The sequence below is a fragment of the Streptomyces diversicolor genome, from assembly GCF_057537855.1.
The window spans coordinates 1-57,671 of the sequence record NZ_BAAJXA010000055.1; the positions used below are offsets into that span (position 1 = coordinate 1).

Annotated in this window: 46 protein-coding genes and 1 pseudogene (1 of these 47 running past the window's edge); 27 read left to right on the forward strand and 20 right to left on the reverse strand. The window is 70.5% G+C overall.

Annotation, left to right across the window (positions count from 1 at the left end; translation table 11 throughout):
* Positions 1–313: pseudogene (locus AC27LF_RS40055) on the reverse strand (hypothetical protein); the annotation flags it as partial.
* A 186-nt stretch (positions 314–499) separates the two neighbouring features.
* On the opposite strand from AC27LF_RS40055, the gene AC27LF_RS40060 reads away from it, so the two are divergent.
* From AC27LF_RS40060 to AC27LF_RS40100, 9 genes are all read left to right on the forward strand, one after another.
* Positions 500–919 carry a zinc-binding metallopeptidase family protein gene (locus tag AC27LF_RS40060; RefSeq protein WP_479661303.1) on the forward strand — a complete coding sequence of 140 codons (420 nt, stop codon included), beginning with the start codon at positions 500–502 and terminating at the stop codon, positions 917–919.
* Positions 920–1,037: 118 nt separating this feature from the next.
* Positions 1,038–1,820: a helix-turn-helix domain-containing protein gene (locus AC27LF_RS40065; protein WP_479661304.1), complete on the forward strand. Its 783-nt coding sequence runs from the start codon at positions 1,038–1,040 to the stop codon at positions 1,818–1,820.
* A 16-nt stretch (positions 1,821–1,836) separates the two neighbouring features.
* On the forward strand, positions 1,837–3,018 hold the full coding sequence (locus AC27LF_RS40070; protein WP_479661305.1) for a M20 family metallopeptidase: 1,182 nt from the start codon (positions 1,837–1,839) through the stop codon (positions 3,016–3,018).
* Positions 3,019–3,155: 137 nt separating this feature from the next.
* Entirely contained in the window at positions 3,156–3,326 is a 171-nt protein-coding gene (locus AC27LF_RS40075; protein ID WP_479661306.1) for a hypothetical protein, read from the forward strand.
* 98 nt (positions 3,327–3,424) lie between these two features.
* Positions 3,425–4,996, forward strand: a complete 1,572-nt coding sequence (locus AC27LF_RS40080; protein ID WP_479661307.1) for an asparagine synthase-related protein — start codon at positions 3,425–3,427, stop codon at positions 4,994–4,996.
* A gap of 169 nt (positions 4,997–5,165) precedes the next feature.
* Positions 5,166–5,462 carry a PqqD family protein gene (locus AC27LF_RS40085; protein WP_479661308.1) on the forward strand — a complete coding sequence of 99 codons (297 nt, stop codon included), beginning with the start codon at positions 5,166–5,168 and terminating at the stop codon, positions 5,460–5,462.
* The gene (locus AC27LF_RS40090; RefSeq protein WP_479661309.1) at positions 5,456–5,875 is read left to right on the forward strand and encodes a lasso peptide biosynthesis B2 protein; all 420 of its coding nucleotides are present in this window, start codon (positions 5,456–5,458) and stop codon (positions 5,873–5,875) included. The genes AC27LF_RS40085 and AC27LF_RS40090 overlap by 7 nt, the downstream gene beginning before the upstream one ends.
* Positions 5,876–6,052: 177 nt before the next feature.
* Positions 6,053–7,954, forward strand: coding sequence for an ATP-binding cassette domain-containing protein (locus AC27LF_RS40095; RefSeq protein ID WP_479661310.1), 1,902 nt, complete (start codon positions 6,053–6,055; stop codon positions 7,952–7,954).
* 276 nt (positions 7,955–8,230) lie between these two features.
* Positions 8,231–8,674, forward strand: a complete 444-nt coding sequence (locus AC27LF_RS40100) for a M20/M25/M40 family metallo-hydrolase (protein WP_479661346.1) — start codon at positions 8,231–8,233, stop codon at positions 8,672–8,674.
* A gap of 171 nt (positions 8,675–8,845) precedes the next feature.
* Here AC27LF_RS40100 and AC27LF_RS40105 read toward each other — a convergent pair whose 3' ends face one another.
* The gene (locus AC27LF_RS40105) at positions 8,846–9,061 is read right to left on the reverse strand and encodes a type II toxin-antitoxin system HicB family antitoxin (protein WP_307620863.1); all 216 of its coding nucleotides are present in this window, start codon (positions 9,059–9,061) and stop codon (positions 8,846–8,848) included.
* Positions 9,062–9,652: 591 nt separating this feature from the next.
* On the opposite strand from AC27LF_RS40105, the gene AC27LF_RS40110 reads away from it, so the two are divergent.
* The gene (locus AC27LF_RS40110; RefSeq protein ID WP_479661311.1) at positions 9,653–10,246 is read left to right on the forward strand and encodes a DUF5819 family protein; all 594 of its coding nucleotides are present in this window, start codon (positions 9,653–9,655) and stop codon (positions 10,244–10,246) included.
* A complete protein-coding gene (locus tag AC27LF_RS40115) occupies positions 10,243–11,436 on the forward strand; it encodes an HTTM domain-containing protein (RefSeq protein ID WP_479661312.1) in 1,194 nt (397 codons plus the stop codon). The genes AC27LF_RS40110 and AC27LF_RS40115 overlap by 4 nt, the downstream gene beginning before the upstream one ends.
* Before the next feature lie 91 nt (positions 11,437–11,527).
* Here AC27LF_RS40115 and AC27LF_RS40120 read toward each other — a convergent pair whose 3' ends face one another.
* A complete protein-coding gene (locus AC27LF_RS40120; protein WP_479661313.1) occupies positions 11,528–12,304 on the reverse strand; it encodes a polysaccharide deacetylase family protein in 777 nt (258 codons plus the stop codon).
* Positions 12,305–12,387: 83 nt separating this feature from the next.
* Between AC27LF_RS40120 and AC27LF_RS40125 the strand changes: the two genes are divergently transcribed.
* On the forward strand, positions 12,388–12,519 hold the full coding sequence (locus tag AC27LF_RS40125) for a hypothetical protein (protein WP_479661314.1): 132 nt from the start codon (positions 12,388–12,390) through the stop codon (positions 12,517–12,519).
* Positions 12,520–12,599: 80 nt separating this feature from the next.
* Here AC27LF_RS40125 and AC27LF_RS40130 read toward each other — a convergent pair whose 3' ends face one another.
* Complete coding sequence (locus AC27LF_RS40130) at positions 12,600–13,439, reverse strand: SDR family oxidoreductase (protein WP_479661315.1); 840 nt, start codon at positions 13,437–13,439, stop codon at positions 12,600–12,602.
* Positions 13,440–13,511: 72 nt separating this feature from the next.
* On the opposite strand from AC27LF_RS40130, the gene AC27LF_RS40135 reads away from it, so the two are divergent.
* A complete protein-coding gene (locus tag AC27LF_RS40135) occupies positions 13,512–14,453 on the forward strand; it encodes an AraC family transcriptional regulator (RefSeq protein WP_479661316.1) in 942 nt (313 codons plus the stop codon).
* A 162-nt stretch (positions 14,454–14,615) separates the two neighbouring features.
* Here AC27LF_RS40135 and AC27LF_RS40140 read toward each other — a convergent pair whose 3' ends face one another.
* From AC27LF_RS40140 to AC27LF_RS40160, 5 genes are all read right to left on the reverse strand, one after another.
* Positions 14,616–15,035, reverse strand: coding sequence for a DUF7919 family protein (locus AC27LF_RS40140; protein ID WP_479661317.1), 420 nt, complete (start codon positions 15,033–15,035; stop codon positions 14,616–14,618).
* Positions 15,036–15,365: 330 nt separating this feature from the next.
* The gene (locus tag AC27LF_RS40145) at positions 15,366–15,755 is read right to left on the reverse strand and encodes a protein kinase family protein (protein ID WP_479661318.1); all 390 of its coding nucleotides are present in this window, start codon (positions 15,753–15,755) and stop codon (positions 15,366–15,368) included.
* 22 nt (positions 15,756–15,777) lie between these two features.
* Positions 15,778–20,925 (reverse strand): DUF6531 domain-containing protein, encoded by a 5,148-nt coding sequence (locus AC27LF_RS40150; RefSeq protein ID WP_479661319.1) that lies wholly within the window; start codon positions 20,923–20,925, stop codon positions 15,778–15,780.
* A 404-nt stretch (positions 20,926–21,329) separates the two neighbouring features.
* Entirely contained in the window at positions 21,330–22,388 is a 1,059-nt protein-coding gene (locus AC27LF_RS40155; RefSeq protein ID WP_479661320.1) for a hypothetical protein, read from the reverse strand.
* Between the two features lie 62 nt (positions 22,389–22,450).
* Positions 22,451–23,638 carry a PP2C family protein-serine/threonine phosphatase gene (locus tag AC27LF_RS40160; RefSeq protein ID WP_479661347.1) on the reverse strand — a complete coding sequence of 396 codons (1,188 nt, stop codon included), beginning with the start codon at positions 23,636–23,638 and terminating at the stop codon, positions 22,451–22,453.
* Positions 23,639–23,806: 168 nt separating this feature from the next.
* Here AC27LF_RS40160 and AC27LF_RS40165 point away from each other — a divergent pair, with 168 nt between their 5' ends.
* The 3 genes from AC27LF_RS40165 to AC27LF_RS40175 all read left to right on the forward strand — a co-directional run bounded on the left by AC27LF_RS40165 (position 23,807) and on the right by AC27LF_RS40175 (position 27,856).
* Complete coding sequence (locus tag AC27LF_RS40165; RefSeq protein WP_479661321.1) at positions 23,807–24,247, forward strand: hypothetical protein; 441 nt, start codon at positions 23,807–23,809, stop codon at positions 24,245–24,247.
* 534 nt (positions 24,248–24,781) lie between these two features.
* Positions 24,782–25,792, forward strand: coding sequence for a hypothetical protein (locus AC27LF_RS40170; protein WP_479661322.1), 1,011 nt, complete (start codon positions 24,782–24,784; stop codon positions 25,790–25,792).
* Positions 25,793–25,912: 120 nt separating this feature from the next.
* A complete protein-coding gene (locus AC27LF_RS40175; RefSeq protein ID WP_479661323.1) occupies positions 25,913–27,856 on the forward strand; it encodes an FUSC family protein in 1,944 nt (647 codons plus the stop codon).
* Positions 27,857–28,369: 513 nt separating this feature from the next.
* Here the strand turns inward: AC27LF_RS40175 and AC27LF_RS40180 are convergent.
* On the reverse strand, positions 28,370–30,436 hold the full coding sequence (locus AC27LF_RS40180) for a PhoX family protein (RefSeq protein ID WP_479661324.1): 2,067 nt from the start codon (positions 30,434–30,436) through the stop codon (positions 28,370–28,372).
* Between the two features lie 641 nt (positions 30,437–31,077).
* Between AC27LF_RS40180 and AC27LF_RS40185 the strand changes: the two genes are divergently transcribed.
* Both AC27LF_RS40185 and metG read left to right on the forward strand, forming a co-directional pair.
* The gene (locus tag AC27LF_RS40185) at positions 31,078–32,250 is read left to right on the forward strand and encodes a VWA domain-containing protein (protein ID WP_479661325.1); all 1,173 of its coding nucleotides are present in this window, start codon (positions 31,078–31,080) and stop codon (positions 32,248–32,250) included.
* A gap of 165 nt (positions 32,251–32,415) precedes the next feature.
* Positions 32,416–34,131: a methionine--tRNA ligase gene (gene metG, locus AC27LF_RS40190; RefSeq protein ID WP_479661326.1), complete on the forward strand. Its 1,716-nt coding sequence runs from the start codon at positions 32,416–32,418 to the stop codon at positions 34,129–34,131.
* Between the two features lie 144 nt (positions 34,132–34,275).
* Here metG and aspS read toward each other — a convergent pair whose 3' ends face one another.
* Entirely contained in the window at positions 34,276–36,039 is a 1,764-nt protein-coding gene (gene aspS, locus AC27LF_RS40195) for an aspartate--tRNA ligase (RefSeq protein WP_479661327.1), read from the reverse strand.
* A 205-nt stretch (positions 36,040–36,244) separates the two neighbouring features.
* Here aspS and AC27LF_RS40200 point away from each other — a divergent pair, with 205 nt between their 5' ends.
* Entirely contained in the window at positions 36,245–38,380 is a 2,136-nt protein-coding gene (locus AC27LF_RS40200; protein WP_479661328.1) for an ATP-binding SpoIIE family protein phosphatase, read from the forward strand.
* Between the two features lie 141 nt (positions 38,381–38,521).
* On the opposite strand, the gene AC27LF_RS40205 is transcribed toward AC27LF_RS40200, so the two are convergent.
* Complete coding sequence (locus AC27LF_RS40205) at positions 38,522–39,499, reverse strand: pirin family protein (RefSeq protein ID WP_479661329.1); 978 nt, start codon at positions 39,497–39,499, stop codon at positions 38,522–38,524.
* A gap of 121 nt (positions 39,500–39,620) precedes the next feature.
* Entirely contained in the window at positions 39,621–40,088 is a 468-nt protein-coding gene (locus tag AC27LF_RS40210; RefSeq protein WP_404025204.1) for an SseB family protein, read from the reverse strand.
* A 521-nt stretch (positions 40,089–40,609) separates the two neighbouring features.
* On the opposite strand from AC27LF_RS40210, the gene AC27LF_RS40215 reads away from it, so the two are divergent.
* The 4 genes from AC27LF_RS40215 (at position 40,610) to AC27LF_RS40230 (ending at position 44,756) form a co-directional block, all read left to right on the forward strand.
* The gene (locus AC27LF_RS40215; protein WP_479661330.1) at positions 40,610–42,436 is read left to right on the forward strand and encodes an acyl-CoA dehydrogenase; all 1,827 of its coding nucleotides are present in this window, start codon (positions 40,610–40,612) and stop codon (positions 42,434–42,436) included.
* A 121-nt stretch (positions 42,437–42,557) separates the two neighbouring features.
* Positions 42,558–43,856 (forward strand): M18 family aminopeptidase, encoded by a 1,299-nt coding sequence (locus AC27LF_RS40220; RefSeq protein WP_479661331.1) that lies wholly within the window; start codon positions 42,558–42,560, stop codon positions 43,854–43,856.
* A 113-nt stretch (positions 43,857–43,969) separates the two neighbouring features.
* Entirely contained in the window at positions 43,970–44,227 is a 258-nt protein-coding gene (locus AC27LF_RS40225) for a DUF6458 family protein (protein WP_388721051.1), read from the forward strand.
* 34 nt (positions 44,228–44,261) lie between these two features.
* Positions 44,262–44,756, forward strand: coding sequence for an LURP-one-related/scramblase family protein (locus AC27LF_RS40230; protein WP_479661332.1), 495 nt, complete (start codon positions 44,262–44,264; stop codon positions 44,754–44,756).
* A gap of 139 nt (positions 44,757–44,895) precedes the next feature.
* Here AC27LF_RS40230 and AC27LF_RS40235 read toward each other — a convergent pair whose 3' ends face one another.
* On the reverse strand, positions 44,896–45,693 hold the full coding sequence (locus AC27LF_RS40235; RefSeq protein ID WP_479661333.1) for a carbon-nitrogen family hydrolase: 798 nt from the start codon (positions 45,691–45,693) through the stop codon (positions 44,896–44,898).
* A gap of 217 nt (positions 45,694–45,910) precedes the next feature.
* Here AC27LF_RS40235 and AC27LF_RS40240 point away from each other — a divergent pair, with 217 nt between their 5' ends.
* Both AC27LF_RS40240 and AC27LF_RS40245 read left to right on the forward strand, forming a co-directional pair.
* Positions 45,911–46,735, forward strand: a complete 825-nt coding sequence (locus AC27LF_RS40240) for a maleylpyruvate isomerase family mycothiol-dependent enzyme (protein ID WP_479661334.1) — start codon at positions 45,911–45,913, stop codon at positions 46,733–46,735.
* Between the two features lie 101 nt (positions 46,736–46,836).
* Positions 46,837–47,631 carry an SAM-dependent methyltransferase gene (locus tag AC27LF_RS40245; RefSeq protein WP_479661335.1) on the forward strand — a complete coding sequence of 265 codons (795 nt, stop codon included), beginning with the start codon at positions 46,837–46,839 and terminating at the stop codon, positions 47,629–47,631.
* Between the two features lie 363 nt (positions 47,632–47,994).
* Here the strand turns inward: AC27LF_RS40245 and AC27LF_RS40250 are convergent, their stop codons facing one another.
* Together AC27LF_RS40250 and AC27LF_RS40255 are read right to left on the reverse strand one after the other, a co-directional pair.
* Complete coding sequence (locus tag AC27LF_RS40250; RefSeq protein ID WP_479661336.1) at positions 47,995–49,290, reverse strand: MFS transporter; 1,296 nt, start codon at positions 49,288–49,290, stop codon at positions 47,995–47,997.
* Positions 49,287–49,958 (reverse strand): GntR family transcriptional regulator, encoded by a 672-nt coding sequence (locus AC27LF_RS40255; RefSeq protein ID WP_479661337.1) that lies wholly within the window; start codon positions 49,956–49,958, stop codon positions 49,287–49,289. The genes AC27LF_RS40250 and AC27LF_RS40255 overlap by 4 nt, the downstream gene beginning before the upstream one ends.
* A gap of 263 nt (positions 49,959–50,221) precedes the next feature.
* Between AC27LF_RS40255 and AC27LF_RS40260 the strand changes: the two genes are divergently transcribed.
* On the forward strand, positions 50,222–51,097 hold the full coding sequence (locus tag AC27LF_RS40260) for a D-alanyl-D-alanine carboxypeptidase family protein (RefSeq protein ID WP_479661338.1): 876 nt from the start codon (positions 50,222–50,224) through the stop codon (positions 51,095–51,097).
* A gap of 84 nt (positions 51,098–51,181) precedes the next feature.
* Here the strand turns inward: AC27LF_RS40260 and AC27LF_RS40265 are convergent, their stop codons facing one another.
* The 3 genes from AC27LF_RS40265 to pdhA are packed head-to-tail and all read right to left on the reverse strand — an operon-like array spanning position 51,182 to position 54,811.
* On the reverse strand, positions 51,182–52,576 hold the full coding sequence (locus AC27LF_RS40265) for a dihydrolipoamide acetyltransferase family protein (RefSeq protein WP_479661339.1): 1,395 nt from the start codon (positions 52,574–52,576) through the stop codon (positions 51,182–51,184).
* A 10-nt stretch (positions 52,577–52,586) separates the two neighbouring features.
* A complete protein-coding gene (locus AC27LF_RS40270; RefSeq protein WP_479661340.1) occupies positions 52,587–53,582 on the reverse strand; it encodes an alpha-ketoacid dehydrogenase subunit beta in 996 nt (331 codons plus the stop codon).
* A gap of 2 nt (positions 53,583–53,584) precedes the next feature.
* Positions 53,585–54,811 (reverse strand): pyruvate dehydrogenase (acetyl-transferring) E1 component subunit alpha, encoded by a 1,227-nt coding sequence (pdhA, locus tag AC27LF_RS40275; RefSeq protein ID WP_479661341.1) that lies wholly within the window; start codon positions 54,809–54,811, stop codon positions 53,585–53,587.
* A gap of 646 nt (positions 54,812–55,457) precedes the next feature.
* Between pdhA and AC27LF_RS40280 the strand changes: the two genes are divergently transcribed.
* Positions 55,458–56,474 carry a phosphotransferase gene (locus AC27LF_RS40280; RefSeq protein ID WP_479661342.1) on the forward strand — a complete coding sequence of 339 codons (1,017 nt, stop codon included), beginning with the start codon at positions 55,458–55,460 and terminating at the stop codon, positions 56,472–56,474.
* Between the two features lie 212 nt (positions 56,475–56,686).
* Here AC27LF_RS40280 and AC27LF_RS40285 read toward each other — a convergent pair whose 3' ends face one another.
* Positions 56,687–57,671, reverse strand: the 3' portion of a protein-coding gene (locus tag AC27LF_RS40285) for a protein kinase domain-containing protein (RefSeq protein ID WP_479661343.1). The gene runs 593 nt beyond the window's last position; only the last 985 of its 1,578 coding nucleotides appear in the window; its start codon lies beyond the right edge, outside the window — the gene reads right to left on this strand; its stop codon occupies positions 56,687–56,689.

Here is a 57,671-nt window from a genome sequence, read left to right on the forward strand (position 1 = left end):
TACTCTTCTTCTGGCCCGCGCTGATGGAGACGGCGCTGGCCCAGTGGTTGGTTCCCCCGCGCGAGTAACCAAGCTGGGCGGAGATGGTAGATCCGCCTGTCTTGTCGTACGCGGTGCTGACGACGCCGTTCGAAGCCTGGTGGACGACCAGGACGCCGTTGGACAGAGTGGTGCACCGTTCGATGGGCTCGCCGATGGAGGTGTAGCCGGAGCTGTCGCAGTGCGTGGCGGCCGAGGCGACCGGCGCGCTGAACATGACAGATCCTGCTGCGATGGCGAGGGCGATGAGAGTGGCGTTGGCTCTGCGGCGCATGGGATCTCCTTAGGTCATGGGCATGCCAGCCTCTCGGATGTGGAGAGGCTGCGCCTAGATGGAACAGGTCGTGAGCATCTGATCACAAACCGTTCACACAATGGAGATCATCTTTAGCCAATCTGTGACCACCGTTTGAGGTTCCTGTGAGTCCTGCGGACCCAGTCCGAGGAGGTACGGGAGCGGATGCTGGCCGCGATCCGGCGCATCGCGCACGGGGAGTGCGTGGCCGCGGGCTGCCCGCGGGAGCCCGAGGTGACGCTGGGGGACAGCTTCCCGGTCACCGTGAACGACGCGGAGACCGACCGCAAGGTGGCCGCGGTGCACGGGGAGATGTTCGGCGCGGAGCGGGTGTTCGACCCGGGCCCGGCGATGGGCAGCGAGGACTTCGGCCGGCTGGCGCTCGGCTCGATCCCCTACGCGTACTGGTTCGTGACGACCACCCCCGCCGAGGTCTGGGACCAGGCACCCGGCACGGACTTCACGGAGAAGTTCCAGTCAGTCCCCAGCAACCACAGCCCCCACTTCACCCCGGACCTCTCCACGATCGCCCCCGGCACACAAACCCTGGTCGCGGGGGCCCTGGCCTTCCTGTCGCCGCCCTGAGGCGGCGCCAGACCGTCGACGGCCGCCATTCCGGCAGCCGCAGCCTGACGCCCCGACGCTGAACGGCCGCTGCGCGGGGAAGACTGCGCGTACACGCCGGCGAATGGGGGAGGGGGCGGTGTCCGTGGCCGCGGCCAACGGTGTGGATTCGGCACTCAAGCGGGCCAGGGTGGCGCGGAACATGACGCTGGAGGAGGCAGCCGACGCCCTGAACGCGATCACCGGAGGCGCGTCGGACGCGAGTCTGATGAGCGCGTGGGAGTCCGGTCGGCGGCGGACCGGCAAGCGGAACCGGGCCGGGCTGTGCCAGCTGTACCGTGAGCGCCCGGAGGTGCTGTTCGCCCATCAGGACGGCGCGGAGGCCACCAGCGTGCTGGAGTCCTCCGGCACCGCGGTGGTGGTCAAGGTGCTCACCCGCTGGACCGACCTGATCGAGGCGATGGTGGACGTCGCCGCCGGGGCGCGCGAGCACCTGGTCGTCACCGGCTCCCGGTCGCGGGAGAAGGCGTACCTGGCGGCGATCGAGACCGCCGTGGCCCAGCATCCGGACCTGGTCCACTACCGGGTGCTGTACGGGCCGCCGCGGCACCGCGTGCTGGCCGACCACCTGCTGCGGCTGCTGGAGCTGCGCGATCCGTCCGCCCGTCGTAACGGCGTCAAGACACTGCACATCGGGATGGTGGAGCCCACCGAGGCGCTGGAACGCTTCTTCGTCGCCTCCGAGACCGCCGCGGTGGTGCCGCTTCCCTCGTTCCATGGTGCCGAGGGGTTCGACTGTGGCGTGTTACTCAGCCGGGAGGCGGCCGTCGGACTGGTGCAGCATGGGCGGGAGGCGTGCGCGTCCTCGCGGCCGGTGGAGACGATCGAGGCCGTCCGCGCGCTGCCGGTACGGCGCAACTGATGTGGTGGGGAGAAGCGTGAGCGAGAACCTTCAACAGGTTCGGATGGCGTCCGTGATCGAGCTCGCCCAGGAACTGATCCGGCGGCCGAGCCGAGCCGGGATCGACGGTTACGGACCGGTCCTCGGGGTGCTGGAGGACTGGCTCACCGACCGTTCCGTGCCGCACCGCCGTCTGCATGACGACGCAGGTGAGCTGGTGGGGCTGCTCGTGGAGATCACCGGAGGTCGGCCAGGGCAGTGGTGGACGCTGGATGCCTGCGTGGACACCGCCCCGTACGGCGACGAGACCGCCTGGTCCTTCCCGCCGGACTCCGGCGACATCGTGGACGGATGGCTGCGCGGCCGTGGCTCGTCCGACTCCAAGCTCGCCGCCGCGATGTTCTGCCACATCGCCGCCGACCTGCTGCCCCGCGCCGCTGACCTGCATGGCGGACTCGCCGTGCTCCTGGACGTCGATGAGCACACCGGCGGTTTCGGCGGCGCTCGCGCCTACCTCGCCGACCCGGCCGCGGCTCGCCCGGCCGGGGTGATGATCGGCTACCCCGGGCTGGCCGAGGTCGTGGTCGGCGGCCGGGGCCTGTGGCGGGCCGCCATCGCTGTGCACGCCCCCTCCGGGCACTCCGGGTCCAGCAAGACCGTGGTCGGCGCCATCTCCCGCGCCGCCCACCTCGTACGCCTGCTGGACGCCGCCGACCTGCCCGGCGTCGACGGAGCCTCGGCCTTTCCGCTGCCGCCGAAACTGTCGGTCACGTCCTTCCACAGCGGCCAGGGCTTCTCCGTCACCCCGGACCGGTGCGACCTCAACGTCGACATCCGTACCACCCCGACGTTCGACGCCCACGACGCCGAGACGCTCGTCCGCAAGGCCGTCGCCGAACTCGACGCGGCACTGCCCGCCCCGACGCCCACCGAGATCACCCCCGTCGCCACGTGGCCACCCTTCCGCGTGGCTGAGGACGAGCAGCCGGCCGCCGCTCTGCTGAACGCTGCCGCCGAGGCGGGGCTGACGGTGCGGGCGAAGACTGCGGGGCCGTCGAACATCGGCAACCTGCTCGCCGGCGAGGGCATCCGGGCCACGGCCGGATTCGGGGTGCCGTACGAGGGGCTGCACGGCATCGACGAGCGCGCGAACCTCGCCGAACTGCCCACGGTGTACACCGTCTACCAGCGAGCCGTGCTCGACCTCCTTGGGGGCTGACGTCCCAGACACGTCCCAGTCTTCTCCCAGATCCGCTCCCAGCAAGTCCCCAACTCCATCTCTGGGAACAGATCTTCGGTCGCGGTGACATAGAGGCAGCACCACCTCACATCCACCGATGACAAGGGAGGCCGGTCATGGCCGAGCAGACCATCGTCACCATCCAGCCCGCCGTCGAGGACAAGCCCGCCGCGGCGCCGAACACGGGCGGCTTCGCGCCGCAGATCAGCACCCACCCGGTGGCGACCCTCACCCTGGGCCGCCAGACGTTCAACGACTCGGACAAGTCGAACTACTTCGAGGGCTGACACAGCCCGCAGGACCTGAACCGAGCGCCCCGGGCCGGCCCGTACGACGGCCGGCCCCGGGGCGCGTCACAGGGCTGATCGAAAGGGGAGGCGGACGGATGGAACGGGAGTGGATGACCGGCGGCAGTACCGCCGTGGACGGATTGGCGATCGACGGGCTCGGCGACGTCCGCCGGGCTCCGGGCACGCGGGTACAGGCGGTCGCCGAGGGGCCGGTTACCCTCGCGGTCGTGGGCGACTGCCCGGCGAGCGAGCAGGAGCGGCACGCCGCGCTCGCGGCCGTACGGGTGGGCCGGTGGGGCTGCCTGACCCGGTGGCCTGGCTCGTACTGGGTGGTCGCGAGTGATGGGCGGCAGCGGTTCGTGTGCGGCGACCTGGCCGGTGTCCGGGCCGTGTACTACACGCTGCGCGGCGACGAAGAGGCGGCGTGGGCGACCGAGGCTCGTCTCTTGGGGCACCCGCTGGTGCCGGATGTGCCCTGGCTGATGGCACGCCTGACGGTGGGTGAGCATCACTGGCCGCACCGCAGCCCGTACGAGGGGATTCGGCTGGTGCCCGGCGGGTTCGGGCTGCTGCTCGCGCCGGGAGCGCCGCCGCAGCTCATCGACATCTCCGGCGTCGAGCCGGTAGACGAGCTTGGCGAGGGTGCCGACCGGTTCGGGCAGGTGCTCACTGAGGCTGTCCAGCACCGGGTCCGTGCTGCCGGCGGGGTGGTGGGGGCGGACCTGTCCGGCGGGCTGGACTCCTCGGCGGCCGTCGTCCTGGCCGGCGACGCCGGAGACGTGCACGCGGTGACGTACACGGACGGGTACACCAGCGGGGAGGACATGGCGTTCGCTTCCCGCGTTGCCGAGTACACCGGGATCGCGCACACGGTCGACCTTGGTGCCGACGAGCAGTTGCCGTTCTCCTTCCCAGCCGGGCAGCCGACGGGGGTGGAGCCGGTGCTGGAGGCAGCGATGTTCGCCATGGACGCCTCGTATCTGCACCCGGTGCGCGGGCTGCCGCTGCATCTGACCGGGCATGGCGGGGACATCGTGCTGGATGCCTCCAGCTCCTGCTGGGTGCGGCTTCTCCAGGACGGCCGACGCCGTGAGGCCCATCGCCAGGTCGTGGCGTTCGCCCGGCTGCGCAACACCGCACCCGGCCCGTACTGGAAGGCCCTCAAACAGGCCGCCGATCTGGGCCGGAGCGGTTCCCTGGAACGCGCGGCGGAGGCCCTGGAGCGCGGGCCGATCACGCCGGAGGCCGCTGTGGCCGGCTGGTCGTGGTGCCGCCTGGGGGCCGGTGCGTCCTGGCTCACCGGCTACGGCCGCCACCAGGTCGCAGCCCTGCTGCGGCAGGCCGCCCTCGACCAGCAGACCGAGCTGGCGGACGAGTTCGACCAGTGGGCCGCCCTGCGGTCGGTCGGCGCCTCAGCCCGCGGCTGGGCGCCGTACGGTCACGCCCTCGGCGTCCGGCCGGTGCATCCGTACCTGGACAATCAGGTCGTCCGCGCCGCGTTCGCCGTCCCGGCCCTCGCCCGGCGCGGGCTGGTGGCCTACAAACCGCTGCTGCGGGCTGCGCTGCCACAGCTTCCGGAGTGGCTGACCTCCCGCCGCTCGAAGGGTCGTTCACCGCCCAGCGCATCGCCGGACTGGCCCGGCACCGGGATCGGCTCGACGAGTTGATCGCTTCCAGTCCGCTCGCGGTCGGCGGGCTGGTCGACCCAGCGGCCGTCCGAGCCTCGCTGGCTCAGGCGGCCCGAGGGCAGAGCGCCACGGTGATCGCCGACCTCCACCAGCTGATCGTGACGTGCTGGTGGCTAAGTGGCCAGACGACCGGGAGGGAGGTGGCGGCGTGCTGATCCCCGCCCGCCACGTTCACCACAACACGGGGCCGGACGGCACGGCGGTGATCGATGTGAAGCGGGAGACGTGGCTGATGCTCGATCAGGACGCCTCCCGGATCTGGCACGCGATCACCGTCCGCGGTGGCACCGCCGGGCTTGCCGACGAGATCGCCGTCCCCACCGGCCAGGACCCACAGCAGGTCAGCGGCCAGATTGCCGCGTTCGTCGACGGGTTGGTGGCTGCCGGCGTGCTCGTCGATACCGATCGGCCCCGGCGAGCACCGCGAAGGTGGTGGCGATGGTGACGGTCATGGTCCCCGCCGCCCGGCCCACCGTTCCACGGCGTGCCCGGTTGGTGGCCGCCGTCGCGCTGACGCTCTCCCTGGCGGTGAGTCCGTTGCCGCTGCGCTGGAAGCTCGCCGCCGTGCGGCTGCTGCGCGGCCTGCCGTACGCGCGTCTGGCGCGCCTCGAAGCCCTCCACACCGCGGTGCAGGCGGTGATCCCGGCGTGGTGGCCGGGCCGGATCGCGTGCATGGAGATCAGTCTCGCCACCGTCATCGCGAGCGCTCTCACCGGCCGCCAGGCCCGCTGGGTACACGGCGCCCGCTTCAGGCCCCACGCTGCGCACGCGTGGGCAGAGGTCCCCGAGGGCGCGGTCGGCCGGGACGTCGGAGACGCCGTCGACCGGCCCTGGGCGCCGGTCCTTGCCACGCCGTAGAGAGGCCCTGGGCTGCCGTGGTCCGGGGCTGGCCCAAGCCTCCCCACCCCGGACCACGACTTTCACTCGATCGGATGAAAACCGCATGGGGTGGCTGACGGCAACGGCCGGTCGACCAGCAGCGACGCGGGTCTGCCAGAACAATCCCGTTGCCCTGCCCGCTCGTTCAGCTCCCTGATGGGCCTCGTGAGTTCTTCCGGATCCTCCCCACCCGTCGCCTCCGCAGGCCGGCCGCCGGTCATGCGCCTGGCCTCCGACCGGCACTTCGAGGCAAGCGTCAACCTGCCGACCGCCGCGATAGCGCGCCGGATGCCCCACACCCTCGCCGAGGCGGCCCGGCTCGGCTGGCGCACCGACCGCCGTGCCGTCCTGTCCCTGCTGATCTGTCAGATCGGCGCCGCCGTGCTCACCGCGACGGCGCTCGCGGCCACCACCCGCGTGCTGGCCGCCGTCTTCACCGGACCCGACATCGCCACCGGGCTGCGGGACAACCTGACCGCTGTGGTGGTCCTCGCCCTCGCTGCTTCCGGCCGCTACCTGCTGGACGCCGCGGCCCGCGCGTCCGCCGCCCGGCTCGCGCCGAAGGCTGTGCGCGAAGCGGACCTTGAGGTCATCACCGCGGCGACCTCCGCCGAGCTCGTCGCGTACGAGGAGCCGGACTTCGAGGATGCCCACGCCGCCGCCTCCGACGGGGCGGAGAAGACCGGTGACCTCATCCTCGACGCCCAGCTCCTCACGTCCGCGGCGGCGCAGATGGCCGCCGCGGCGACGGTCGTCACCCTTCTGCACCCGGTGATGCTGCCCTTGCTCCTCGCCTCCGTCATCCCGTGTGCCTGGGGCGCTGTGCGTGGTGCGCGGATCGAGCACGCCGCCCACCACCGCAACATCGCCGACTCCCGGCTGCGGAACGTCTTCCGCTCGTACACCACGGAGCGAACCACTGCTGATGAGGTCCGGGCGGGCACCATGGCCGGCTTCCTGATCCGCCAGTACCGCATCGTCTCCGGCCGCCTGGAGGCCGAACAGCTCCGGGCGACGCGGCAGGCCCTGGTGGTGCAGGGAATCGGTGACGCACTCACCGCAGTTGGCACCGCCGCGACCTGGGGCGTGCTCGTTCTCCTGGTGGCGAGTGGCCGAATGGAGCTCGCCGCGGCGGGGACCGCCGCCCTGGCCGTACGGACGTCCGGCGCCGCGCTGGCCACCACGGTCCGGGCGGGGGCCCGGCTGTTCCGTACCTCGCTGTCCCTGGACGACTGGGCCCGGTTCCTCGCCGTGGCCAAGCCGTGGACAACCCGCCGTGGCTCGGCCCCGGTCGCCAAGGACGGGCCGCAGATGATCACCGTCACGAACGTCTCCTTCACCTACCCCGGCGCCGACACCCCCGCGCTCGACGGCATCAACCTGGACCTGAAGCGCGGCGAGGTCATCGCCCTGGTTGGCGAGAACGGCGCCGGCAAGAGCACCCTCGCTCGCATCCTGACCGGCCTCTTCCTGCCCACCAGCGGTTCGGTGCGGTGGGACGGGCTGGACCTGGCGGACGCCGACCCGGCCGGGGTGCTCGCCAAGGTGGCACTCGTGCCGCAGGACTACACCCGCTGGCCACTCGCGGCTCGCGAGAACATCACCCTCGGCCAGCCCCGCCCGGAAGGCGACACCGCCGTGCACGCCGCGGCTGAGGCGGCCGGCGCCGACAGTGTCGTCGCCGCCCTGCCCCACGGGCTGGACACCTCGCTGGCCCGCTCCTGGTGGGGAGGACACGACCTGTCCGGCGGGCAGTGGCAGCGCGTCGCCGTCGCTCGCGCCTTCCATCGCGACGCCCCCGTCCTCGTGATGGACGAGCCGACCGCCGCCCTGGATGCCCGCGCCGAGCACCGGATTTACACTCGGCTCAAGGCCCTCGCCGACGGCCGGGCCGCGGTCTTCATCACCCACCGTCTGGCCAACACCCGCCTCGCTGACCGCATCATCGTCCTCGATCAGGGGCGGATCGCGGAGACAGGTACGTACGACGAGCTCACCAGCCAGGGGGCGGCCTCGATCTTCTTCGAGATGCTCAAGCTCCAGGAAGATCGGACATAGCCCGAGTCAGATCCAACCCTTCACTCGGCTCCAGATGAACACCTGGTGACCCGACAACAGGCCTCCCGACAACTGACTTGCCTAGTGAACGGTCCAGCGGTCTCCGGTCTGAAGCCGGGGCTCGGTGACAGGCCGTACGCGGGTATACCCCCTGACGCTCTGGGGCGCGGACATCCGTCCAGGTGCGTCTGGATCACCCAGTCCCGGCCGATCACCTCGTAGTCCGGAGGACTTCTACCGGGACCTGCACAGTCATCCGGAGCTGTCGCCGTACTGCTGCGGGCCGACATGGACGCGCTGCCCGTCCAGGAGGAGACCGGACTGCCGCACGCGTCGCAGACGGACGGCGTCATGCACGCCTGCGGTCACGACCTGCACGTCACCTGGCCGGCCGGGGCCGCCGCCGTGCTGGCCGCGGGCCGCAAGGTGGCCGCCGTGCACGGGGAGATGTTCGGCCCTGAGCGGGTGTTCGACCCGGGCCCGGCGATGGGCAGCGAGGACTTCGGCCGACTGGCGCTCGGCTCGATCCCGTACGCGTACTGGTTCGTGACGACCACCCCCGCCGAGGTCTGGGACCAGGCACCCGGCACGGACTTCGCGGAGAAGTTCCAGTCCGTCCCCAGCAACCACAGCCCCCGCTTCACCCCGGACCTCTCCACGATCACCCCCGGCACCCAAACCCTGGTCGCGGCGGCCCTGGCCTTCCTGTCGCCGCCCTGAGGCTCCCCCGATCGGCTCCGGCTGCCCTCGGTACCGCCGTCGGAGCCTCGTGCACAGTGCTACTTCAGGTGCTCTTCGAGGTCGTCGACGGTCCAGTCGGCTTGGCGAAGGATGGAGCGGAGGGTGCCGGGCGCGAGGCTGCGGTGGAGAGGCCCATGGGAACGGCGGGGCTCATGCGACGCGCCGCACTTCGACAGGGGCGGTGATCACGTCGGTGACCTCGGGCGCGGGAGCGTCCTCGAAGTAAAGCTCCAGCGCCTCGCGCAGATTCTCCAGGGATTCCTCAATGGTCTCGCCCTGGGAAGTGACCTCGACCTGGAGGCAGCGGGCCACGTACCACTCACCTTCGTGAGTGATCGCGGCGGTCAGGTGCAGTGCGTCAGCCATGCCGCCAGTCTGGCACGTACCGCCCTCCCCGGACAGCGGCCTTCCCTACCGTCACCCTTACCGGTACGTGCGTTGACCTGCCGGAAGCCGCCCGCCAGGGCTGGGCCCCGCCTCCGCGTCGTGGGTCCTCGCGCTGATCGCTTCGCTCTGCACGACCACTGCCACCGACCCGTCGTTCGCGCCGGCCGAGCAACTGCCGACCCTCAAGTTGATCCTTCACCGGTTCCTGCGCACCCACAGCGCTCAGTGACCCCGACGGGCACCGTAGGCCGCGGCCGGGCCGTCCCCGGTCGACACTCCGGCCGACCCGAGGGACGATGAAGACACGGGGCGCTTCCAGCCTTCTGTTCGCCGCCGGGATGACGCGGCGGGCGGAGTTCCAGGTGACGCGCCCCCGCCCGCGTCCAGGGCAACGCGCCATGCGGCGCGCAAGGCAACGTCCCCGGGGGCAACGTGGGGTGAGGCATGCGGCCCAGAAGTGACAGGCGCGCGCCGACCGGAGAAGCTACGGGAAGCGTGCGCCACCGCACCGAATCGTCCTCGGACCCTGTCCACAGGGCGAGCCGTAAGCACGGTCTCTCCCCTGTGTCGGTGACCATCATCGCGCTCGCGGTGGTGGGGGTCGTGGTCGCGGCCACCGCGCACTTCGCGCTGCTCTTCCTCTACAACGCCCCCTCGAACTCCTTCTCCCAGCGGCACGCCGCGGACATCGACACGTACGTCTCCCCCGAACTCGTACAGGAATGGAAGCTGTTCGCCCCCGATCCGCAATCGGTGAACACCCATGTCCAGGCTCGCGCGAAAGTCCAGCCGCCGGGCGGACGTCTCACCGACACCGGCTGGGTGGACCTGACCGCGAGGGATCAGCAGCAGATCACCCACCATCTCCTGCCCAGCCACGCGCACCAGGACGAACTTCCGCACGCCTGGGCCTACTTCGCCGACTCGCTCGACAACGAGGGCCGCCCGGTCGGTCTGTACGGGGAGCTGATGCGGCAGTACGTGCTGCGTATCGCCGCCCATCGTCTGGGACCGGAGGTCGACGGCGGCACCGTGCGGTTCATCCAGGTGCGCTCGGCCAACACCCCGGTGGGAGAGCCCCCGTGGAGCGATCGGAAGGCCGACACACGGACCGGCTATGAGATCCAGCCGTGGTGGCCCGTCACGGCGGAGGACTTCAAGTGACCGCACACGCACCACCGTCCGCGTCCGCCCGGCTGTCGCGCCGCTTCGGCGCCGCCGTCCGGCGAGGTGTCGCGCGTATCACGAGCGATGCCGTCGCGCCGTACCAGTCGGCCGTCGCTCGCATCGGCTTCGCGTTCGCCTGGCTCGCCGTGCTGCTGCGCGAGTGGGTGCACCGTGACGGGCTGTACGGGGCGGACAGCGCGTGGAACTGGGCCATGGCCCGCGAATGGAACGCGACCAACCAGGCGTTCACCGTGCTCCTGTGGCAGGACAGCCGATGGTGGTTCGAGATCGTCTACGGGGCGGGGATCGCCGCGTCGGTGATGCTGCTCCTCGGGTGGCGTACCCGTACCGCCTCGCTGCTCTTCATGATCGGTGTGCTGGCGCTGCAGAACCGCAACCCCTTCATGGGGGACGGCGGCGACAACGTCCTCCATCTCATGGCGATCTACCTGGTGTTCACCCGCTGCGGCCGGGTCTGGTCGCTGGACGCGCGACGGGCCGCACACGGCCGCGACGGTGACCGGGACGTGGTGGGGATCGTGCTGTGGGTCTTCCTCACCGCCGTGCTCGCGGTGGCCACCGGGCTGGGTGAACTGGCCACCGGCTGGGCGCTGTTGCTGTGGGGCTTCGCCCTCGTGCAACTGGCGTGGTGGCTGGTGCGGCGCCACTGCCCCGGAGAGCCCCGCGCCGTCATGGAGATGGTCGGCAACGTGGTGCACGCGGGCGCGATGTTCGTCATCGCGGCCCAGGTGTGCCTGATCTACGCGGCCTCCGGCTGGTACAAGATCCAGGGCTCCTTCTGGCAGGACGGAACGGCGCTCTACTACGTGCTGCACACCGGCGACGTCACCCCGTGGCCCGCGGTGTCCCACGCCATCGCCCGCAACAGTCTGGTCGTCCTGCTGCTGACCTACGGCACGGTGATCGTCGAAGTCGCCTTTCCCTTCACCCTTTTCAACAGCCGCCTGAGAACCATCATGGTCGCGATCATGATGTCCATGCACGCGGGCATCGGAATCGTCCTCGGCCTGCCGTTCTTCGCACTGGCGATGATCGCGGCCGACGCGATCTTCCTCCCCACCGCACTCCTGCGCGGCGCGGGCGCCCGCGTGTCCCGTACGCTCCCCCGAAGACGCCCCACGCCACCGACACCACAGATGCCCTCCAGAGCGGAGCAGTCGACGTGACCCGGTCCTGGGTGTGGCTGCGACAGGCACGGCCCGCCGTCCTGATCGTGTGCCAGGTGCCCGGCTCGGCCTGAGATGGTCGCCCAGCCGGTCATTTGTAGATCTTGCCCGGCTCGGGCTTGGCCGGGGCGAGCAGCTGGGAGACGGTCACGAAGGTGTAACCCTGCTTGCTGAGCGCCTTCAGGATGGACGGCATGGCGGGCACGGTGCCCTTGTGCAGCGGGTGGAGCAGGATGATCCCGTCGCGGCCGGCGCCGTCGAGCACCCGCTCGGTGATCAGCGCGGTGTCGTTCGTCTCGTAGTCCTTCGCGGTCACCGTCCACAGCACCTGCGCCATCCCCAGTTCCTTCGAGACCTTGGAGACACGGTCGTCGGTACGGCCCTGGGGCGGGCGCATCAGCGTCGGCTCGCTGCCGGTGAGGGCGGAGACGGCCCGTGCCGTGCGGCGCAGCTCGTCGCGGATCTGCGCATCGGAGACATCGGTCAGCACCGCGTGCGTCCAGGTGTGGTCCCCGATCTCGTGGCCGTCCTCGGCGATCCGGCGCACCACATCCGGGAAGCTGTGGATGCGCCGGCCCTCAAGGAAGAACGTCGACGGCGCCTCGTACTCCTTCAGGAGGTCCATCAGCCGGTCGGTGGGTTCGCCCGGGTTGCCGTCGAAGGTGAGCGCGATGCACCTGGCCTTCCGGCAGTCCGGCTGCCCCGACGGTACGGGTGCTCCCGACGGGGCCCTGTCGCGTTCTTCGCGCGGGGAGAGCGTGTCCATCGTGTACGCCTGGATGACCATGACGACGGTCACCGTCACGGCCGTCACCACGGCCAGGGTCATGAGTATGAGCAGGTGATGCCGCCTTTTCAGGATCTTCATCTCAAGGAGAGGACGTCAGCACCGGAAGGGTTGCCCAGCGGCCTCGATGGTGAGGCAGGACACGCGGATGCACCACGTTTCAAGTGAGCTGCGGCGCCACCAACGCGCTGCTGCCGCGGCGCACCGGCTCGATGTTGCCCGGCGTCGTCGTCCACGGCATCAACGACGTGCTCGCCATGTCGGTCCCCGTCCTCGTCACGCCGGCCGGCAAGTGAGCCGCGACCGCATGGCCCTGCGCCGTCAGCCGACGGAGTACATGACCCTGTGCCGTCAGCCGACGGTGTATATGACGCCGTCAGCCGACGGAGTACTTCGACAGCGCCCAGGCGTCGTACTCCTTCTCCGAGGTCTCGCGGCGCATCGCCGCCGCCACCTCGGTGTCCTCGCCGACCACATAGCGAAGCCGCGTCGTGTCGTCCGAGGCCGCGGTGACGATGGCGTCGGCCACCGTGCTCTCCGTTGCCAGCCGGTAGGGAGAATCCTGCTGAAACCGGGCCATGACGCGGCGTACGTAGCCTTCGTAGGCGGGCGGGACGGGCACCGCCTGGGAGGTCTCGGCCGTGCGCTGGACGAAGTTGGTGTCCGGCACCAGGCCCGGCTCGACAAGCTTGACCACGACATTGCGGAGGGCGAGTTCATGGCGGAGGGATTCGGTGAAGCCCTCGACGGCGAACTTGGTCGCGGCATAGACCGACATCAGCGGCTCGGGCACGATGCCGGAGCCCGAGGACACATTGACCACACGGCCCCCGCCCCGCGCCGCGAAGTACGGCAGCGCCGCCTGGGTGACCCGCATCATGCCGAAGACATTGGTCTCGAACAGGTCCCTCACGGCCGCCATGGGTGTGGCCTCGAAGACCGAGAACAGCCCGGCCCCCGCGTTGTTGACCACGCAGTCCAGCCGGCCGAACCGCTCGACCGTCCGCTCGACCGCGGCGGTGACGGAGTCGGCATCCCGTACGTCCATGGCGCAGACCAGCAGGTTCTCGGCGGGTTCCGCCGACCGCCGGGCCTCAGGGCGCCTCGCGGTGGCGGCCACGTTCCACCCCTGCGCCAGGAACGACGCGAGCGCCGCCCTGCCGAAACCGGATGAGCCGCCCGTCACCAGAACCGTCTTGCGCTGTTGATCAGTCATGTCTCCAGGGTGCGGCGACACCGCAGGACTGTCTATCATCGATAGTCCGTCGATGATGAGCGAGCGTCCGACATGACCGACCCTCTGGCCGACCTGATGCGCCTGATCCGCCCTCATGCGGTCCTGTGGAAACGGATCGAGGGCGCTGACCGGTGGGCGATCCGGTTCCCCGCCAACGGCGACATCACCTTCGGGACGGTGACACGCGGCCACTGTCTCCTCCTCGGCTGCGGCCCCGCACTCGAACTGGCCCAGGGAGACTTCCTCCTGCTCTCCGGACCGTCGTCCGCCTTCACCTTCGCCGGCGACCCGGACACCCCACCCATGGACGGTGAGGCGCTGATGGCCCAGGCCCCCGACAACGCGGTCACCGTCGGCGCCGGAGCCGGGCCCACCTGCCAACTGGTCGGCGGCCACTTCCAGATCGACGCGCCCAACGGCCACCTGCTGCGCGCCCTGATGCCGGGCAGGATCCACTGCCGGGGCACGGACCCCGGCACCGGACGCATCTCGCATCTCCTCGACCTGATCGCCGACGAGGCCGCCTCGGACCGTCCCGGCACCGGCTACGTCCTGCCGCGCCTGGTCGAGGTCATGCTCGTCGAGGCACTGCGCGGCCATGGCACTTCGGGTCCGGGAATCCATTCCGAGGGCCTGCTCAGCGGCTTGGCCGACCCGCAGATCTCAGCCGCGCTGCACGCCCTGCACGCCGACGTCCGCCGTCCGTGGACCGTGGCCGAACTGGCGGCGACGGCGCACATGTCGCGCTCGGTGTTCGCGGAACGCTTCACCGAGCGGGTCGGCACCACACCCATGGACTATCTGCTGGCCTGGCGCATGGCCCTGGCCAAGGACGCGCTCCTCCGCGGCGACCAGACCCTCACCAAGATCGCCCACGCCGTGGGATACGGATCGGCGAGCGCCTTCAGCAACGCCTTCCGCCGCACCACCGGCCTCCCCCCGGGCCGCTACGCCACCACCCGGCGCGTTCCCCCGCCCAAAACGGGTGAATGATGAAGAACGGCACGCACCTGAGCGGAAGAGCCGGCTCTCTCGTCTGTGGCGCCCTCGGCCCACGCAGCCCTCAGGCTACACATAACCGGCAGAAGGCCGTGATGGCTGCCCGCTTCCGCCTGCCGAAGGTGTGCCACCCGAGCCAGGAGGAAAACGGTTACGCTACTCGGCCAGTGTCAGTTCCCCGGCCGTTTCGAACCCCACGGCCCGCACTGCCGCCCGGCAGAACTCCTCAGGCGGGCAGTATTGATGCTCCGTGATGTAGTGGATCACCAGGTTCGGCGCGGCGTAGCAGGTTCCATCCTCTCCTTCTACACGGATTTCCGCTGAACCGAGCCAGACTTTCATCTCTCCGGTCGGCCCCCCGAAAACGACAGGTCGGTCGGCATCGCAGAACTCACAGAAGTGGATGCCACGCATCTGATTCTCGTAGTCGATGGAGAGGGTCTTCAGAGCGGTTACCACGCGGTCGTCGACGACTCCCTTGGGGTACGGGTGCTGCGTCGAAAGCCATCCGACATTAAGCATGTCGCGCGACGACTGACAGTAGGAGTACAGGGAGAGGTCGGGGTAGTACGTCATGTGGTGCTCCTCAGCGCCGTGGGTCGCAGTGCTTCCGGCAGATCGCCAGATGGACCGGGCCCATGTTGGGTTTGAGGATCTCGCTGAGCAGAGTGAGTGTCCCTGCTCACCGTGATCGATCCGCTCATCATCCTGAGGTCGTCTCCGTCGCCGCCGACCGGCACGAGCACACCCGCTATCTCCATGACTCCCGCGTCGCCGCCGAGGGCCGGTTCGCCAGCCTTGTCTCCGGCCGTGCTGTATGACATCGCCCAGAAGGCGCGTGCCAGGCGTGCACGGCCGCATGCGCCAGGCGTAGTCATGCGGCCGCGTACTCACTCCTTCGAGGGTTCAGATTTCGCGCTGGCGGCTGAAGGAAACTTGCCTGGCTGTGTCTTGACCAACCGGGCCTGCAGGAGAGGCACCTCTCCCTTTAATCACCTTCGTCCCGTTGCGCGTGGCAGTAGTCACACCCACCGAAAAGGCGAAGGCCAGAACCTCTGCCAGCATGCTGTTGGCTCCGGCTTCCGGGAACGGTGTGACCGCGTGGAACGCCTCGTACTCACAGGTTTCCAGCCAGTCCCGATCCGCGGACACGGTAAGCCATTCCCCGTCAGACTGGATCTGTACTTTCACGGCACCCAGAATCACCGCCTCGGTAGCGATCATTCCCGCCAACTCGACCCCGTCATAGACACCTGAGCAGAAGAACCGGCTCTCATTCCTCATCAGGTAATCCATGACGTCGATTTCAGCGATGTCATCAGGGTGATATCTCAATGTCACCACTCCGCCTCAGCTGATTGAAGAGATCGAACGCCGATGAAGGAATATGGAACTCATACCCCTGGAAATTCGGCGAACTCGGAGACTTCGGAATCTTCCGGGTGACGGCTCCGGCCTCCTCAAGCCTGCTCATCGCGCTGTCCTTGATCTTGACCTTGATGATTCCACCCCGCCCCTTTCGGATGGCGAAGAATTCAGCATCGTAGAAATGAGTGGCGACGAAGAAACCTCCCGGCCCGTCAGTGTATCCTGCGGCCGCCTTGGTCGCGTCTAGTCCGTTGTTGAGGATATCGACCAGCGACTTCACGTCGGACCCGTGGTAGAAGAGGCTTCCGCCAGTGGACTTGGACTTCCCCGGCAGCCCTTCGGAACCGAGAACAGATGTCTCGGACTCGTACACACTCCGCCGCCATCCTGTGAGTCCTCCGACTCCGGTGGCAGCCAGTTGCTGAGCGAGTTCGTCCGCTGCGTCGGCGTACAGATCTGCGAGCGCGTCGCAGCCCTGTTGACGGAGCATGTTCTCGGCGCGGTAGAGCCGGTAGGCGGGACGGACCGGGAGGTACTTGTCGAGGAAAGCGCCGGCGCCGCCGTTCTGGCCGGTGACCGCGTCATGGGCGTCGCCGAGGAATTCGAAGGGGGCCTTCAGACCCTGGAGGAAACCGTCACCGAAGATCTTCAGGCCTTCGCCGAGGCTGTCGACCTTGCCGTTGCCGTTGTCGCCCGGCACGGGTGTCAGGCCGCTCCGGTCGGTGTACAGGGTGGGGGCGTCGTCGGCGTAGGCGTATGCCGAGACGTACGGCGTGGACAGGTCGCGGGTGGCCGGGTCGGGGCGGTTGAAGCGGCCGGTAGCGGTGTCGTACTGCCGGGCGTGCAGATCGAGATTGCCGGTGGTGGTCTCGTGCCGGGCGCCCGTGTAGGACGGGGTGCCGGCAGGGGCTCCGCTGGTGACGGTGTTGAGACTGCGGGTGCCGTAGGGGTCGTAGGTCCAGCGCTGATAGAGGGTGCCGGTGCTGCCGGTGACGTCGACCGGGGAGCCCTGGGTGTCGTGGTGGTAGTAGAAGAGGGCGCCGGAGCCGGACTTCGTGGCGGCGGGCTGGCCGAGCGGATCGTAGCGGTAGGACTGCTTGACCGCTCCCACGCTGTCGTACTCGGTGGCCAGCATCGGTAACGGAGCGTTGGGGTCCCACTCGGTGCGGTTGAGGACCGATCCGGCCTTACCGGCGGTGAGCTGGTTGCCGCCGGCATCGTGGGTGTAGGTGTAGTCGGTGCCTGCGACGGTGGCGGCCGAGATCTGTCCGGCCAGGTCGTAGGTGTAGGTGTCGGCGCCGGCCTTGGTCTGGTTGCCCTCGCCGTCGTACGCGTAGGCGGTTGTCGTGCTGCCGGTGGTGGTGGACGTCAGCTGGTCGGCGGCGTCGTAGCTGTAGCTTGTGGTCGTCGTGCCGAGCGTCGAGGTGAGCCGGTTGCCGACCTCGTCGTAGGTGTACGTGGTGGCGCGGGAGGCGGGGCATCCCACATCGGTGGGCTGCGGGGCGCAACTGGACGTCAGGCGGCCGACGCCGTCGTAGGTCAGGTCCCAGCCGCCTCCTCCCACACCGGCGCGCGAGACGTAGACGCTGATCGGCAGGCCGCCGGGGGACAGACCGCGGGAGGTGCTGGTGACGGTGGCGCCGGCCTTCGCGGAGGTGACTGCGGTCAGGCGGCCGTCGCGATCGTAGGTGCGGCTCTCGGTCTCGGTGTTCGGCAGGGTGGTGAGGGTGAGGTTCCCCGCCGCGTCGTAGGCGTACTTGGTGGTGGTGGAGTCGGCCGCCATCGTCGTGGTGCGGCCGTCGCCGTCGTAGGTGTAGCTGACGGTGTTGCCGTCGGCGAGGGTTCGGGTGAGGAGCTGGCCTGCGGCGTCGTAGGTGTAGGAGAAGCCGCGGGTCTTCTTGAGGTTGCCGGCCGCGTCGTAGACGAAGTCCTCGGAGAGGGAGCTGTTGGCGCGTGAGGTGAGCCGACCGGCGGCGTCATAACCGTAGGTGACGTCCGGCGTGGAATCGGAGTAGTCGGTCTTGGAGAGCAGGTTCCGCGCATCGTAGGTGAGGGTGGTCGTGCCACGCGGGGTGGTCGTACGGATCCGATTGCCGTCCGCGTCGTACGCGTACGAGGTCACGCGGTTCAGGGGGTCGGTGACGGATGCCGGACGGTGGGCCGCGTCATAGCCGTAGGTGGTGGTGTGGTTGTTCGCGTCGGTGCGCTCTTTGACGTTGCCGACCGCGTCGTACGTGTACGAAGTGGTGCCGCCATCGAAGGCGTTCACCTTGGTCAGCCGGTCGAGATCGTCGTAGCGGTAGGTGGTGACCCGGCCGTCGGGGTCGTCGACCCGGGTGGTGTTCCCGTTCGCGTCGTAGTAGGTGTACGAGGTCGCGCCGTAGGAGTCGATGACCGTCTTCTGGTAGCCGTCGGCGTTGTACTCGTACCAGGTGGTGTACTCGTCCGGACTGGCTCCGGGTGCGTTGCCCCGGGGGTCGGTGGACGAGCTCAGCCGGCCGTCGGCGTCGTAGGTCCTGCTCTCCTTGTTGCCCAGCGGTGATGTGCTGCTGAGCATGTTTCCGTCGGCGTCGTAGGCGTAGGTGGTCTTTCTGCCGAGTTGGTCGGTGGTGCTGCTCAGCCGGTTGTTCTTGTCGTAGGCCGACAAGACGGTCTTGGTGAGCGGGTCGGTGACCTTCGTGACGTTGTCATTGGCGTCGTACTCGTAGAGGGTCGACTTGTTCAGCGCGTCGGTGACTTTGACGGGCCGGTTCACGGCGTCGTACTCGGTGGTTACCGACGCTCCGCTCGGATCGGTGACCTTCGTGCGGTTGCCGGCGGCGTCGTACGCGTAACTCGTCGTGTAAGCGGCCGGGTTGGCTCCGGAGACGTTGCCGCGCGCGGAGACAGCGCTGATCAGCCGACCGAGCTTGTCGTACTTCCAGGTCGTCTTGTTGCCCAGCGGGTCGGTCTCCGAGGTGACATTGCCGTATGCGTCGAAGGTCCGGGTGACCGACTCTCCGGCCGCGTCTGTGGTCTTGGTGAGGTTGCCGGCGTCGTCGTACTCGTAGCGGGTGACACTGCCCGCCGGGTTCTTGACGGACGTCAACTGCTCGGCGCCGTTGTACTCGTAGCCGGTGGTGCGTCCCAGCGGGTCGGTGGCGGACTTCAGCACCCCGCGCCCGTCGTAGGCGTACTTGGTGGTGTAGGAGGCCGGGTCGGCGCCGGAGACATTGCCGCGCGGGCTGGTCATGGACAGCATGCGGCCTGCGGCGTCGTAGGTGAAGGTGGTCTTCTCACCCAACGGGCTCGTTACCGACGTCCGGTTGCCGGCCGCGTCGTAGCCGTATGTCGTCTTGTTCCCGCGCGGCGTGGTGACGGTCTGCAGGGCGCCTTGCGCCGTGTACGTGTACGTCGTCCTCCCGCCGAGCGGATCGGTGCTGGAGATCAGCTGGTTGGCCGTGTTGTACCCGTACTGCGTCTTGTACGTGCGGCCGTCGGTGTGGCTGAGGATGTTGCCCGCGGTGTCGTAGGTCCAGCTCTCGGAGTAGCCGAGCGAAGACGGGGAACTGCGGGAGAGCATGTGCCCAGCGCTGTCGTATGTCATCGACGTGGTGTTGCCACGCTGGTCGGTGATGTCGACCGGGCGCAGGTGCCGGTCGTAGTCGTAGGAGACGGTCTTGCCGTACGGGTCGATGCTCTCCAGCAGCACGTTGCCCGAGTAGACATCCGTCCATACCCCGCCGTCGGGGGCCGTGGTGTGCGACTCGCGGCTGCCGTCCCAGGTGAAGTTCGTGGTCTTGTCGTTCTGGTCGGTCTGGGACTTGATCCGGCCGTTCGTGTCATACGTGTTGGAGACCTTGCCACCGGCCGGATCGGTGTACGAGGACAGCCGCTTGTCCGTGTTGTACGCGTACGAGGAGGTCTTGCCTGCCGGATCCGTGACCGAGGTCAGCAGGCCGCTTGTGTAGCCGTAGGAGACCGACGTGGAGTCCGGAAGGGCCACCTTGGTGATCAAGCCGTCGGTGTTCAGCGTGAAGTTGGTGGTGCGGCCGGCGGCGTCCTTGACCGAGGTCAGCTTGCCGGAGGTGTAGGTCAGGGTCAGTCCCTGACCCGCCTTGTCGACCACCGACGTCAGTTGACCCGTACCGTTGAACGTGCGCTTGGTGTGGTCGAGGGTGGTGAGGGTGTAGGTGCTGCTGCCTTTGACCAGCTTCGCGGCCGAACCTGCCGGAGCGGTGTACGTGCCGTCGCTCGCCTGCGTGAAGACGAACTTCGCACCGTCGTCTGCCTGGTACGTCACCGTGCTGCCGGCGATCGTCAGCTTCGAGTCGAACGGCGTCGCCCAGCCGCGGCCAAGCAGCCCCGTCGTGGTGGAGTCGGAGCGGTAGGTGCGCTCCAGGGACAGCTGCTTGCCGACGCCGGCCATCTGGGCGTCGGTGAGCTGCTCGAAGAACATTCCGGTGGCCGTGCTGACCGGGTCCGCACGGTGCGCCTGTGCGTAGCAGGTGCAGAGGCCCGCCTGAGCACCGGGGATACCCGGCGTGTAGAACGCCTCCACCAGTGAGGAGGTGGCTCCGTTGGAACTCCAGGTGCCGTCCGTGCCCTTCAGGAAGATCCAGGCGTAGTACTTCTTGCCGTCCTGGAGATGGCCCCCCAGTTGGTTCGAACTCCACCAGAAGCACTGGTCCGCCGGGTAGGAGTTGCCCGCCCACCAGCCGTAACACCAGGCCCCGTTCTCCAGGAACTTACCCGTCGGATCGCCGGTGGCCTTGCTGATTTCCTGGTCGTAGACGAAATTGCCGGCCTCGTCCATCACGTAGAGCCAGAGCCCGGAGTACGAGGAGGCGGTGCCCGAGGAGAACTTCAGCTGACCGCCGATCGACAGGTAGGCGGGATACGCGGTCGCGTAGGCCGTCACCCAGGCCGGATCCGGGGGCGCCGCTGCGAGCGTCGTCACGGTTTCCTGCGCGGCGGGACCACTCTTGGCGGCATCCCGGTCAGGGTGGCCGTGCGGCTTGCCCTTCGGCTTGTCTGCGGATCGATGCGCATAGCCGCGCATGGGGGACAGTTCGTCCCGCCCCTGCTTCACTTGCTTGCGCCGCTCGGCCAGGGTCATCGCCTTGGGCGGCTTGGGAAGGTCCGCTGCCGTACGTGCAGTGGGCTGTTGAACCAGGCTCTGAGCGGAGGCGGATCGACTCGGGAGAGCCGAGGCCGGTAAGACGCCCGCGATGGCCAACAAGGCCAAGGACAGCAGGGCGATGATCGCTCTTCGCACCTGTAAGAACACTGTGCACCCCTTGTGTGAAAACCGTGAACGAAGTGTCAGGTTGATCTTTGGTTGCGTGGGGTGCGGAAAAACCCGGACGAGCGGGTATGGCCGATGGGCCGGGTTGGACAGGGGCCTTCCGATCTCGAACACCCTGATCAAAGGGTGCTCAAGGAACGCAAGGGTGCCCAAAATGGCGTGATCATGCTCCAAGGGCCCCGCGCCCGGCGGACGGTGACGCCGGGCCGAGGCCGTTACCGGGTCGCCTGCAGTTGTTGGAGATGCTGCTGGACATGGTCAAGGGCGCCCTGTCTGCGGCCCGGGACGCGGCGGCGCAGGTCCGCGAGCGTGGGGCCGAGTTCCCGGGCGTGGGCCGCGTCGGCGATGCGGCCCCACTGGTGGTGCGCCCGGTCCACGGCCGCCTCCACCGCGGGCGCGTCGGCGGGCTGCCCGGCGGCCAGCCGGGCCCCGGCCACGGTCAGCCAGGTGCGGCAGCTGCGCACCGCGTCGCCCGCGAACATCGCGAGGTCCGCGCGGACCTCGGCCCAGTGCAGCGCGTCCTCGGCACCCGGGCCGTGCGCGCGCACCGCGGCCTGCTCCCACCGCGCGGCCAGCGCGTCCGCCTCGGCGTGCCGGCCCGCCTGCACGGCGGCGGCGATCGCGGCGTGCGGATCACCGCCCGCCGGTGCGGGCGCGGCCAGCAGGATGTTGCCGGCCGCCTCCTCGCCCAGCCGGGCCACCACCTGCTGGTGCAACTGCTCCAGCGGCGGCCGGCGCCCACTGCGCAGCACCGTCGCCACCGCCTTCATGTACGACGGCACGGCGACGGTGCGGCGGGCCGGTGGCGGCGCTATCCGGCCGTAGACCGGGTTGTTGCGGCCCGAGTCGAGCGGCGTGCTGTGCAGGTGCTGCCAGGTTTCGGCGTCCGCGTGCAGATCGACGACGAGGGTGGTCGCGCCGGACGGCCGCAGCCGCAGCTCCTCGCGGATCCAGTGCCAGGGGAAGGCGGTGTAGCGGACGGTCGCCGCGGTGGTGCGGGCCAGCGCCAGATGCGGCAGGCGCTGGCGCCGGTCGAGCTGGAGCTGGCCGGTGACGAACACGGTCAGCGGGCCGGGGGCCGCCGCGGCGGCGCGCAGCCGGGTCAGTACGGCCTGCGGGTCCAGCGGATCGGCGAGTTCGACCACGTTCGCGGTGTCCGTGCCCGCCAGCACATCGGGTGCGACGGCCGCGAGGACAGGGAGCACGGACGCCGCGTCGACCAGGCGGCCCCGGCCCATCGGCGAGGCCGCGAGCAGCAGCACGGTTCCGGGCATCGTCCCTCCCCTGTCGATCACCTAGGGCAGCACGGTAACCGCTGCTGGTGCGCAGAAGGGCCTCAGGAGCGCAAACGTCCCCGTACGGGAATCTCGGCGGGGGTCCAGCCCATCACCCGCCGTACCGCGAAAACCGTGGTGTCGTCCGCGAGATGACCACCGGTGTGGCGGAGCGTGCCGGCCCGCACCAGGGCCACCAGCCGGGCCGGCTCGGCCGTGCGCGGGTCCGCGGCCACCGCCCGGATCACCTCCTTCGCCAGCGGATAGAACCCACCGGTCCCGTCCCTGGCCTCGGTCACCCCGTCGGTGACGAGCAGCAGGGTCTCCCCGGCGCCCAGCGCCACCCGGTGCGCCCGCGGCGGTCCGTCCGCGAACTCGCCCATGCCGAGCGGCAGGCCGTCGCCGGGCGGGAGCAGCCGCACCCCGCCGGGGGCGACCGCCATCGGCGGCTCGTGACCGAAGTTGACGATCTCCACGAAGCCCGACTCGCGGACGGGGAAGCCGACCAGTACGGCGGTGGCGAACCGGTCGCTCTCCTTGCGGCCCAGGTCGGCCGTGTACCGGCGGTGGCGCAGCATCCGGGTCTCCAGGAGTGCGGCCACGGCCGCGAGGTCCCGCTCGTGGTACGCGGCCTCCCGGAAGGTGCCGAGCAGTGCGACGGCCGTGGACACCGCGCCCAGGCCCTTGCCCTGGACGTCGCCGACGAAGACACGGGGGCCGTAGGGGCCGGGCTGGATGTCGTAGAAGTCGCCGCCGACGCGGGCGTCCGTGTCCGCGGACAGATAGACGGCCGCGTTCTCCAGGCCGGCCCAGGCCGGCGGCAGCTGGCGCAGCACGGTGCGGCGGGTCGTGTCGACGGCGTCCCGCATGTGCAGCATGAGGCGTTCGGTGCGCAGCCGGACCGCGCACGCCAGGGTGGCGAGGACCCCGCCGAGGGCGATCAGGACGAAGTCGGGCAGGCCGGCCTGGTAGTGGCTCGGCCAGGCGGCGTCCACGAGGAAGTACGCCAGCAGCGAGAGCACCCCGAACCCGGCCGTGGTCCACACCCCGCAGATCGCGGCGGCCGTGCCCGGTACGAGGACGATCCAGGAGATGATGCGGAACTTCTCGGTGGTGTTGACGTCGACCACGACGATCAGGCCGAGCAGCAGGAGCGGCACCACCCACGAGACGCCGAGCCCGTGAATCCGCAGCAGTTGCCGCGGCGGGGCCTCGTCGTCGCCGGTCACGGCATGCGGCCCGCCCTTCATGGACTTCAGACAAGCACGGCTGCGCACCACCCGCATCCGGGCACCCGAGCCGCACGACTTGCCACCGCCGGACCCCAGGTGTGCGCTGGAAGCCGGGGGAAACCCGGGGCGAAACCCCGGGGGCGTGTCCTCGGGGTGAAGAGAGAGAAGAGAGAGAGGAGTGCTCTCATGGCTCATGCGGCACCCGCGTCCGGGGGCGTGCCCCGCGAGCGCCGGACACCCGATGTCTTCGACGAGCGCACCCACGCGGTGGCCCGGCTGGCGTTCCCCGTCCTGCTCGGGCTGCTCTACGGCTACTGGGCCGCGGCCAACCGGCGCGACGGCGGGCCCGTCACCGGCTGGAACCTGCTGTTCGGCTTCGTGACCGCGCTGGTGTTCGTCCTGGTGTACCTGGGCGTGCAGGCGTTGGCCCCGCGGATGCGGCGGGAGGTGCACGCGCTGCTGTGGACCGCGTTCGGCGGCATCGCGTTCGGCTTCCTGTACAGCCAGTCCGGGGAGACCGCGCTGCGCTCGACCGGCATGTCACTGGCCGTCGCCGCGGTGATCTTCATCGTGATCTTCTACCGCTACTACACCCACGAGGACGCGGAGGGCCACAGAATCCGCTGACCCCGCCTCCGGCACGGGGCCGGAACGGGGATGTGAGGCGGAGGCGACCACCGGCCGAAGCCGCCACCGGGCGAGGCCGCGGCCGAGCGGGGCCACCACCGAGCAACGGCCACCACCCGGCGGGGCCGCCACCGAGCGAGGCCACACCGGGCGAAGGCCACCACCCAGCGAGGCCGCGGCCGGGACCGCCGCGCGCCGGGACCGCTGTGCGCCGGGACCGCTGTGCGCCGGGACCGCTGTGCGCCGGGACCGCTGTGCGCCGGCACCGCCACCGGGCGCGGCTCCGTGCCGCCGCCGAGGCCGGTGGCTCCACCGGGGCCGGGCCGGTGGCCGGCAAGCGCTGCCGAAGCCGCGGCGGCGCGGTGCGGCCGGGACCGCCGACCCGATCGGGATCGTCACCGCACGCGGGGCGGTGCCGCTGTCGGGGCCCCACAGCGGGGACCGTTGGTGGTGGCGGGTTGAATACGGTCCGCATTCCACCCGATTGCAGCCATAGCGGTCGCCGTTCGGGGCCGGAGGCCGTTGGCTGGGAGGGTGCCTCCACGTCTCAGGAGCGCCCTGTCGGTGGCGCTGATCGGTCTGGCCTGCCTGCTCGTGCCGTTCGGCGCGCTGGCGGCCTGGGCGGCGTACGGTCTCACCGACACCGGCCGCTACGTCACGACGATGGCACCGCTCGCCGCCGACCCGGACGTGCGTGACGCGGTCGCGGACACCGTCGGGGCCGGAATCATGCGCGAGGTCGACCAGAAGTTCGACGTCAGCCCGGTGCGGGGCGCCGTCGGGCCCTTCGTGCACGACGCGGTGCACTCCTTCACCCAGACCCGCGCCTTCCGACTCGCCTGGGACGAGGGCAACCGCGCCACCCACGACGCCGTACTGCGCGCGCTGCGCGACGAGGACGCCGAGGACGACCTGCTCGAACAGCCGGTCACCGTCGACCTCGCGCCCGTCACCGCCCAGGTCAAACGGCAACTCGCCGAGGACCACATGCCGCTCGCCGACCGGATCCCGGTCGAGCACACCGCGTTCGCCGTCCTGCCCGCCAACGAACTGGCTCCGCTCCGGAAGGGATACCACGTGCTCGAAGTCGCCGGCTTCTGGCTCCCCGTGGCGGCCGTCGTCTTCGCCGTCGCGGGCATCGCCCTCGCCGTCCACCGCCGGCGCGCGATCACCGCGACCGCGCTCGGTACGGCCCTCGGCGGCGCCCTGCTCGGCGTCGCCCTCGCCATCGGCCGCCGCCTCACCCTCGCCGACCTGCCCGCCGACGTCCCCCAGCCGGCCGCAGGCGCCGTCTACGACGCCCTCACGGCCACCCTGCGCACGGTCTCCTGGCTGCTGCTCGGCCTCGGCCTCACGGTGGCCGTGGTCACCTGGCTGACCCGGAACGTACGCGCGCTGCCCCCTCGCGCCCGTGCCGTGCCCGTCCGCCAGGATGCCGCCCCGTCGCAGCGGCCCCCCGAATTCGACGACGAGCCCGTCCAGCCCGAGGCCGGCATCGGAGCGGGCTGGCCACCAGGAGGCCCCACCGCCACCCCCGGAGCCTGACCGACCGCCGCGCACCGCAGACCAGGCAGGCGCCCGGCACCGGAAGTCGAGCCCGCCGGTACCGAGGCCGGGTCAGGGGCCGGCCGGGGTGAGCGGGCATGACCTGGACATAATGGGCGCATGTCCCGCGAGTTCCCCATCAGCCTCACCCCTCCCGACTGGCTGGTGCGGAACCTGCGACCGCAGCGCGCGCCCGTCAACCGGCCCGCCATGGTCCGCGCGGCCCTCGCCATGGCCCTGCCGCTGGCCCTGGGACTCGCCACCGGCCACCCCGCCTACGGCGCGCTCGCCGCCATGGGCGCCCTGTCCGGCGTCATCGGCGACACCGCCGACGCCTACCACCTGCGGATACTCAACATCGCCGTACCGCAGCTCTTCGGTGCCGTCGGCGTCGCCCTCGGCTCGGCCGTGCACGGCCACGGCTGGCTCGCGGTCGGCGTCCTCACCGTCGTCGCGCTGGTCTCCGGGATGATCTCGACGATCGGCGCGGTGGCCTCCGTATCGGGACTGCTGCTGCTCCTGAACGCCGTGGTCGGCGCCGGACTTCCGCTGCCCCCGCCCTGGTGGCTGGCCCCGGTGCTGATGACCGGCGGCGGGCTGCTCGTCCTGCTGCTCGCCCTGCTCTCCTGGCCGCTGCGCTCCGGCGTGCCCGAGCGGACGGCCGTCGCGCAGTCGTACCGGGCGGTCGCCGCGCTGCTCGCCGTGTCCGGCACCGACCGCACCGAGGAGTACGACGACGCCCGCCGCACGGTCACCCAGTCCCTGAACCAGTCGTACGACCTGATCCTCGCCCGGCGCGCCCGGCACCACGGCCGCAGCCGCGAACTGACCCGGCTGCTCGCCCAGTTGAACGCGATCACCCCCGTCGTCGAGGCGACACCCGCCGCCCACCTGGCCGGCGGACCGCTGCCGCCGCAGATCCCCGCGGCGGTCCGCCACCTCGCCGACGCCGTGGCCGGCGCGGCCCCCGCACCGGCGGGCCCGGCCCTGCCGGAACCGGCCGGCGAGACCGCACGCGCCGTCGACCACGCCCTGCGGCACGCCGCCGCCGTCGTGGCCGCCCCCGACATGGACCCGCGCGGCATCGACGACCGCCCCGGCGGCCCCGCCGCGCTGCGCGTCCGCACCGCACGGGCCGCCCGCAACGTCACCCTGTCCGCCAACTCCTGGCGCTACGGCCTGCGGCTTGCCCTGTGCATCGGCCTTGCCCAGGTGCTGGTGTCGATCCTGCCGGTGCCCCGCTCCTACTGGGTCGCCCTCACCATCACCTTCGTCCTCAAACCCGACTTCGGCTCGGTCTTCTCCCGCGCGCTGCTGCGCGCGCTGGGCACGGTGGCGGGCCTGCTGGTCGCGGCGGCCGTCCTCGCCGAGGTGCCGCGGGGCTGGTGGGACGTGCCGGTCATGGTGGTACTGGCGCCGCTGATCCCCGCGTTCACGCCCCGCGGCTACGGCTACCAGACCGCGGCGATCACCCCGGTGATCCTGCTGCTCTCCGACATCCTGAACCACCAGGGGACGGCCCTGCTGCTGCCGCGGCTGCTCGACTCGCTGCTGGGCTGCGCCATCGCCCTGGTCGCCGGTTATCTGCTGTGGCCGGAGAGCTGGCACACCCGCGTCGGCGACCGGCTCGCCGACGCGGTGGCGGACACGGCCCGCTACGTCGGGTCGGCGTTCCGGCCCGACGCCGACCCGGCCACGGGTGTCCGCATGCGCCGCCGCCTCTACCGGGACCTCTCGGTCATCCGCACCGAGTTCCAGCGCGCCCTGACCGAACCGCCGCCCACCGGTCGCCGCGCCGCCGCGTGGTGGCCGCTGGTGGTCGCCGTGGAACGCATCGTCGACGCCACGACGGCGGCGCGGGTGCGGGTGCGGCACGGCGCGCCGCCGCCGTCCGCCGCGGAGGTCGACCAGGTGGTCCGCCAGCTCGGGGAGCTGGCGGAGGGTGTGCGGCGGGCGTCGACGCTGATCGCGGTCCGTACGGATCTCACGGGGCCCGCGGACGGTGTTCTGGAGCCGTTGCGTCAGGAGGTGGCCGCGGCTCGGGCTATCGCGTCCCCCCGCTGAGGGCTGCGCCGCCTCGGCGGTCCTGATCGGCCGACGGTTCGTTGTCGACTGCGGGTCCGTCCTGGGTTTTTGCGCAGTTCCCCGCGCCCCTGATCGGACGGCCGTGCGTTGTCGACTGCCGGTCCGTCGTGGGATTTTGCGCAGTTCCCCGCGCCCCTGATCGGACGACCGTGCGTTGTCGACCGCGGGTCCGTCGTGGGTTTTCGCGCAGTTCCCCGCGCCCCTGATCGGACGACCGTGCGGTGTCGACCGCGGGTCCGTCGTGGGATTTTGCGCAGTTCCCCGCGCCCCTGATCGGACGACCGTGCGGTGTCGACCGCGGGTCCGTCGTGGGATTTTGCGCAGTTCCCCGCGCCCCTGAACGGACGACCGTACGTTGTCGACTGCCGGTCCGTCGTGGGATTTTGCGCAGTTCCCCGCGCCCCTGATCAGGCGACCGTTTGTTGTCGGCTGGGGGGCGCGGGGGTCTCGCGGGCCGTAGTTGTCACACGGCCATGCTGTGGACGGCCCCTGTCAGATGCCGATGTCGTGGCCGTCCGCTCGCCATACCGCTACCACCGACGGTCGCACGATCTTGCCGGGGCCGTCCGGCCAGGCGCTCGCCGGCTTCTCCACGGACGCGCCGTCCACCTCGCCCGGGTGCTGCACGGCGACCAGGACGCGGCGCTCCTGGATGATCGGACCGCAGGTCTCGGCGCCGTTCGGCATGGTCAGGAACTGCTTCAGCTCACCGCGCCGGTCACCCTTGGTGGCCACGCCGAACAGGCCGTCGTGCGTGCCGAGCGCGTTGCCGTCGGTGGAGATCCACAGGTTGCCGTGCGCGTCGAAGGCCACGTTGTCCGGGCAGGAGATCGGGCTGACCCGGTCCTTCGGGAAGCCCGCGAAGTAGGTGGCCGGGTCGGCGGGGTCACCGGCGACCAGGAACACCGACCAGCCGAACGAGGTGGCGTCGGCCCGGTTGCCCCGCTCGGTGAGTTCGAGGATGTGCCCGTGCTTGTTGTTGGTGCGCGGGTTGGCCTCGTCGGCGACGGGGGAACCGGCCTTGCCGCGGTTGGTGTTGTTGGTGAGCGCGACATACACCTTGCCGGACTGCGGCGACGGCTCGATGTCCTCCGGGCGGTCCATCTTCGTGGCGCCCACCTTGTCACCGGCGAGCCGCGTGAAGACGAAGACCTCCTCCGCGCTCATGCCCTCGACGTGCGAGACGGCGCCGTGCGCGGTGGCGGTGGCCAGCGGGATCCAGGTGCCGCTGCCGTCGAACTCGCCGTCGGCGGGGAGCGTGCCGCTGCCGTCGATCTCGCTCGCCGGGGAGTCACCGGTGAGCTTGGCGACGTACAGGGTGCCCTCGTCCAGCAGCGTCAGGTTGTGCTCGCGCGCGGAACGGCTGTTGCCGTGCCGCATCCGCTTGCTGCCGACGAACTTGTAGAAGTAGTCGAACCGCTCGTCGTCGCCGGTGTAGACGACGGGACGCCCGTCCGACGTCATCCGCACGGTCGCCGCCTCGTGCTTGAACCGGCCGAGCGCGGTCCGCTTGCGCGGGGTCGACGTCGGGTCGTACGGGTCGAACTCGACGACGTACCCGAACCGGTGCACCTCGTTGGGCTCCTGCGCGATGTCGAACCGCTTGTCGAACCGCTCCCACTTGCGCTCCGTCGCGCCGGTGCCGACGCCGTAGCGCTTGTCGGTGTCCCGGTTGGCGTTGGCGAAGTACTGGTTGAAGTTCTCCTCGCCGTGCAGCGTGGTGCCCCACGGGGTGGTGCCGCCGGAGCAGTTGTTGAGGGTGCCGAGCACCTTGCGGCCCGTCGGGTCGGCGGAGGTCTTCAGCAGGCTCGACCCGGCGGCGGGCCCGGTCAGCCGGAACTCGCTGGTGGCGGTGATGCGCCGGTTGAGGTGGTGCCGGTTGACGACGGTCAGCCTGCCGCTCCTGCGGTCCTCCTCCACGACGACGGCCGACAGACCGTGCGCGGCCCAGGCGACCTCGACCTGCTCACGGGTGGGGTTGGCGGCGTCGTACCCGCGGAACATCAGGACCTCGTCCGTGTACTCGTGGTTGGCCACGAGCAGCTGGCGGTGGTGCTCGCCGGGCACCGGCAGCAGGGCGAGGAAGTCGTTGTTGTAGCCGAACTGACCGGCCTGCGCGGCGGCCGTCTGACGCTCCGGGTCGAAGGCGGGGGCGCCGCGCAGGATGGGCTCGCCCCACCGGATGACGACGTTCTGCCGGTAGCCGCCGGGCACGGTGACCTGGTCGGCGGTGTTCGGCGCGACCGGTTCGAACCGCAGACCGCGCGCGGCCTTGCCGGGTTTGACCGGCTTGCCCGGCTTGCCGTGCTTGGCGTCCACGGCGGCGGCCTGCGGGGCGCCGGCGACCACGGCGGAACCCGCGGCGGCGGCCACCGTGACCGCGGCGGCGGCGCGCAGCGCGCCACGGCGGCTCAGGGCGCCGGCGATGACATCGCCCACGTACTCGTTGGAGCTGGTGTTGGGCACCTCGTGGAAGCAGGCGTCACCACACCGGAAACGACAGGTCATGGCGGAACGTCCGCCCGAATGCGAGCCGATGATCGGCAGCAGATTGCGCACTTTACTCTCCCCTTGCGAACCCTTGGTGTGGGCGTGACGGTAGGGGCAGGCGTGTGCGAGCGGACAGCCTCCAGATGAACGAAAAGTGAACCGCGCCTGGCCTCAAAGGCGTTGGGGAGCGAGCCGTGGGCGCGCCGCCGTGCGGGGGCGTGGACCCTCGCCCCAGCCCAAGATCACCATCTGGGGCCGCTAACCTTACGTGTCCGTCCTGGCCAGGGATCGACGGGCATCAACTCACGCGAAGGGTTGCGCATATGGGCATTCTCACTCTCCTGCGGAACGCATTCGGCCGATCACGCAAGGGGCACACGGCCGCGGCAGAGGGTGCGGACCAGCTCCCCGCGCAGCAACAGCCTGCGGCGCCGCAACCGGAACCCGCGGCGCCGGAAACCGCCCCGAAGCCGGAGCCGGTGGCACAGGAAGCCGAGCCGAAGCCGGAGCCGGTGGCACAGGAAGCCGCCCCGAAGCCGGAGCCGGCCCCCACCCAGGTCCCGGAACCCCGCCGCGCCACCTCCTCGGAACACGACCTGGTAACAGCGGCTTTCGACAACATCACAACCCCGACCACCCCTACGACGCCAACCGACACGACTGAGCCGACGGGCGCGCCTACGGCGGCTGACACGAACGAATCGGCGAACGTGGACACGGAGGCTGACGCGGCTACGACGGCTGACGCGGCTGAGTTGGCCGACGGGGTCGGGGCGGTGGACTCGGTGAAGGGGGATGCCGAGGCGGCGACGGAGCCGGAGCCGTCCGCCGAGGCCGAGCCGGTGGCGGAGCCGACGCCGGCGCCCGCTGAAGATGCCGCGGAGGAACCGGCGGCGACGGCCGAAGCGACCGAAGCTGAGCCGGTTGCGGCGGCTCCCGAGCCTCAGGCGGAGGCCGCCACGAAACCGGAACCCGAGACGGAAGCCGCCACCGCCCCGGAGGGACCGGTGGCCGCCGACGGCGAGGACGCCCCCGCGGGGCCACCCGCACCCGACGACGAGACCCGCACGGGTGGTGCGGGTGGGAACACGACCGTCGAAGGCGAAGCCGAGACGAAAGCCACCGCACCCCCGGAGGAACCGAAAGCCGCCAACGGCGAGGACGCCCCCGCGGGGCCACCCGCACCCGACGACGAGACCCGCACGGGTGGTGCGGGTGGGAACACGACCGTCGAAGGCGAAGCCGAGACGAAAGCCGCCGCACCCCCGGAGGGACCCGCAGCCGAGGCCGCCCTAGCCAAAGCCAACCTCACCGGCACCCGAGCCAAGCTGTACCTCGTACTCGACCGCTCCGCCTCCATGCGCCCGTACTACAAGGACGGCTCCGCCCAGGCCCTCGCCGAGCAGACCCTCGCCCTCGCCGCCGAGCTCGACCCCGAGGCCACGGTCCACGTCGTCTTCTTCTCCACGGAGGTGGACGGCACCACCGACCTCACCCTCACCGACCACGAGAACAAGATCGACGAGGTGCACGCGACCCTCGGCCGCATGGGCCGCACCAGCTACCACGCCGCCGTGGAAGCCGTACTCGCCCACCGCGCGAAGTCGAAGACCGCGGCCACCACGCCCACCCTGGTCGTGTTCCAGACGGACGGCGCCCCCGACGCCAAGACGCCCGCGACCCAGGCTCTCGCGGACGCCGCGAAGAACCACCCGTCCGTCTTCTTCTCCTTCGTCGCCTTCGGTGAGCACGACAACAAGGCGTTCGACTACCTCCGCAAGCTGAAGACCGGCAACGCGTCCTTCTTCCACGCGGGCCCCACCCCCCGCGAGCTGACGGACGCGGAACTGTACGAGGGCGTACTGGCGGGCTGGCGCCCATAACCCAGCCCGGCGCACCCCGGCCCCGCGCCGCCCGCTTCCACCCCGTAATACGGGAGGCGGGCGGCGCACCCATGTCGGCTACGATTTCAAGGTTCGTAGACGGACGAAAGCGACCCGCAAAACGGCCGACCGTCACCCCGCGTAGCGACTTGGGAGCAGCCCGCGATGGCTCGACACCTCATCACCAGCGCCCTTCCGTACATCAACGGGATCAAGCACCTGGGCAACATGGTGGGGTCCATGCTCCCGGCGGACGTGTACTCCCGGTATCTGCGCCAGCGCGGCCACGAGGTCCTGTACATCTGCGCGACCGACGAGCACGGCACCCCCGCGGAGCTGGCCGCCAAGGAACAGGGCCTGCCGGTCGCCGAGTTCTGCGCCCAGGCGCACGACGCCCAGAAGGCGGTCTACGACGGCTTCGGGCTGGCCTTCGACTACTTCGGCCGCAGCTCCAGCGCGCAGAACGTGGAGATCACCCAGCACTTCGCCCGCAGGCTCAACGAGAACGGCTTCATCGAAGAGCGCGCGATCCGCCAGGTGTACAGCCCCGCCGACGGCCGCTTCCTGCCGGACCGCTATGTCGAGGGCACCTGCCCCCACTGCGGCTACGACAAGGCCCGCGGCGACCAGTGCGAGAACTGCACCCGGGTGCTGGACCCGACCGATCTGATCAACCCGCGCTCGGCGATCTCCGGTTCCACGGACCTGGAGGTCCGCGAGACCAAGCATCTCTTCCTGCTCCAGTCGAAGCTGGAGAGCGAGGTCCGCGAGTGGGTGGCCCGCCATGACAAGGACTGGCCGCACCTGGCGTCGTCCATCGCCCACAAGTGGCTGACCGAGGGCCTGCACGACCGCGCGATCACCCGCGACCTGGACTGGGGCGTGCCGGTCCCGGCCGACACCTGGCCGGAGCTGGCCGCGGAGGGCAAGGTCTTCTACGTCTGGTTCGACGCCCCGATCGAGTACATCGGCGCGACGAAGGAGTGGTCGGACCGGGACCCGGAGAACCGTGACTGGAAGTCGTGGTGGTACGACGTCGACACGGACGTCCGCTACACCGAGTTCATGGCGAAGGACAACGTCCCGTTCCACACGGTGATGTTCCCGGCCACCGAACTCGGCGTCCGCGAGCCGTGGAAGAAGGTCGACTACGTCAAGGCGTTCAACTGGCTGACGTACTACGGCGGAAAGTTCTCCACCTCGCAGAAGCGGGGCGTCTTCACGGACCAGGCCCTGGAGATCCTTCCGGCCGACTACTGGCGCTACTTCCTGATCGCCAACGCCCCCGAGTCGGACGACGCGTCCTTCACCTGGGAGCACTTCACGGCCACGGTGAACAAGGACCTGGCCGACACCCTCGGCAACTTCGTCAACCGTGTGCTGTCGTTCTCGAAGAAGCGCTTCGGCGAGCAGGTCCCGGCGGGCGGCGAGCCCGGCGAGGCGGAGTCGAAGCTCGGCACGGAGATCGCCCGTCTGCTGGCCGAGTACGAGGAGCACATGGAGGCGCTTCAGTTCCGCAAGGCCGCGGCGGCGCTGCGCGCCCTGTGGTCGGCGGGCAACTCCTACCTGGAGGAGAAGGCCCCCTGGCTGGAGATCAAGACCGACAAGGACGGCGCGGCCCTCACGCTGCGCACGGCGATGAACCTGATCCACCTGTACGCGGTGGTCTCCGAACCGCTCATCCCGTCGGCGTCGGCCGCCATGCGCGCGGCCTTCTCCCTGCCGGGCGACACGGCCTCCTGGGTCGGCGCGGACGAGGCCCGGGCACTCGTCGCGGTCCCCGCCGGCACCCCCTTCACCGTCCCACCGGTCCTGTTCGCCAAGCTCACGGACGACGACCTGGAAACCTACAAGGACCGCTTCGGCGGCGAGGCCGAGTAACCCCGTGGGCGTCGGCCCCGCCGACGCCCACGCCACGCCCCTTCCCCGCACGCCGGGCCGCCGGGCGCGGCACGCACAAGGGCTCGGAACCTTCACCGGTTCCGAGCCCTTTCGCCGTGCTGTCTTCCTTCGTTCCTACGCGCCCTACTTAGGCTGCGGCTTGCGTACCGACAGGTGGAGTTCCTTCAGGCGGGGCTCCTCCAGTTCGGTCGGCGCGCCCATCATCAGGTCCTGGGCGTTGCCGTTGAGCGGGAAGGAGATCGTCTCGCGGATGTTCGGCTCGTCCGCGAGGAGCATGACGATGCGGTCGACGCCCGGGGCGATGCCGCCGTGCGGCGGGGCGCCGAAGCGGAAGGCGCGGAGCATGCCCGCGAACTTCTCCTCCACCGTCTCGCGGTCGTAGCCCGCGATCTCGAATGCCTTGAGCATGATGTCCGGCTCATGGTTCCGGATGGCACCGGAGGACAGCTCGACGCCGTTGCAGACGATGTCGTACTGCCAGCCGAGGATGTCCAGCGGGTCCTGGGTCTCCAGGGCCTCAAGGCCGCCCTGCGGCATGGAGAACGGGTTGTGCGAGAAGTCGATCGCGCCGGTCTCCTCGTCCTTCTCGTACATCGGGAAGTCGACGATCCAGCAGAAGCGGAAGACGTTCTCCTCGAACTGCCCGGCACGCTTGGCCGCCTCGACCCGCACGGCGCCCATGATCTTCGAGACCTCGTCGAACTCGCCCGCGCCGAAGAACACGGCGTGCCCGGCCGCAAGCGACAGACGCTTGGTCAGCTCGGCGACGTTCTCCTCGGTGAGGAACTTCGCGATCGGGCCGGACAGCGACCCGTCCTCGGCGACCCGCACCCACGCCAGGCCCTTGGCGCCCTGCGCGACGGCGAAGTCACCGAGCTGGTCGAAGAACTTGCGGGGCTGCGCGGCCACGTCCGGCACCGCCAGGGCACGCACATGCTTGCCCGCGAACGCCTTGAACTCCGAGCCCTCGAAGACATCGGTGATGTCGGCCAGTTCCAGCTTGGCACGCAGGTCCGGCTTGTCGGAGCCGTACTTGAGCATCGCCTCGCGGAACGGGATGCGCGGGAACGGGGAGGTGACATGACGGCCGCCGCCGAACTCCTCGAACAGCTCCGTCATCAGCTTCTCGATCGGCTGGAAGACGTCCTCCTGCTCGACGAAGCTCATCTCGACGTCGAGCTGGTAGAACTCGCCCGGCGAGCGGTCCGCGCGGGCGTCCTCGTCGCGGAAGCAGGGCGCGATCTGGAAGTAGCGGTCGAAGCCGGAGATCATCAGCAGCTGCTTGAACTGCTGGGGCGCCTGCGGCAGGGCGTAGAACTTCCCCGGGTGCAGCCGGGACGGCACGACGAAGTCACGCGCGCCCTCGGGGGAGGTGGCCGACAGGATCGGCGTCGCCATCTCGTTGAAGCCCATCGCCACCATCTTGTGGCGGATCGCGGAGATGACCGACGTACGCAGCATGATGTTGCGGTGCATGCGCTCGCGGCGCAGGTCCAGGAAGCGGTACTCCAGGCGCCGCTCCTCGTTGACCCCGTCCTCCGTGTTGATGGTGAAGGGGAGGGGGGCCGCCGCGCCCAGCACCTCGACCGCGCCGACCTCGATCTCGACCTCGCCGGTCGGCAGGTCCGGGTTCACGTTCTCCGCACCGCGCGAGACGACCCTGCCGTCGACCCGGACGACCGTTTCCTTGGAGAGCTTGTCCAGCGCCTCGTACGCCTCGGTCCCGGGGCGGGCGACGAGCTGGGTGATGCCGTAGTGGTCGCGCAGATCGATGAAGAGGATGCCGCCCAGGTCGCGCCGATTGTGCAGCCAGCCACTCAGCCGGACGTCGGTGCCGACGTCAGAGGCGCGGAGCTCGCCGCAGGTGTGGGACCTGTACCGATGCATCGTCGTTCATCCAGTCTTCGCGGATCGGGGGCTCGTTTCACGTGAAACTCTCCCCAAGCCTACCGGGCGAGCCAAGATCGACTCCCCCTCGTTTCGGAGCCGGTGACCGGTCGAACCGCGGCCCGGCGGCGGTGTCGGCCGGGGCCCGGCCCCGGCGGAGCCAGACGGCTGGCACTTTTCGATCACTTCTTCTTAGAGTGGGGCAATGCGTACCGGTGATCCCATGCCCGCGGTGGAGCACGTGCTCACCACCCTCGCGACCGGGCTGTGGCACTGGGACACCGCCACCGGGCTGGTCACCGTGGACGCGGAGTCCGCCCGGCTGCTGGGGCTGCCCGCCGAGCGGGCCACCCTCACCCAGGCCCAGACCCGGGCGCGGCTGCACCCGGTCGACTGGAACGAGATCACCGGTGTCGTCCGGCTCGCCGTCGCCGAGGACACCCTCGCCGAGGTACGGATCCGGATCATGGACGAGCGGGGCCGGGTCATACGCACCGTACGCAGCCGGTCCAAGCCGTCCTTCGACGCCGAGCGGCAGACCTTCGATCTGATCGGCACCCTCCAGGAGGTCACCGAACCGACCCCCGGTACCCCGGCGGGCCGGCGCGCCGTGCACGGCGACTGGCGGCGCTCCCGGGAGGCATTCCTGCTGGACGCGGGCCGGGCGCTCGCCGAGGCCCGGTCCACCGCGGAGGTGCTGCGGGTCGCGGCCGGACTGTCGATGCCGGGCTTCTCACCGGACGGTCTCGCGGTGTTCGCCAGGATCGGCGACCACCTGACGATCATCGGCCACCACGGGCAGCAGCTGGGCGACGAGGCGCCCTTCTTCCACATGCCGCTGGACACCGACTACCCGGCCACCGAGGTGGTGCGCACCGGCCGGGCCGTCTATCTGTCCTCACCGGAGCAGTACCGCACCCGCTACCCGGTCACCTGGCCGCTCGCCGAACCGTTCGGCCGCCGGTCCTGGGCGTTCCTGCCGCTGACGGCCGGCGGCCGCACGATGGGCGCCTGGCTGGCGGCCTTCACCTACCCGGTCGCCTTCACCCCCGACGAACGGTCCGTGCTGACGACGGTGGCCCGCATGCTCGCCCAGGCGCTGTCCAGGGCCGAGGCCGCCGACTCGGAACGGGAGCTGACCGACGGCCTGCAACGCTCCATGCTGCCCGACCCGGTCCCCGAGGTGCCCGGCCTGACGGTCGCCGCCCGCTACATCCCCACCGGCGGCGGACTCCAGGTGGGCGGCGACTGGTACGACATCATCCCGCTGCCCCGCGGCGGCTCCCGGGACCCGTCCGGAGGCGGCAGATACGCGCTGGTCGTCGGGGACGTACAGGGGCATGACGTGAGGGCGGCCGGGATCATGGGCCACCTGCGGATCGCGCTGCGCGCCTACGCCTCCGAGGGCCACCGCCCGGACGCGGTCCTCTCCCGGGCCTCCCGCTTTCTGCACGGCATCACCACCGGCACCGACGACGCCGCCGACCTGCGCTTCGCGACCTGCCTGTACGTGGAGGCCGACCCGGTGTCCGGGGCCCTGGAGATCGCCCGCGCCGGGCATCCCGACCCGGCGGTGCGCATGGCGGACAAGACGGTGATGACACGGCCGACCGCGGGCGGGCTGCCGCTGGGCATCGACCCGGACGCCGATTATCCGACGACCCGCCTGGTGCTGGAGCCGGGCGAGACCATGGTGATCTGCACCGACGGTCTGATCGAGACCGGCGGCCATGACATGGACAGCGGCTGGCAGCGCATCCGCACCATCCTGGAGGCGCACGACGGCGACCTGGAATCGCTCGCCGACGCCCTGGTGCAGGGGGTCCACGGGCCGTCCTCCCACCACACCACCGGGCCGCTGGCCGACCGGCGCGAGGACGACATCGCCCTGCTGCTTGTGCACCGGGTGCCCGAGGACGGCACGGACGGCGCCGCCCTCGGCCGGCCGGCGGTCCGCCGCAGCCTGCTGGCCGTGGCGCAGACCGAACCGGAGCGGATCGCCGAGGCCCGCCGGCACCTGCGCGGACTGCTGCACGACTGGGCCTCGGCCGACCAGGTCGACTCCGCGGTGCTCCTGGTCTCCGAGATGGTCACCAATGTACTCGTGCACACCGACGCGGACGCGCTGCTGCTCGCCGAGGTCGGCGGCGAGCCGGGCCGGCGCCGGCTGCGGGTGGAGGTCACCGACGCCGGCGACGACCTCCCGCACCGCCGCCGCCCCGGCGAGCTGGCCTCCGCGGGCCGCGGCCTGCTGCTGATCGAACTGCTCGCCGACGCATGGGGGGTCGTCCCGCGCGGCGAAAGCAAAACCATCTGGTTCGAACTCCACGAACAGGAGTGACACCGGGGACGAAAGGGACACCGGGGACGAACAGGAGTGACACCGGGGGACGGGCGCGAGCACCCGTCCGCACCCCCGGTCCGCCGGCCGGAACGCATCCCGGCCGGCGCTCCCGTCGGTCCTGCGGACCGGATGCCCCGGTCAGCCCTGCGGTCCGGCCTCGGTCATGCCGTGGACGGCCGGCACGGTGCCGAGGCGCCCCTTCTGGAAGTCCTCGAACGCCTGCATCAGCTCGTCCTTGGTGTTCATGACGAACGGGCCGTAGTGGGCCATCGGCTCCCGGATCGGCTGCCCGCCGAGCAGCACGACCTCCAGGTCCGGCGTGTGGGAGTCCTGCTTCTCGTCCGCGCGGACGGTCAGCGAACCGCCCGCGCCGAAGACGGCGGTCTGGCCCAGGTGGACCGGCCGGCCCTCGGCACCGACCGTGCCGCGGCCCGCCAGGACGTACGCGAGACCGTTGAAGTCCTCACGCCACGGCAGGGTGATCTCCGCGCCCGGCGCCAGCGTCGCGTGGACCATGGTGATCGGCGTGTGCGTGATACCGGGACCGGCGTGCCCGTCCAGCTCACCGGCGATCACGCGCAGCAGCGCGCCGCCGTCGGGACTGGTGAGCAACTGGACGCTGCCGGCGCGGATGTCCTGGTAGCGCGGCGCCATCATCTTGTCCTTGGCGGGGAGGTTCACCCACAGCTGGAGCCCGTGGAACAGGCCGCCGGAGACGACCAGCGCCTCGGGCGGCGCCTCGATGTGCAGGAGGCCCGAGCCCGCGGTCATCCACTGGGTGTCGCCGTTGGTGATGGTGCCGCCACCGCCGTTGGAGTCCTGGTGGTCGAAGATCCCGTCGATGATGTACGTGACGGTCTCGAAGCCGCGGTGCGGATGCCAGGGCGTGCCCTTGGGCTCGCCGGGCGCGTACTCCACCTCACCCATCTGGTCCATCATGATGAACGGGTCCAGATGGCGGTAGTTGATCCCGGCGAAGGCCCGGCGCACCGGGAAGCCCTCGCCCTCGTAACCGCTCGGCGCGGTCGTGACGGCGAGCACGGGACGGGCCACCGCGTCGGCGGGCGCGGTCACACGGGGCAGCGTCAGCGGGTTCTCGACGGTCACTGCAGGCATGTCGGTACCTCCTTGTGCGCTCACTTTAGTTGAGCATTGAACTTTCTGCCACCCCCAACAGAGAAAGCCCGGAGGGAATTCCCTCCGGGCTCGCACGGGTGCGGCGCTGATCGGCCGATCGTCAGCCGTACATGCGGCGCATGGCGAAGTCGACCATCTGCTCGACCGCCTTGGCGTCGAAGACCATCCGGTGCTCGCCCTCCATGTCCAGGACGAAGCCGTAGCCGGTCGGCAGCAGGTCGATCACCTCGGCGCCGGTGATCACGAAGTACTTGGACTCCTTGCCCGCGTACCGGCGCAGCTCCTTGAGCGAGGTGAACATCGGGATCACCGGCTGCTGGGTGTTGTGCAGGGCGAGGAAGCCGGGGTTGTCGCCGCGCGGGCAGTAGACCTTGGACGTGGCGAACACCTGCTGGAAGTCCTCGGCGGCCATCTGACCGGTGGTGAACGCGCGCACCGCGTCCGCGAGCGAGGGCGGGGACGGCTCCGGGTAGAGCGGCGGCTGCTGCCCGTACCCGCCGGGCTGCTGCGGCGGGGCGTACTGCTGCTGCGCGGCGCCCCCGTCCATGGGCTGGCCGTATCCGTACATGCCCGCAAGCGTACCGACCCCCACCCAGCCCCCACGGCGAACACCGCCCCAAAGGGGCGCGGGGAACTGCGCAACCAACCACAACGCCGCCGCAGACAAGAGACGGCCGACACCACCCCAAGGGGCGCGGGGAACTGCGCGACCAACCACGACGGCGCCGCAGACAACAAACGACCGACACCACCCCAAGGGGCGCGAGGAACTGCGCAACCAACCACAACGCCGCCGCAGACAACAAACGACCGACACCACCCCAAGGGGCGCGAGGAACTGCGCAACCAACCACAACGGCGCCGCAGCCGAAAGACGGCTGATGTCCCCGAAGGGACCCGCGGGGAACTGCGCGACCAACCACAACGGCGCCGCGCGTAGACCAACTGACGGGCGACTCCTGGGTCACATTCGGCCCACCAGGGGTTGCCTGTTATTACCGACGGGTAGCATCATCGTAGCTACTTGTTGGTATGTGAACCAGATGCGAGGAGCCAGTGCCTCGCCGAGTCCGATACGGAGCCGTCACCATGGGGCACTACAAGTCAAACCTCCGCGACATCGAATTCAACCTCTTCGAAGTACTCGGCCGGGACAAGCTGTACGGAACCGGCCCGTTCGCCGAGATGGACGCGGACACCGCCAGGAGCATCCTCGAAGAGCTGACCCGGCTCGCGGAGAACGAGCTGGCCGAGTCGTTCGCGGACGCCGACCGCAACCCGCCCGTCTTCGACCCCGAGACCAGCACCGCACCCGTCCCGGCCTCCTTCAAGAAGAGCTACCGGGCCTTCATGGACTCCGAGTACTGGCGCCTCGGCCTGCCCGAGGAGATCGGCGGCACCGCGGCTCCCCCGTCGCTGATCTGGGCGTACGCCGAACTGATCCTCGGCGCCAACCCGGCGGTCTGGATGTACTCCTCCGGCCCGGCGTTCGCCCGCATCCTCTTCGAGGAGGGCACCAAGGAGCAGAGGAAGATCGCCCGGCTCGCGGTCGAGAAGACCTGGGGTTCCACCATGGTCCTCACCGAGCCCGACGCCGGCTCCGACGTCGGCGCCGGCCGCACCAAGGCGATCCAGCAGGACGACGGCTCCTGGCACATCGAGGGCGTGAAGCGCTTCATCACCTCCGGTGAGCACGACATGGAGGAGAACATCCTCCACTACGTACTGGCCCGCCCCGAGGGCGCCGGCCCCGGCACCAAGGGCCTGTCCCTCTTCCTCGTCCCGAAGTACCTCTTCGACACCGAGACCGGCGAGCTGGGCGAGCGCAACGGCGTCTACGCCACGAACGTCGAGCACAAGATGGGCCTCAAGGCGTCCAACACCTGCGAGATGACCTTCGGCGACCGGCACCCGGCCAAGGGCTGGCTGATCGGCGACAAGCACGACGGCATCCGCCAGATGTTCCGCATCATCGAGTTCGCCCGCATGATGGTCGGCACGAAGGCGATCTCCACGCTCTCCACCGGCTACCTCAACGCGCTGGAGTACGCCAAGGAGCGCGTCCAGGGCCCCGACCTGGCGAACTTCATGGACAAGACCGCGCCCAAGGTCACCATCACCCACCACCCCGACGTGCGCCGCTCGCTGATGACGCAGAAGGCGTACGCGGAGGGCATGCGCGCCCTCGTGCTGCACACCGCCGCGGTCCAGGACGCGATCGCCGTCAAGGAGGCGAACGGCGAGGACGCCTCCACCGAGCACGCCCTGAACGACCTGCTCCTGCCGATCGTCAAGGGCTACGGCTCGGAGAAGGGCTACGAGCAGCTCGCCCAGTCGCTGCAGACCTTCGGCGGCTCCGGCTTCCTCCAGGAGTACCCGATCGAGCAGTACATCCGCGACGCCAAGATCGACACCCTGTACGAGGGCACCACCGCGATCCAGGGCCAGGACTTCTTCTTCCGGAAGATCGTCCGCAACCAGGGCGCCGCGCTGAACTCGCTCGCCGAGGACATCAAGAAGTTCCTGGCCCTCGCCACCGGCGGCGAGGAGCTGGCCGGCGCCCGTGAGCACCTTGCCAAGGCGGCCGTGGAACTGGAGGCGATCGTCGGCCTGATGCTCACCGACCTCGCCGCCACCGAGCAGGACGTCAAGAACATCTACAAGGTCGGCCTGAACACCACCCGCCTGCTGCTCGCCTCCGGCGACGTCGTCGTCGGCTATCTGCTGCTGCGCGGCGCCGCGGTCGCCGCCGAGAAGCTGGAGACCGCCGCCGCCAAGGACAAGGCGTTCTACCAGGGCAAGATCGCGGCGGCGAAGTTCTTCGCGGCCACCGTCCTGCCCGGCGTCACCCTGGCCCGCAAGGTCTCCGAGAACGTCGACCTCGACCTGATGGAGCTGGACGAGGCCGCCTTCTAGCCACCGGCCGCAGCCGCGGTTGTCCCTGGCCTCACCCCTGGCCCCACCCGCGGCTTCACCCCCTCTGGGCCCGCCCTCCCGTCCGGGAGAGCGGGCCCACGCACGTCGTTAAGGTGAACCCATGAGCGAACCATCCCGCTTCGACCGCGGCCACACCGACGACCTGATGTCCTTCCTCGGCGCGAGCCCTTCGCCGTACCACGCCGTGGCCAACGCCGCCGAGCGGCTGGAGAAGGCCGGCTTCAGGCAGGTCGCGGAGACGGACGTCTGGGACGGGACGGCCGGCGGCAAGTACATGCTGCGCGGCGGGGCGATCGTGGCGTGGTACGTCCCGGAGGGCGCCGCCCCGCACACGCCGTACCGGATCGTCGGCGCCCACACCGACTCGCCGAACCTGCGGGTCAAGCCGCTGCCGGACAGCGGCGCGCACGGCTGGCGCCAGGTGGCGGTGGAGATCTACGGCGGGCCGCTGCTCAACTCCTGGCTCGACCGCGACCTAGGCATCGCGGGCCGGCTGACGCTGCGGGACGGCTCGACGCGCCTCGTCAACGTCGACCGGCCGCTGCTGCGGGTGCCGCAGCTCGCCATCCACCTCGACCGCTCGGTGACCGCGGAAGGGCTCAAGCTCGACAAGCAGCGCCACCTCCAGCCGGTGTGGGGGCTGAGCGACGACGTGCGCGGCGGCGACCTCATCTCCTTCCTGGAGCACGAGTGCGGGCTGCCCGCAGGCGCGGTCACCGGCTGGGACCTGATGACGCACTCCGTGGAACCGCCCGCCTATCTGGGCCGGGACCGTGAGCTGGTCGCGGGCCCGCGCATGGACAACCTGCTGTCCGTGCACGCGGGCATCGCCGCGCTGACGGCCGCCGCCGGCTCCGGGCGCGACCTGGCCCACATCCCGGTCCTGGCCGCCTTCGACCACGAGGAGAACGGCTCGCAGTCGGACACCGGCGCGGACGGGCCGTTGCTCGGCTCCGTACTGGAACGCTCGGTGTTCGCGCGCGGCGGCGGCTACGAGGACCGCGCCCGGTCCTTCGCGGGCACCGTCTGCCTCTCCTCCGACACCGGCCACGCCGTCCACCCCAACTACCCGGAGCGCCACGACCCGACGCACCACCCGCGCGTCAACGGCGGGCCGATCCTCAAGGTCAACGTCAACAACCGGTACGCCACGGACGGTTCGGGCCGTGCGGTGTTCGCCGCCGCCTGCGAGCAGGCCGGCGTCCCCTTCCAGTCCTTCGTCTCCAACAACTCGATGCCCTGCGGTACCACGATCGGCCCGATCACCGCCGCCCGGCACGGCATCAGGACGGTGGACATCGGCGTGGCGATCCTGTCGATGCACAGCGCCCGCGAACTGTGCGGCGCCGACGACCCGCACCTCCTGGCCAACGCCCTGACCGCGTTCCTGGAGCAGTGACCGTCCAGCCGGGCAAAGCGCCACCCGGCGGGAGGCCGCATGCACGGGGCGGCCCCGGGTACCCGATCCCAACCGGAACGACCAGGAGACCGGACCGGAAGGGTAGGCACCTCATGGGCCTCGGTGGTTGCATCGTCCTCATCGCCGTCGGAGCGATCCTCGCGTTCGCGACCGACTGGCACCTGGCAGGGGTCAACGTCCCTCTGGTGGGCTTCATCCTGATGATCGTCGGGCTGATCGGCACCGTCACGTTCACCAGCATCGCCCGTCGCCGCCGCGTGGTGGTGCCGCCCTCGGCCACCGTCGTGGAAGAAGAGCGGCACCACCACCGTCACCACGGTGACGGCTACACCGACGGCTACGGCATCTGACCCGCGTCCGCGCCGCCGGGGAAGCGCTAAGGACATGAGATTCCTCGTACGCGACCGGCTGCTGGGCATCGGTGACGACTACTGGATCGAGGACGAGCACGGCTCCAAGGTGTTCCTCGTCGACGGCAAGGCGATGCGCCTGCGGGACACCTTCGAGCTGAAGGACACGCACGGGCGTGTGCTCGTCGACATCCACCAGAAGATGTTCGCGCTCAGGGACACCATGGTCATCGAGCGGGACGGCGAGCCCCTGGCCACCGTCCGGCGCAAGCGGCTTTCCCTGCTGCGCAACCACTACCGGGTGTCCCTCACGGACGGCACCGAACTGGACGTCAGCGGCAAGATCCTGGACCGCGAGTTCGCCGTCGAGTACGACGGCGAACTGCTCGCGGTGATCTCCCGGCGGTGGCTGCATCTGCGCGAGACCTACGGCGTCGACGTGGTGCGCGAGGACGCGGACGCGGCGCTGCTGATCGCGGTGACGGTGTGCGTGATCCACCTGGCCGAGAAGGAACGCGCGGACGGCTAGGGCCGACGGCACGCCAAGGGGTGTGGGGGGTGCGGTGGACTCAGTGGACGCCGAGGGTGCATGGGGTGCGGTGGGTGCAGGCGGTGCGATGGACTCAGTGGACGCAGAGGGTGCATGGAGTGCATGGGGTGCAGGACGGTCAACGGTGCCTTGGCGGGTCGAGGCCCAGGACGCGGTCCTTCAGGGCCGGGAACCGGTCCCGGGTCGCGGCCACCTCGGCCGGGTCGAAGTCCACGGTGAGGACCTGCTCGCCGGGCCCCGCCTCGGCCAGTACCTCGCCCCAGGGATCCACCACGATCGAGTGACCCGCCTGGGGAACTCCCGCATGAGTCCCGGCCGTTCCACACGCGAGCACGAACGCCTGGTTCTCGACCGCCCGCGCCCGGGCCAGCAGCGTCCAGTGCGCGCGGCGCCGCTCGGGCCAGCCGGCCGGGATCACCAGCGTCTCGGCACCGGCGTCGACGAGGGCGCGGAAGAGTTCGGGGAAGCGCAGGTCGTAGCAGGTCGCCACGCCGAGGACGGTCTGCGGCAGCCGGACCGTCACCGGCTCCCGCCCGGCGCCCATCAGCACGGCCTCGCCCTGGTCGAAGCCGAAGCGGTGGATCTTGCGGTAGGCGGCGGCCAGGTCGCCGGAGGGAGAGAAGAGGAGGGAGGTGTTGTACAGGGGGCCTTCGGGGTCCCGTTCCGGGATGGAGCCCGCGTGCAGCCAGACGCCCGCGTCGCTCGCCGCCTTCGCCATCGCCTCGTACGTCGGTCCGTCGAGCGGTTCGGCCTCGGTCCCGAACTCCTCGTACGCGAAGGCGCCGGTCGTCCACAGCTCGGGGAGCACGACGAGATCGGCCCCTGCCTGCTGCCGTACCGCAGCGGCCACCCGCCGTCTACGGGATTGGACCGATTCTTCCTCGTCTACGGCGATCTGAATCAGCGAAGCGCGCACACTACCACCGCCCTGGCATTCGAGCCGTCCATACGGGCCTACGATCGTCACACGAAAGCACTGCCGGGGTGCCTCACAGCAGCGTAACTTGGGGGTCCCCCCTGTTCGAGCGAAGCCGATAGCTTGGGGGAGTTCCGAGACACCCGCCGACAGCCACCTCCCACTGGCAACGCCGCCACCAACCGCCCGTGTACCGACCGCCGAGGGGTCCCGTTCCGTGAGTCTGCATCCCACCCTCCAGCCCTACGCCGACGCCTGGACCCACTCCATCGAAGCGATATCCGAGCTGGTGCAGCCGCTTGTGGAGGGCGAGTGGAACCGGCGGACCCCCTGCCCCGGCTGGTCCGTCCGTGACGTCGTGTCGCATGTGATCGGCCTGGACTGCGAGATGCTGGGCGATCCACGGCCCATCCACACGCTGCCCCGCGATCTGTTCCATGTCACCAATGAACACCAGCGCTATATGGAGATGCAGGTCGACGTGCGCCGGCACCACACGGCGCCGGAGATGACCGCCGAGCTGGAGTACACGATCATCCGCCGCAACCGCCAGCTGCGCAACGAGTCCCGTGAGCCGGGCATCAAGGTGCGCGGCCCGCTCGGCGCGGAGATCACCCTCGAAGAGGCCATGCGGAACCGGGCGTTCGACGTGTGGGTGCACGAGCAGGATCTGCGCGCTGCCCTGGGCCGGCCCGGCAACCTCGATTCGCCGGGTGCCCATGTCGCCCGGGACGTACTGCTGGCCGCCCTGCCGAAGATCGTGGCCAAGGACGCGGGCGCGCCGCGCAGTTCGGCGATCGTCTTCGACGTGCACGGTCCCGTGGAGTTCCTGCGCACGATCCGCGTCGACATCCAGGGCCGCGGCACCCTGGAGACCGCCCCCGCCCTCGGTCCCGCGGCCACCCTCACCCTGGACTGGGAGACCTACGTACGCCTGGCCTGCGGCCGGGTCGCCCCGGAGGCGGTCGCGGACCGGGTGAAGACGGAGGGGGACCCCGAGCTGACGACGGCGATCCTGCGCCACTTCACGGTGACGCCGTAGCCGACGGGCCACGAACGCTGAGCCGCGGGCCGCTGACCGCCGGCTGATGGCGCCCCGATAATCGATATGCGGCGGCGCCTCGGCGAACTACCGTGCGCGGCATGACTGACACCACCCCGCACGCCGACGGTGCCGCCGGGACCGACGAGCGTCCGCCCCGGCTGACCCGGCTCACCTTCCACGGCCCGCTCTCCGAGGCGCGCGCCGCCAAGATGGTGGCGCGGCTCGCCGGGACACAACCCGCCACCGTGCTCGACATCGGCTGCGGCTGGGGCGAGTTGCTGCTCCGTGTGCTGGCCGCCGTACCGGGGGCCCGCGGCACCGGGATCGATCTGAACGGCGAGGACCTGGCCCGCGGGCGGCGCAACGCCGAGGCGCGGGGGCTCGCGGACCGGGTGGAGTTCGTCCAGGAGTCGGGTGTGGGCACCCGGCGCGGCCCCGCCGACCTGGTGCTGTGTCTGGGCGCCAGTCAGGCGCTGAGCACGGCCGATGCGCCCGCGCACACGGCCGAGGCCCTGCGCGAGCTGCGGCGGCTGGTCGCGGACGGCGGCCGGGTGCTGCTCGGTGAGGGCTTCTGGGAACGGACCCCGACGCCCGCGGAGCTGTCCGGTATCTGGCCGGACGCCTCCGCCGACGAGTACCACAGCCTGGCGGGGCTCCTCGACCTCGCGGTGGCGGCGGGGTTCCGGCCGGAGTGGACCGAGACCGCGAACACCGACGAGTGGGAGGAGTTCGAGTCGGCCTACCAGGCGGACACCGAGGTGTGGCTAGCCCACCACCCCGGGCATCCCCTGGCAGCCGAAACCCGCGCCCGCCTGGACCGCCACCGCACCCAGTGGACGACCTACCGCAACCTCCTGGGCCTCGCCTACCTCACCCTGATCCCCACCCACTAATCCCCAACGCCCCCGAAGGGGGCGCGGGGAACGGCTCGACCAACCACAACGGCCCCGCACCCGACGACCGACAGTCACCCCCAAAGGGGCGCGGGGAACTGCGCGACCAGCCCCAACGGCGCGCCAGCCGAACTACGGCCGATGCCCCCGAAGGGGGCGCGGGGAACTGCGCGACCAACCACGACGACGCGTAAGCCAAGAGACGGCCAATGCCCCCCAAAGGGGCGCGGGGAACGGCGCGACCAACCACAACGGCCCCGCACCCGAGGAACGGCCGATACCCCCGGAGGGGGCGCGGGGAACTGCGCGAACAGCCAAGACGGCCCCGCACCCGAGGAACGGCCGACACCCCCGGAGGGCTGTTCAGGCCGGGACATGTACCGTTTCCACCCGGCTGGCAACCAACCGCTCCCTCTCCCGCCGAGCCGCCCGCCGGCGCAACCGCAGTATCTGGCTGAGACCGAGCGCCTGGAGGACGAACACCACCGAGAACGCGACGGTGTAGTCGTCGTCGGTGGCGTCCAGCAGCACCCCGATGGCGAACAGGGTGGTCATGGAGGCGACGAAGCCGCCCATGTTGGTGATCCCGGACGCCGTGCCCTGCCGCTCCGGCGGATTGGCGGGGCGGGCGAAGTCGAAGCCGAGCATGGAGGCGGGTCCGCACGCACCCAGCACCGTGCACAACACCAGCAGCAGCCACATGGGCGCCCGCTCGGCCGGGTAGAGGAGGGTCGCCGCCCAGACGAGGGCGGTCGCGCCGACGGTGCCGAGGGCCAGCGGCAGCCGGGCCGCGTGGTGCCGGGCGACGATCTGGCCGTAGACCAGGCCGACCACCATGTTGGACAGCACGACGAGGGTCAGCAGTTCACCGGCCGTGGCACGGCTGAGGCCCTGGGCCTCGACCAGGAAGGGCAGCCCCCACAGCAGCAGGAACACCATCGCCGGGAACTGGGTGGTGAAGTGCACCCACAGCCCGAGCCGGGTCCCCGGCTCCCGCCAGGCCGCGGCGATCTGCCTGCGCACATAGGCGGAGCCCCGATGCGGGAACGGCTCCGGCTCATGGCCCTCCGGGTGGTCCTTCAGGAAGACCAGCAGAAGCACGAGGACCACCACGCCGGCCAGGGCGCTGCCGGCGAACGCCGGGGTCCAGCCGATGCCGTGCAGCAGCCGGGCGAGGACCAGCGTGGAGACCAGGTTGCCCGCCATGCCGACCAGGCCGGCGAGCTGGGCGACCAGCGGGCCGCGGCGCGCCGGGAACCAGCGGGTGCCCAGCCGCAGCACGCTGATGAACGTCATCGCGTCGCCGCAGCCGAGCAGGGCGCGCGAGGCGAGCGCCGTGCCGTACGACGGGGAGAAGGCGAAGCCCAGTTGGCCCGCCGTGAACAGCACCGCGCCCAGGCCCAGCACCTTCTTGGTGCCGAGCCGGTCGACGAGCAGGCCGACGGGTATCTGCATGCCCGCGTAGACGAGGAGTTGGACGATGGAGAACGTCGACAGGGCGGAGGCGTTCACATGGAAGCGGTCGACCGCGTCAAGACCGGCGACGCCCAGGGACGTACGGAAGATCACGGCGACGAAGTAGACCGCGACGCCTATGCCCCAGATGGCGATCGCGCGCCGGCCGCCCGGCGGGTCGCCGGGGAGGGTGGCGTTGCTCACCGCACCTCACCCCGTGCGAGGTGGGAGAACCAGCTGACGTGCCGGTGCACGATGCCGACGGCCGCCTCCGCGTCACCCGAGCGCAGCGCGTCAAGGATCTCCCCGTGCTCGGCGAGGGTCTTGGCGATCCGGTCCGGGTGGGAGTGCAGCACGGCGACGCCCATCCGCAACTGGCGGTCGCGGAGCTGGTCGTAGAGGCGGGACAGGATCTCGTTGCCGCCGCTGCGCACGATCTCGGCGTGGAAGCAGCGGTCGGTGACCGCGGCGGCGGCCAGGTCGCCGGCCGCCGCCTGCTCCTTCTGCCGTGCGAGGAGTTCCGTCAGCCGCTCGACAAGACCGGGCGGCGCGGGCACGGCCTTGCGCGCCGCGTGCTCCTCGACCAGCAGCCGGGTCTCCACGACGTCGGCGATCTCCTGCGCGGACACGGGCAGCACCAGGGCGCCCTTCTTCGGGTAGAGCCTGATCAGCCCTTCCACTTCGAGCCGTAGCAGCGCCTCGCGCACCGGCGTGCGCGAGACGCCGACGGCCTCGGCCAGTTCGCCCTCGGTCAAGAGGGTGCCGCCCTCGTAGCGGCGGTCCAGGACGCCCTGCTTGACATGGGCGTAGACGCGGTCGGCGGCGGGTGGCTGCTTCACGGGAGCGGACGGTGCGGGCGGCGCTGAAGGCATGCGCACATCATAGATACATCACGTACGCATGACATGAGCCGTCCACGATGCGGACCGCGCGGCGGACCGGTGCGTCCTGGACCACCCGGACGGACACACCGCGGCGACATCCGGATGTCCCGGGCGGGAGAGCACAACCATCTGTGCTACTCACGTGTCACACACGTGCGGCCCTATTCCGTGCCACCACAACCCGGCCGCACACCAGGCGCATTCACACAATCGGGGTACCTAACTTGATAAACGGCACCAAGGGCATCCACATGCGCAGAGCTGTCGCCGTCGCCGTCACGTCCGGCGCCATGCTCGCCACCGGAGCCCTCACCGCGGCGCCCGCTCAGGCCGTGACCACGCCGTCGATCGCGGCCAAGGGCGGCTATGTCATGAACAACGCGAACGCCAAGTCGCTGTACACCAAGGCGGCCGACACCCGGCGTTCGACGGGCTCCACCACGAAGATCATGACCGCCAAGGTCGTGCTCGCCCAGTCGAACCTGAACCTGGACGCCAAGGTCACGATCCAGAAGGCGTACAGCGACTACATCGTGTCGAAGAACGCCTCGTCGGCCCGTCTGATCGTCGGCGACAAGGTCACCGTACGCCAGTTGCTGTACGGCCTCATGCTGCCGTCCGGCTGCGACGCCGCCTACGCGCTCGCCGACAAGTTCGGTACGGGCTCGACGCGGGCCGCGCGCGTGAAGTCGTTCATCGGCAAGATGAACACGACCGCGAAGAACCTCGGCCTGACGAACACGCACTTCGATTCGTTCGACGGCATCGGCAACGGCTCCAACTACTCGACACCGCGCGATCTGACGAAGCTCACCAGCAGCGCGATGAAGAGTTCCACGTTCCGTGCGGTCGTCAAGACCAAGAAGTACACGGCGAAGACGATCACCAAGACCGGCAGCACCCGCACGATGCAGCCGTGGACCAACACGAACACGCTGCTCAGCAGCTACAGCGGCGCGATCGGTGTGAAGACGGGATCGGGCCCGGAGGCCAAGTACTGCCTGGTCTTCGCGGCCACCCGGAACGGCAAGACGGTCATCGGCACCGTCCTCGCCTCCACGGACTCCACCCAGCGCGCCAAGGACGCCACCAAGCTCCTCAACTACGGCTTCGCCAAGCTGGGCTGACGCACCGCACCGTGTGACGAGAGGGGCCCGCCGCATCCAGCGGCGGGCCCCTCTTTCGTGCGGAACCGGTCGGGCGCTCCCGGGTCACCCCCAGGTGATCAGGCGCTTCGGCTGTTCCAGGACGGCCGCCACGTCGGCGAGCACCTTGGAGCCCAACTCGCCGTCCACCAGGCGGTGGTCGAAGCTCAGCGCCAGGGTGGTGACCTGCCGCGGCTTCACCTTGCCCTTGTGGACCCACGGCTGGAGCTTGATCGCGCCGACCGCGAGGATCGCGGACTCACCGGGGTTGAGGATCGGTGTGCCGGTGTCGACGCCAAAGACACCGACGTTGGTGATCGTCACCGTCCCGCCCTGCATCGCCGCCGGGCTGGTCCGTCCCTCACGCGCCGTCGACACCAACTCGCTCAGCTCCCGCGCCAGTTGCGGAAGCGTCTTGAGGTGCGCGTCCTTGATGTTCGGGACGATCAGGCCGCGCGGGGTCGCCGCCGCGATGCCCAGGTTCACATAGTGCTTGAGGACGATCTCCTGAGCCGCCTCGTCCCAGGAGGCGTTGATGTCGGGGTGGCGCTTGACCGCGACCAGCAGGGCCTTGGCGATCAGCAGCAGCGGGGAGACCCGCAGCCCCTGCATCTCCTTGTCCTGCTTCAGCTCCTCCACCAGTTTCATCGTGCGTGTCACGTCGACCGTCACGAACTCCGTGACATGCGGTGCCGTGAACGCCGAGCCGACCATGGCCTGCGCGGTCGCCCTGCGCACGCCCTTGACCGGGACGCGGGTCTCGCGCGCGCCGTCATAGCCGACCACCGGAGCCGGGGCGGCGGGGGCCGGGAGCGGGGCCGCGGCCTCGGGCTCGGCCACCGTGGCGGTCACCGCGGCGTGCACGTCCTCGCGGGTGATGACGCCGTCCGGGCCCGACGGTGTCACCGTCGCCAGGTCGACGCCGAGGTCCTTCGCGAGCTTGCGCACCGGCGGCTTGGCGAGCGGCCGGGGCGCCGCGGGCACGCCGGCGCGGCCGTTCAGCTCGGTCTGGACCGCCTGGGCGGCCTCGGCGGCGGCCTCGGGGGCCTTGCGCGGGCGGCGTCTGGTCGCGGACGTCGCGACGCCGTACCCGACGAGCACCGGCTGCCGGGCCGGTGCCGCGGGCTCCGCCTCGGGCGACTCGGGCGCCTTGGGCCGCTCGGACTCCTGGGGCGCGGCGGGGGCGGGCACGGAGGCGCCGCCGGCCACGTCCACCGCGATGATCGCGGTACCCACATCGACCGTGGTGCCCTCCGGGAAGCGCAGCTCACGGACCACGCCGTCGTAGGGGATGGGGAGTTCCACGGCCGCCTTGGCGGTCTCGACCTCGCACACCACCTGGCCGTCGGTCACCGTGTCGCCCGGCTGGACGTGCCACTTCAGGATCTCCGCCTCGGTGAGCCCCTCGCCCACGTCGGGCATCTTGAACTCGCGTACGGACGCGTCCGTCATCGTCGTCACGACCCTCTCCTCAGTACGCCAGGGCACGGTCGACGGCGTCGAGCACCCGGTCCAGGTCCGGCAGGTACTCCTCCTCCAGGCGCGCCGGCGGATACGGGGCGTGGTAGCCGCCCACCCGCAGGACCGGTGCCTCCAGGTGGTAGAAGCAGCGCTCCGTGATCCGGGCGGCGATCTCGGCGCCCGAGCCGAAGAACACCGGCGCCTCGTGGACGACGACCAGCCGGCGGGTTCTCTCGACCGACGCCTGGATCGAGTCGAAGTCCAGCGGGGACACCGAGCGCAGGTCGAGGACTTCCAGGGACCTGCCCTCCTCGGCCGCCGCGGCGGCGACTTCCTGACAGAGCTTCACCATCGGGCCGTACGCGGCGAGGGTCAGATCGGTGCCCGCGCGCACCACGCGCGCCTTGTGCAGCGGGTCCGGGATCGCCTCGGTGTTGACCTCGGCCTTGTCCCAGTAGCGCCGCTTGGGCTCGAAGTAGATCACCGGGTCGTCGCTCTGGATGGCCTGCTGCATCATCCAGTAGGCGTCCGATGCGTCGGACGGGGAGACGATCTTCAGCCCCGCCACGTGCGCGAACAGGGCCTCGGGGGATTCGGAGTGGTGCTCGACCGCGCCGATGCCGCCGCCGTAGGGGATGCGGACGACGACGGGGAGCTTGACCTTGCCCAGCGAGCGCGCGTGCATCTTCGCGAGCTGGGTGACGATCTGGTCGTACGCCGGGAAGACGAAGCCGTCGAACTGGATCTCCACCACCGGGCGGTAGCCGCGCAGGGCCAGGCCGATCGCCGTGCCGACGATGCCCGACTCGGCGAGCGGGGTGTCGATGACGCGGCTCTCGCCGAAGTCCTTCTGCAGGCCGTCGGTGACCCGGAAGACGCCGCCGAGCTTGCCGACGTCCTCGCCCATGACGAGGACCTTGGGGTCCGCCTCCAGGGCGCGGCGCAGCGACTCGTTGATCGCCTTGGCCAGAGGCATGTTCCTGGTGGCCATGGTCTCCGCTGCCATGATCAGACCCCCTCTGCGTCCGCGAACGACGCCTGGTAGGCGGCGAACTGGGCTCGCTCCTCGTCGACGAGCGCATGCCCGTCCGCGTACACGTTCTCGAAGATGGCGAAGGTGTCCGGGTCCGGCATGGCGCGGACCACTTCGCGCACTCGTCTGCCCAACGCTTCGCTCTCCGTCTCAAGTTCCGCGAAGAATCCCTCGTCCGCGTGGTTTGCGGACTCCAGATAGCGGCGAAGGCGCAGGATCGGGTCCTTCGCCTCCCAGGCGGCGCGTTCGTCGTCGTGCCGGTAGCGGGTGGGGTCGTCGGAGGTGGTGTGGGCGCCCATCCGGTAGGTGTACGCCTCGACCAGCGTCGGGCCCTCGCCGTTGCGGGCGCGTTCCAGCGCCCAGCGGGTGACGGCGAGGCAGGCCAGCACGTCGTTGCCGTCCACCCGGACGCCGGGGAAGCCGTAGCCCTGCGCGCGCTGGTAGAGCGGGACGCGGGTCTGCTTCTCGGTCGGCTCGGAGATCGCCCACTGGTTGTTCTGGCAGAAGAACACGACCGGGGCGTTGTAGACCGCGGAGAAGGTGAACGACTCGGCCACGTCGCCCTGGCTGGAGGCGCCGTCGCCGAAGTAGGCGATCACCGCGCTGTCCGCGCCGTCCTTGGCGACGCCCATCGCGTAGCCGGTGGCGTGCAGGGTCTGGGAGCCGATGACGATCGTGTAGAGGTGGAAGTTGTTGCTGTTGGGGTCCCAGCCGCCGTGGTTGACGCCGCGGAACATGCCGAGCAGGTTCGTCGGGTCGACGCCGCGGCACCAGGCGACGCCGTGCTCGCGGTAGGTCGGGAAGACGTAGTCGTCCGGCCGGGTGGCCCGGCCTGAGCCGATCTGGGCGGCCTCCTGGCCCAGCAGCGAGGCCCACAGGCCCAGTTCGCCCTGGCGCTGCAGGGCGGTGGCCTCGGCGTCGAAGCGGCGGGTGAGCACCATGTCGCGGTACAGCCCGCGCAGCTCTTCGGGGGTGATGTCGGCGACGTACCGGGCGTACTCGGAAAGTTGCGCCAGGTGCGCGTTCTTCGCGTTCTTCGCGATCCTGACGCGCTTGCCCTCCGGGGTGAGCAACTGAACCAACTCGGGTTCGGTGCCCCTTGTCGCGCCGGTGCTGGTGTTGCTGGTGGTGGTGCCGGTGGTGCCGGCCTTGCCTGCGGCGCTGCGTCGCGGCTTGCGCGCGGCACTGCTGTCCACGGTCACGTGTGCTCCTCCGTCGGTCCGGCTCCCGGGGTTGCCGGGTAACCAGTGCGGCTCACCGATTCCAGACCACCGGGCACGGGGTGGGTGCCGCTCGGCCGGGAACTGGCGGGACAGGTGCCCCGGCGAGCGCCCCGCAAGGTCACGTTACCCAGTGCACCACATTTCTGTGAAACCCCTCCTGACCTGCGTTTTTGCTTGGATTTCCAAGTAAATCGACGCGGACTGGAAGGTCGCTGGTCACAGCCTTGCAGGAGGCCGGAGCAACGGCACGTTATCCCGGCCGACCAGGCCACGGGAAGACTCCGTCGGGCCCGCAGAAAGCGCCGCACCGAGCCCACGGCCGGGCACGACGGAGCGGGTCGCTTCCCTTAGATGCGCTCGCGAGACCGTGCCCACCAGGGGCGCGGGGAACTGCGCGACCAGCCACAACGCGCCCGCAGCCGAGCACGGCGCGCAGTGCGGCACGATCATGGCGGGTGCCTCGCGGAGCGCCGGGAAACCGTTCCCCAGCCGAACCCCGTCACTTCGATCACCTATCGTGATCGAAAGCGACTGTCTGCGACAACGCCCAGCTCACCGGCCCTTTTCGTGCCCTAGCATCTGGCGCGTGCCGCGCTCTTGTGTACCACCTCTTGCACCACCTCTCATGCCCCGCGTGCCCCCGCTGGGCGCCCTGCTGCGCCTGTACGCCGCCGGTTCCGCCGTCGCCTGCGAGCCCGTCGACCAGGGGCTGCTCAACCGCGGCTACCGCCTGCGCACCACCCGTGGCCGCTACTTCCTCAAGCACCACTTCGACCCGGACACCGCCGATCCGGCCGCGATCGAACGCCGGCACCGGGCCACCCAGCGCCTGGCCGACCTCGGCGTGCCGGTGGCCCCGCCGCTGGCCCGTCGCGACGGCCGCACGGTCGCCGTCGTCGGCGGCCACGCCTACGCCCTGCACCCCTGGATCGACGGCAGGCACCGGCACGGCGGACAGCTCACGACGGGTCAGTGCGGCCGGCTCGGGGGGCTGCTGGGGGCCGTGCACGCCTGCCTGGAGCGGGTGATGCCGCCCAAGGCGGGCACCCGCCCCGCCACGAGCCCCCATCCGGTGGAGAGCGCCGACCCCGCCGACACCTTCGCCCTCATCGACGACCTGCTCGCCCATGTGCGCCGGCACCGCCCGAACGACGCCTTCGACGCACTGGCCGGACGCCGCCTCCTGGAGCGGCGCGCGCTCCTGGAACAGCACGCCGGCCGGCGTCCCCCGCGCGGCGGCTCGGTGGGCTGGGTGCACGGCGACTTCCATCCGTTCAACCTGCTCTACAAGGGGGATTCGCCCGCCGCGATCGTCGACTGGGACCGGCTCGGCGTGCAGCCCCGCGCCGAGGAGGCGGTCCGCGCCGCGGCGATCTTCTTCGTGCGGCCCGCGGGCGCCCTCGACCTGCCGAAGGTGCGGGCCTACGCACGCGCGTACCGGCGTGCGGCCGGGGCCACGCCCGCGCAGTTCGCCGCCGCCGTGCACCGGGTGTGGTGGGAACGGCTCAACGACTTCTGGATGCTGCGCTGGCACTACGAGCGCGGCGACACCCGCGCGGACCCCCAGTTCCCGGCCGCCTCGGCGCTCGCGGTGTGGTGGACACGGGAGTACGACGCGGTGTGCGACGCCTTCATGGAATGACCGGCATGACCGGCATGACCGGCATGACGCGCATGACCGGCGGGACCCGCATGACCCGCATGACCCGCGGGACCCGCATGACCCGCGGGACCCGCATGACCCGCGGGACCCGCATGACCGGCGTGAGGTTCATGACCGGCGGGACCGTCACGCGCGCGTGGGGCGTCGTTCCTCTCTCACGCGCGCGGGGAGGCCGCTTCGGACGCCGTCCTTCAAGGGCCCTCGCCCGTGTCGCCGCCCGTGGTGCCCTGGTCCGTGCCGCCTGGATCGGACGGTGTGTCCGACGGCTCCGGCTGCGACGAGGTCCCCGGGTTCGACGGCTGCTCGCTGGTCTGCGGGTTCGAGGGCTGCTGGCTCTGCTCGCTGCTCTCGGTCGCGGACGGGGTGAACGAGGGCTGCGGCGGCGGCACGTAGTCGGAGTTGTCGCCCGAGTCCGAGGAGCCGCCCGTGGCCGTGTCGGTCGCCGTGCCGGTCGCCTCGTCGGTCGGGCTCTCGTCGGCCGTCTCGTCCTTGGTGGTCTGCGAGGTGGTCGGCGACTCGCTGACGCCCGGACCGCCTCCGCCGCCGCTGCCGGAGTTGTTCAGCGCCAGTGCCACGCCTGCGGCGATCGCGATCACCGCGAGCACGGCCAGGATCCACAGCTTGCCCCGGCCGCTGCCCTTGTTGCCGTGCCCCTCGAAGCCGCCGTCGTCGCCGCCTCCGTACCCGGAGGGCAGGATCGGCTGCGGGATCTGCGTGGTGCCGGCGCCGTACTCGCCGGGGTGCTGCATCGCCGTCGTGCCCGCGAAGCCGCCCGCCGGGGTGTGCCGGCCCTCGTGCGGCTCCACCGGGCCGGTGTTCCAGGTGCCCGTGTGGCTGCCCTGCTCGTACAGCATCTGCAGGCCGTACTGCACCAGGCCGCGCATCTCCTCGGCCGTCTGGAAGCGGTCGTCCGGTTCCTTGGCCAGGGAACGCATCACCAGACCGTCCAGCTCCGGCGGCGAGGCGTCGGACACCTCGGACGGGGGCGTCGGGATGTCCTGGACGTGCTGGTAGACCACGGAGAGCGGGGTCTCTCCGACGAAGGGGGGCCGCAGCGCGAGGAGTTCGTACAGCAGGCAGCCGGTCGCGTACAGGTCGGAGCGGTGGTCGACCGCCTTGCCGAGCGCCTGTTCCGGGGACAGGTACTGCGGGGTGCCCATGACCATGCCGGTCTGC

What these genes read in the sequence shown, in the direction of transcription:
- AC27LF_RS40225 (WP_388721051.1), top strand. Translation starts at nt 43,970, where the DNA reads ATGGGCCTCGGTGGTTGCATCGTCCTCATCGCCGTCGGAGCGATCCTC.
- AC27LF_RS40120 (WP_479661313.1), bottom strand. Translation starts at nt 12,304, where the DNA reads ATGAAGATCCTGAAAAGGCGGCATCACCTGCTCATACTCATGACCCTG.
- AC27LF_RS40245 (WP_479661335.1), top strand. Translation starts at nt 46,837, where the DNA reads ATGACTGACACCACCCCGCACGCCGACGGTGCCGCCGGGACCGACGAG.
- AC27LF_RS40135 (WP_479661316.1), top strand. Translation starts at nt 13,512, where the DNA reads ATGACCGACCCTCTGGCCGACCTGATGCGCCTGATCCGCCCTCATGCG.
- AC27LF_RS40230 (WP_479661332.1), top strand. Translation starts at nt 44,262, where the DNA reads ATGAGATTCCTCGTACGCGACCGGCTGCTGGGCATCGGTGACGACTAC.
- AC27LF_RS40215 (WP_479661330.1), top strand. Translation starts at nt 40,610, where the DNA reads ATGGGGCACTACAAGTCAAACCTCCGCGACATCGAATTCAACCTCTTC.
- AC27LF_RS40060 (WP_479661303.1), top strand. Translation starts at nt 500, where the DNA reads ATGCTGGCCGCGATCCGGCGCATCGCGCACGGGGAGTGCGTGGCCGCG.
- AC27LF_RS40165 (WP_479661321.1), top strand. Translation starts at nt 23,807, where the DNA reads ATGGCTCATGCGGCACCCGCGTCCGGGGGCGTGCCCCGCGAGCGCCGG.
- AC27LF_RS40140 (WP_479661317.1), bottom strand. Translation starts at nt 15,035, where the DNA reads ATGACGTACTACCCCGACCTCTCCCTGTACTCCTACTGTCAGTCGTCG.
- AC27LF_RS40130 (WP_479661315.1), bottom strand. Translation starts at nt 13,439, where the DNA reads ATGACTGATCAACAGCGCAAGACGGTTCTGGTGACGGGCGGCTCATCC.
- metG (WP_479661326.1), top strand. Translation starts at nt 32,416, where the DNA reads ATGGCTCGACACCTCATCACCAGCGCCCTTCCGTACATCAACGGGATC.
- AC27LF_RS40150 (WP_479661319.1), bottom strand. Translation starts at nt 20,925, where the DNA reads ATGACCCTGGCCGAGCGGCGCAAGCAAGTGAAGCAGGGGCGGGACGAA.
- AC27LF_RS40175 (WP_479661323.1), top strand. Translation starts at nt 25,913, where the DNA reads ATGTCCCGCGAGTTCCCCATCAGCCTCACCCCTCCCGACTGGCTGGTG.
- AC27LF_RS40200 (WP_479661328.1), top strand. Translation starts at nt 36,245, where the DNA reads ATGCGTACCGGTGATCCCATGCCCGCGGTGGAGCACGTGCTCACCACC.
- AC27LF_RS40205 (WP_479661329.1), bottom strand. Translation starts at nt 39,499, where the DNA reads ATGCCTGCAGTGACCGTCGAGAACCCGCTGACGCTGCCCCGTGTGACC.
- AC27LF_RS40255 (WP_479661337.1), bottom strand. Translation starts at nt 49,958, where the DNA reads ATGCCTTCAGCGCCGCCCGCACCGTCCGCTCCCGTGAAGCAGCCACCC.
- AC27LF_RS40270 (WP_479661340.1), bottom strand. Translation starts at nt 53,582, where the DNA reads ATGGCAGCGGAGACCATGGCCACCAGGAACATGCCTCTGGCCAAGGCG.
- AC27LF_RS40080 (WP_479661307.1), top strand. Translation starts at nt 3,425, where the DNA reads ATGGAACGGGAGTGGATGACCGGCGGCAGTACCGCCGTGGACGGATTG.
- AC27LF_RS40155 (WP_479661320.1), bottom strand. Translation starts at nt 22,388, where the DNA reads ATGCCCGGAACCGTGCTGCTGCTCGCGGCCTCGCCGATGGGCCGGGGC.
- AC27LF_RS40090 (WP_479661309.1), top strand. Translation starts at nt 5,456, where the DNA reads ATGGTGACGGTCATGGTCCCCGCCGCCCGGCCCACCGTTCCACGGCGT.
- AC27LF_RS40095 (WP_479661310.1), top strand. Translation starts at nt 6,053, where the DNA reads ATGGGCCTCGTGAGTTCTTCCGGATCCTCCCCACCCGTCGCCTCCGCA.
- aspS (WP_479661327.1), bottom strand. Translation starts at nt 36,039, where the DNA reads ATGCATCGGTACAGGTCCCACACCTGCGGCGAGCTCCGCGCCTCTGAC.
- AC27LF_RS40210 (WP_404025204.1), bottom strand. Translation starts at nt 40,088, where the DNA reads ATGTACGGATACGGCCAGCCCATGGACGGGGGCGCCGCGCAGCAGCAG.
- AC27LF_RS40105 (WP_307620863.1), bottom strand. Translation starts at nt 9,061, where the DNA reads ATGGCTGACGCACTGCACCTGACCGCCGCGATCACTCACGAAGGTGAG.
- AC27LF_RS40260 (WP_479661338.1), top strand. Translation starts at nt 50,222, where the DNA reads ATGCGCAGAGCTGTCGCCGTCGCCGTCACGTCCGGCGCCATGCTCGCC.
- AC27LF_RS40145 (WP_479661318.1), bottom strand. Translation starts at nt 15,755, where the DNA reads ATGGATTACCTGATGAGGAATGAGAGCCGGTTCTTCTGCTCAGGTGTC.
- AC27LF_RS40280 (WP_479661342.1), top strand. Translation starts at nt 55,458, where the DNA reads ATGCCCCGCGTGCCCCCGCTGGGCGCCCTGCTGCGCCTGTACGCCGCC.
- AC27LF_RS40160 (WP_479661347.1), bottom strand. Translation starts at nt 23,638, where the DNA reads ATGAAGGGCGGGCCGCATGCCGTGACCGGCGACGACGAGGCCCCGCCG.
- AC27LF_RS40075 (WP_479661306.1), top strand. Translation starts at nt 3,156, where the DNA reads ATGGCCGAGCAGACCATCGTCACCATCCAGCCCGCCGTCGAGGACAAG.
- AC27LF_RS40220 (WP_479661331.1), top strand. Translation starts at nt 42,558, where the DNA reads ATGAGCGAACCATCCCGCTTCGACCGCGGCCACACCGACGACCTGATG.